Raw genomic sequence first — 57,671 nt, 5'->3', positions numbered from 1 at the left:
TGGAGTCGCGATCTCCGACGGCGACGATGGTGTCACCCTCGATCGCCAGCGACGTCGCCGGTGCCTCCTCGGCGAGCATCGTGTGGATCGCGCCGGCGTGCAGGATCAGGTCGGGGGTGCTCATACGGTTGCCTCGAGTTCGTCGGTTTCGGTGTCGGTGATCCCCGGCCGCGACCGACCGGGGAGAGGGACGTGTCGGATGTGGTGGTGGCCGCCGTCTCGGAGTCGTGATCACGGCCGATCTGCTCATAGACCCGCGGGCGGCGGACCCGGAACAGCTGTGCGGCAATGATTCCGGCGATCAGTACCGCCAGGACTGATCCCGACAGGGCGGCGTTGAGGGCCGTCGAGCCCATCGAGAACATGTCGAGGTTGGCCACCAGCACCCACAGCGACAAGATGAGCACGATCGATGCGACGACGCCGGCCACGATCCCCTTGAGGTCGAGTCCCTGATGCCGGGTGCGCACCAGGTAGCTCACCACCGCGACGGCGGTGATCGCCTGCAGCGCGATGATGCCCACGATGCCCGGGGTGTTCACGAGGATGAACAGCTTGTAGTAGGGGTCGGCGCCGGCGAGGGTGAAGGCACCCACCACGACGATGGCGAAGATCGCCTGGACATCGCCGGCGCGTGAGGGCGAGAGAAAGCGCGGGTGGGTGGTGCCCAGTGCCTTCGGCAGCACGCCGTCGTTGGCCAGCGAGTAGGTGTAGCGGGTGATCGCGTTGTAGAAGGCGATCTGCGAGGCCAGTGTCGAGGTGACGATCAGCACCGACATGAGATCTGAGGCCCACGTCCCCACATAGGTCTGCATCGCGGAGAAGAACAGGCCGGCAATGTCTTTGGAGGCGGCCTCCTGGACGTTCGCCGCACCGAAGCCCTGCACGATGGCCCACACCACGAAGCAGTAGAAGATGGCCATGAACCCCACCGCGACGTAGGTGGCGCGCGGGATGGTGCGCTCGGGGTCGCGGGCTTCGCGACGGTAGAGCGCGGTCGACTCGAAGCCCATGAACGCCGCGAACGCCGTTCCCAGCGTGGCGGCCATACCCGGGGTGGTCATCGCCGAGGGGTGGAAGGAGTCGAAGCCGATACCGGAGATGCCGACATGGAACAGAATCGACACGGCCAGCACCGCAAGGATTCCCGACTCGAGTACCAGGAGCACGCCGAGCAATTTCGCCCCCACCTCGATGCCGCGCCGCCCGATCGCCCACACCAGCACGATCGAGATCAGCGCGAGCCACGGCCAGGAGATATGAATGTGGAACAGTCGCGCGAGCGCGTCCTGCTCCTGCACCGCCATCAACCCGAACACGCCGATCTGCAGCGCGTTGTAGGACAGCAGCGCCACGAAGCCGGCGCCCAGGCCGAGATGTTTGCCGAGTCCGAGGGTCACGTAGGAGTAGAACGCCCCGCTGCCGCCGGTGCGGCGGGTCATCGCCATGAATGCCACGGCGAAGATCGCGAAGGCGATACCGGCGCCGAGGTAAGCAGCCGGTGCGCCGGCGCCGGCGATGGACAGGGCCAGCGGGGCGACGCCGGCCATCACCATCAGAGGCGCAGCGGCGGCGATGACCATGAAGGCGATACCGGGGGCGCCGAGCACGCCTTCTTTCAGTGCGGTCGACGTGCCGTTGGTGGCCGGTGAAGTGGCCGCGGCGTCGGATGTCGTCATGGGAGCGTTCCTCGGGGTGAAGTAAACCGAATGGGATTCGATTAAGAGAGTGCTGCCTGACCTGCGGCAACGTCAACCGAAATCGGTTACGAATCAGTAAGGAAGTATGACGGTGACGTTAACTAGCCGGACAGCGGCGTGTGGGAGCGCTGTGATACCCCGCGCGGAGCCGCGACGTGCGCGATCTCAAATCGCCCATCTCGGGCGTGAGCTACGGATCTTTGCCGAGCCGTCCGCCCCGACCTAGCGTCGAAGGTGGCACCACACCTTGCACCGACGGTGCGATGCCGGACGCGACAACCGAATCCGAGGAGATGACCGATGGCACGCACCGTGGCCGATGATCTGTGGAACATGTTGATAGACGCGGGAGTTCGACGGTGCTACGGCATCGTCGGCGATGCACTGAATCCCACCATCGCAGCGTTGTCCAAACGCGACGAGATCGAGTTCGTCCACGTCCGTCACGAGGAGTGGGGTGCGTTCGCCGCCTCGGCCGACGCACGACTGTCGGGTGGTCCGGTCGCCGTCTGCGGCACCGCCGGCCCCGGCGTGACCCATCTGCTCAACGGTCTGCTGGACGCCAAACACGAGCGCAGTAGCGTCATCGCGATCGCCGGCGACGTGGAGACCAGCATCATCGACACTGCGGCAGTCGAGGAGATCAGTCCGTACGACCTGTTCCGGCCCGCCTCGCTCTACACCGGGCGCGCGGTGAATCCCACGCAGGCCCGCGCGGTGTTCGAGCAGGCCGTCACCATCTCGCTGCAACAACACGGGCCCACGGTCATCGCACTACCGGGAGACGTGGCGAGCGCCGACTCGCCGCTGGACGAGCCGCTGTCCTACACCCGGCCCGCCGAATCGACCGTGGTACCCGCCGACTCCGATGTCGATGCGGTCGCGCAGCTGATCAACGGCGCACGCAAGGTGCTGATCTTCGGCGGCGAGGGCTGTCGTGACGCCGCCGACGCGGTTGCGGCCCTGTCGGACCGGATCAAAGCGCCGGTCGGCTACTCGCTCAAGGGCAAGAACTGGCTGGAGACCATCACACCGAACGCCGTGGGCATGACCGGACTCCTGGGCTACGGCGCCTGTCACCACTGCATCACCGAGGCCGAGGTGATCCTCATGCTCGGCACCGACTTCCCGTTCCCCGGATTCCTCGACCGCGGCAACGCCACGATCGTGCAGGTGGACGTCGACCCATCGCATCTTGGCCGCCGCGTCGCGGTGGCCCAGGCCGTGCACGCCGACGTCGGAGCCTTCGTGGACAAACTCACCCCGCGGGTCACCCAGAAGTCCGACGATGACTTCCTCGCCAAGGCAACCAAGATCACTGCGCGGTGGCGTAAACGCCTGCGCCACTACGTCGATGACGGCGAGACCCGTTCACCGATCCGGCCCGAGTACCTCGCCGCGCTGCTCGATGAGCAACTCGACGACGATGCGATCGTCACCGTCGACACCGGCACCGCGGTGATCTGGGTGGCCCATCAGATGACGTTCGGCGGGCAGCGACAGCAGATTGGGTCGTATTCGTGGGCATCGATGGCCGACGCCTCGCCCTACGCCTTCGGTGCCACCAAGGCGTTGCCGGGCCGACAGGTGGTGGCGATGTGCGGCGACGGCGGATTCTCCATGCTGGGCATCAGCGATCTGCTCACCGAGGTCGCACATCGTTCGCCGGTGGTGCATGTGGTGCTCAACAACTCGCAGCTCGACTTCGTCAACATCGAACAGCAGGAAGCCGGGCTGGCGCCGTGGGGTACCGACATCCCGAGTACTGATTATGCGGCGATCGCAACGGCCATGGGCGCCAAGGGGATTCGCGCCGAGGATCCCGCTCGGCTGCGCGACCAGGTGGCCGAAGCCCTCGCACACCGCGGTGGGCCGGTGGTGCTCGACGTGCTGGTGGACAAGTACGCGCTGGCGATTCCGTCGTCACTGTCACCGGAGATGGCCAAGGACTTCACCTTGAGTGTCTTCACACGCATCACTCACGGTGAACTCGGCGAGGTCGTGCATGAGGGTCTCGACAACGTCAAATTGCTCTGAGAGCCACAGCGCGCCGGGGGTGTGTCAGTTCGAACCCAGTCCCGGCGGCGCCGACCGGTAGGTGGCCGGCGTGCGCGAGAGTGTGATCGGGTTGCGCACTTGCGGGGTCGCCGATCCTGGCACGTCGACGAGTGGTTCGAGCCCGAACTTCTCAGCGAAGGCCAGCGCCTCGGAGACGTCGTTGATCGGCCCGGCCGGGACGCCGCGTGCGCTCAACCGCTCGAACCACGAGTCGGCGGTGTCGGTGCGCAGTCGCCCCGACACGATCTCCCACAGCTCCTCGCGGTGAGCCACTCGCGCCGGGTTGGTCGCGAACCGCGGGTCGGTGGTCAACTCCGGCGCGCTGATCTCCTCGGCCAGCAAGCCGAACTGCCTGTCGTTGCCGACCGCCAGCGCGATCGGGCGGTCGGCGGTGTCGAACACCTCGTAGGGCGCGATACTCGGATGACGGTTGCCCATCGCGTGCGGGATCACACCCGCGCCGAGGTGGGCCGAGGCCTGGTTCACCAGCGAGGACAGCATCACCGACATCAGGTCGAGGTCCACCCGCTGGCCCTCGCCGGTGCGATCGCGGTGGTGCAGCGCGGCGGGGATCCCAGTGAGGGCATGGGTTCCGGTGAGCACGTCGACCAATGCGACACCGGCCTTGGTGGGGGTGTCGGCGTCAGGACCGGTGACGCTCATCAGCCCGCCCACCGCCTGTACCAGCAGGTCGTAGCCGGGGAGCACCGCACCCTCGGCGCGCCCGAACCCGGTGATCGAGCAGTAGATCACACCGGGATTGACCACCCGGATCGCGTCGTAGCCCAGGCCGAGACGTTCCATCGTGCCGGCGCGGAAGTTCTCGATCACCACGTCGGCGCGGGTGGCGATCTCGAAGGCCTCGCCGCGGCCGTCCTCGGTCGCCAGGTCGATGGCCACCGAACGCTTGTTGCGGTTCACCGAGTTGAAGTAGGTGGCCACGCCGTCGGAGTCGTGCGGCGGACCCCACTGGCGGGTGTCGTCACCGGAACCGGGTCGCTCGATCTTGATCACCTCGGCCCCCAGGTCGCCGAGCAGCATCGTGGCATACGGGCCGGCCAGTACCCGGCTGAAATCGGCGACGACGATGTCGTCGAGTGCTCCTGTGCTGCGCGGCTCGGACATGAGCTGATCCTAGGGAAGCGGCTGGTCGGATCGGGGAACTCGGGCGGTGACATCCACCCGGAATAACTCCTGCGGACGTGTGGTTGAGAATCGCGACGGTGCTCGATCCATGCCCCGGGCCTCACCCTTCGCCGCTGCGAGCGGCCTTTTGCCGAGAGGCGCACTGGCGGGCATCGTCCACCTACGATTCAGGCCGCGAACCCGATACCGGGTTCGCGGCCTGATCTGTCGACACGTGATCTGTGGAAGACCGGACCGGCCGGGTCGCGGCACACCCCTCGCTGTCGCGGCCCGGCCGGTCGTCGTGCAGACAGTCGATGACTGCGCATAAGGATCATAATCGGCATATTTGCTATATGCGACCAGATAGATGCGCGACGCCGCTATATTACCTTCACTTAGGCAAACCTAGTCGAACGACTAGTCGCGAGTCGGGTGTGGCTCCGGCGACGTCAGCTCAGCCGGTCAGGCGGGCACACCCTCCCCATCAGCGCGCTGTTGCTCGCCGCCCAGGAAGTCGAATGTCACCGCCCGCTCACGCCGGCGCCGTGGGCGGCCGGCGTCTGTGAGCGTCGGTACTGCATCGTCCCGTCGACCCAGGTCTCGAGCACCGGGATGTCGGCGATGCGGTCGGGAGCCACGCGGAGCGGATCCTCGGCGAGCAGGGCGAAGTCGGCGCGCTTGCCGGCGGTGATCGATCCGAGGTCGTCTTCTCGGCCCAGCACATGCGCGCCGGCCAGGGTGTGCGCATGCAGTGCAGTCGCGGGGTCGATACGCAGATCGTCGCCGCCGAGCTTGTGACCGAGGTGGGTCACCCGCAGCACGGCGGTCTGGATCGCTCGGAGCGGAAGTGGTTCTGCCACTGGGGCATCCGAGCTGAGCGTGACCGGGACACCGGCCGCGACGAATTCTCCCAGCGGGTTGAAGCGTTCTCCTGGGGTCCCGATCGCGTCGGTCACACCCTCGCCCCAGTTGTAGTAGTGCTGCGGTTGATTGACCGGGTGGATACCCAGCCGCGCCATCTCGGTGATCTGCGCGGGTGTGGGCAACCCGCAGTGCTCGATGCGGTGGCGCGCATCCTCGCGGGGGACGGTGCGCTGCGCCGCGGCGATCGCATCCACCACCACTCCGATCGCGGTGGGTGACTGTGCATGTGTGGCAGTCTGCAAGCCCGCCGCATGTGCGCGAGCGATGAGATCTCGGTACTCGTCGGGCTCGTGGTAGAGCTGCCCGGTGCGACACGGATCGCCCACGTAGCCGTCGGGGAAGTAGGCGGTCCACCCGCCCAGGGTGCCGTCGACGTACAGCTTGATGCCCGAGAACCACAGGCGCGCATTGCCGAACGCCGCGTGCATACCCATGTCCAGTGCATCGTCGAGCAGATGCGACAGCAGATACATCCCCACCCGGGTCTGCAGTCGCCCGCGTTCGGCCAGACGCAGATACATGTCGAATTCGCGGCGGCTCACCTGAGCGTCGCCGATGGTGGTCACACCTCCGGCCAGGAAGCGCTCCTGGGCGGCGAGGAGTTGGCGTTCATGTTCAGCCGGCTCGTCCTGGAGGTGGAAGTTCGGACCGTGATGGCCCAGCTTCACCCCGTGCACGCCGGTGAGGATGTCGCAGGCCGCATCCGACAGCTCACCGGTGAGATCGCCGTCGGCGTCCCGGAAGAACTCGCCGCCCTCGGGATTCGGTGTCTCGCGGGTGATGCCGTTGATGTCGAGCGTGTAGCTGTTGACCACACCGCCGTGTCCGCTGGCGTTCATCAGGTAGACCTCGCGGTCGGTGGCGACGGCGTCGAGCTCATCCCGACGAGGGTGACGACCCTCGGCGAGATTGCGGTGTTCGTAGCCGTACCCGCGAATCGGCCGTCCCGCGGGCGTAACGTCGGCAGCCCGCGCGAGGCGTTCGACGATCTCGGGGATCGTCGATGCCTTGTCGGGTCCGCAGTCCACCCAGCTCATCATCTGGCCGAACATGAGCGGATGCGCGTGCGGATCGATGAAGCCCGGCACCAGCACGCCGTCCAGATCGTGCACCGGCGCATCCGCGCGTCCGAGTGCCGCAGCAGCTGATCGGCACTGTGCGAGCGATCCCACTGCGGCGATCTGCGACCCGAACACCAGCACTGCCTCAGCCCGGGGGCGGTTGGCGTCCACGGTGATCACATCCGTGGGGCGCAGGATCGTGGCGTCCAGGTCAAGGGATGAACGCTCGAAGTGGTGCAGAGATCGCATCGCGGGGGACTCCATCGGCCGACAACAGTTCGGCACACGGTAGCGCCGCGATCCGCCGTTGAACAGCCGTTATTGCTGTTCAGAACCCCCATCTACCGCTGAGATGTACGACTGGACGCGCAGATCAGCAGAAATGACTCGTGTCGGGCGATACTGTGCGAACGATATGTCCGGGGGATGTGCTCGGAAAATTTTTGAGCGGGCATCGTCGACGTGGGTTGCCCGATGCCGATCTCGGTGTGGTCCGATCTCGGGGTGGTCGGTCACAGCAGCACGGGGGGTAGGGATGGATCTCGACGCACGACTGCTCGATGCACTGCGCCGGGACGGACGACTCTCGGTCACCGACCTCGCCCGCGAGGTGGGAAGTGTCCGCGGCGTGGTCTCCGCACGCCTGAACGCACTGCGCGCCGACGGCTCGGTCGTCGTGGTCGCCGCGGTACACCCGGATCTGCTGGGCCTGTCCAGCTTCGCGCACGTCTCTGTGCGCACGACCGGTCGCACCACCGAGATCGGCGAGCAGATCGCGGGGATGGCAGGCGCGGTGTTCGTCTCCGCGATCGGTGGCGACTTCCAGCTCGTTGTCGAACTGCAGCTCACCGGTCCCGGGGAGCTCTATGACGCGATCGCGAGCATCCGTGCGATGTCGGATGTCGCCACGGTGGACACCCTGATCTACCTCGAGGTCCTCAAAGGCGTCTTCCTGCCGCGGGGGTCGCTGCCGCGGGATCTGTCACTGGACTCGCGCGACATCACCCTGATCGGACTGCTGCAGCGTGACGGCCGGGCGAGCTATGCGGCCCTGGCAGCGCAAGTCGGTCTGTCGGCGTCGGCGACCCGCGCACGGGTCACCGCACTCATCGACGCCGGTGCGGTGCGGATCGCGCCGGTCTTCCGGAGGACGCATCCGGGCGACGGTGTGATCGCGGGGATAGGGCTCAACCTGCGCGGCACCGGTGAGAACGTGCTCTCGGCACTGGTGGCCGAACCCAGCGTCGAGTACGTGGCACGTACCTTCGGGCGCTTCGACGCCGTCGCGACGGTCGCCGCACGGTCGCCGGGTGACCTCCACCGACGTCTCGACCGGCTCAGCGGTGCACCCGAGGTGGCGGCGGTGCACACCTGGGTGCATCTGCATGTCCACAAGGAGCGATACGAATGGCCGCTCGTGGTGGCTGCAGACCGCTGAGGAGCCCATCCCCGACGGTTCAGGCGGCGTAGATCTCCAGTCGGCGGGGTTCGTCGATCACCGAGTAGTGCGACGCATCGCCGGTGATGATCTGGCTGCGCTGGCCGTTGACGTCGACGGGGACGTCGCCCGCGAGAGTGATGCGGTGCAGTTCGCGCTTCTGGTTGCCGAAGTCGGCGATCCCGTAGTGCTGGGTGGCGCGATTGTCCCAGATGGCCACGTCACCGACACTCCAGTTCCATCGGAAGGTGTTCTCCAGCCGGGTGATCCGGGTCTGCAGCAGCTGGTACAGGGAGGCGAATTCCGGGCTCTTGAGCCCCCGGAAGTCCTTGGCGAAGTGACCGAGCAGCAGACTGCGCTCGCCGGTCTCCGGATGCACTCGGACCACCGGATGCAGCGTCTCGTAGCGGGCGCTGGTGAATTCGCGGTAGTGCTCGGTACGGCGATCCGGGCTCACCCCGCCCTGCGGTTCGGTCTGCGCCGCATAGTCGTAGAGATTGGTGTGGGTGGCCCACAGGTTCTCGGCGAGGGCACGCACCGGTGCCGGCAGCTGCTCATAGGCGGCGACCGTCGACGCCCACGTGGTGGCACCACCGTAGGCAGGCAGTGTCACCGCGCGCAGGATCGAGGCCTTGGGGATCCGGTCGACGAAGGTGACATCGGTGTGCCAGCTGTTGGCGGCGCCTTCGATGTTGAGCAGTTGTTCGCCCCGCGAGGTCACCGTCGGGTGCGGTGCCGTGGGGTCACCGAGCAGTTCGGCGAATGCGTACTGCGAGCGGTCGTCGAGATGCTCCTGATCGGTGAAGACGATGGCCTTGTGTGCGGCCAGCGCCAGGCGGATCGCCTCCACCTGATCGGCGGGCACGTCGCCGCCGAGGCGGACTCCGCCGATACGTGCGCCGATGTTCTCACCGAGTCTGGTGACCGTGATGCCGGCCGCGCGGTAGACATCGCGCGCCGCGGCCTCCCTGTCGGTGTGGTTGTCGATCTGTGCCAGCGTCATGTGGTTCTCCTCTGTTGGTGTGCGGATCTACTCTGTGTGGATGTGCTCTGTGCGGTGGATCAGCTTGGTCGCGATGGTCCCGACGGCACGTGTCTGTCGCCGATCATGCTGCGGCCGAGCATATTCGAGTGTCTCGGCGACTCGAATACCCCGACATCACCAGGACAGCACCGGGGCAGCGGCGACACCAGGGAAAGAACCAGTCTGATCACAGCCGGTGCGATCGAGCCCGGTCAGATCCACGTCGGTCCCCGACTCAGTCGGCATCGAGTTCGGCCGCCTCGTCGATACGGGCGCGAACACCGGCGGGTACGCGAACCGGTCCCGGTCGGTAGGTCACCGCGCGCAAGCCGCCGGTGTACGCGAAGATCCCGCGCCGCTCCCGCAGCTCGCGGTCCACCGGGCCGCGGGCATCCCTGCCGACCGAGATCCCCGTCCACGGGGCCATCCCCACCAGCTGGAAACGGTCGGGCAGCTTGGTCACCACCGACACCTGGCCGCCGGCGGTGGCCTGCTCGGTGAAATCCCAGCGCACCGCTTCGGTCGCGGCGGCGTGCACCGTGATCAGCGTGGTACCCGACGCCAGCTCGCCCGAGGCCCGTGAGATCCGTCCGTAGCTGTTGAACACCAGGTGCAGTGCGCCGTTCTCGATGTACACCAGGTATCCACCCTGCGGATCGCCGTGCGCCACCAGCACTCCCTCGTCGGTGGGCTTGCACCCGTCGAGTTCGATGTCGATGTCGAAGTCGCGGTAGGCGATCAGGCGACTCGACCGGTATCGCTCCAGTGTCGGTGTGCCCGCCAGGATCCGCACCGGATCGGCGTAGCGATCCTCGTCGGGCCGGCGGCGGATGACGTCGGCGGGGCGATCGAGGAGCGGGTACACCGTGTTGTGCCAGGCGGCGGCATCCCAGGCAGCAGCCAGCTCGGCGACCTTCTCCGGGAATTGTGCTGCCAGATCGCGCGTTTCGGCGGGATCGGTGCGGACGTCATAGAGCTCCCACGCCGGATCGTCGATACGGGCAGGATCAGTGTGCAGCGACAACAACTTCCAGCCGTCGCGGTAGAACCCGCGATGCCCGCCGAACTCGGCGTACTGCTCACGATGCGGGGAGTCGACGCTCCCGTCGCGCAGGAATCCCGCGATGCTCACGCCGTCGCGGTCCTGGGCTGGGCGCCCGTGACGATGGCTGGGCGCATCGAGTCCGGCGAGGTCGAGCAACGTGGGTGTCAGGTCGGTGACGTAGGAGAACTGCCTGCGCACACCGTTGTCGCCGGAGTCATCGGAATCGTCACCGGCACTGGGGAGTCCGGCCGGCCATGAGATCACGAACGGCACCCGCACCCCGCCGGCGAAGGTCTGGCCCTTGTAGAAGCGGAACGGTGTGTTGGACGCCTGACCCCATCCGCGCGGGTAATGCACACCCAGCGCAGCTGAGCCGATCAGATCCTCGTCGTGCGGCACATCGCGCTCCCAGTCCTGCGGCACCGGGCCGTGCACGAACTGACTGAAGTACGAACGGGTCCCCACCGGGCCACCCTCGGCCGTACCCCCGTTGTCGGAGGTGAACACGATGATCGTGTTGTCGAGTTCACCGAGCTCGGTGAGGGTGTCGACGATACGGCCCACGCTCTGGTCGACGCTGTCGACCATCGCGGCGTAGACCTCCTGATAGCGCTGGTAGCGACGGCGCTCGTCATCGGTGAGCTCCTCCCACGGCGGCGCGTCATAACCGGGTTCGGTGTTGCGCTCGGCGATCGGGGTGTCCTCGTCGAACAGGCCGGCCGCGATCTGCCGCTCGAAGCGGTTGCGGCGGATCACATCCCAGCCCTGCTCGTAGCGGCCACGATACTTGGCGAGGTCGGACTCCTTCGCCTGATGCGGGCCGTGCATCGCGATGTGCGCGAAGTAGAGGAAGAACGGCTTGGTCGCGTCCTGGGCACGTAACGCCTTGATCGAGGAGATCGCCCGATCGGTGAGATCGTCGGTCACATAATAGTTCTCAGGGTATTCATCACCATCGACCATCGAATTGTCGCTGATCAGCTGATTGGGATGGAAGAAGGAGTTCAGGCCCTCGAGGGAGCCGTAGTAGCTGTCGAAGCCGCGCTGCAGCGGCCACGAATCCCGTGGCCGCCCCGGCCCCATGTTCGCATCGCGCACCAGATGCCACTTGCCCACCGCATAGGTGGCATATCCGTTCGCCCGCAGAATCTCCGGAAGTGTCAACACGTCGTCGGCGAGTTCCAGGCGCAGTCCCGGGAAACCCGGGTCGGAATTGGCCACGCTCCCATATCCGGCGCGGTGCGGGTTGAGTCCGGTGAGCAGCGCGGCACGGGCGGGCGAACAGACCGGAGTGGTGTGATAGTTGCTGAGCCGCAGACCGTTACGTGCGAGCCGTTCGATATTCGGGGTGTCGATCTCGGCGCCGAACGGGGAGATGTCGGAATATCCCATGTCGTCGATGAGGATCACCACGATGTTGGGGGCGCCCGCCGGTGCGACGGCCCCCCGCGGCCACCACGGCGTCGACTGCGAGCTGGTCCGCCCGATTCGCCCACCGAATCCGTCGTATCCACGGGCATTCGATGGCAGGTCGTCGGGGGTCTGGCTCACGGTGCGTCTCCTCTGGGCTGTACACGAACATGTGGAAACGACGCAGCACATCGCCCCCACGAGCACCGTGGACCCCGTCGGCGGGTACGGGCAATCCTTTCGCGCAGGCCAGATTTAAGGGCTTTGGCGCTTGCAGATCGAAATCGCGTGTGGGGTCCTGTCACAGGTCCGAGGCCGGGATAGTTTCACGGACACCCGCACCCGACCACATCCGATGAACGAGGAAGTAACCCGATGACCCGACGCCGCCCCGGTGGCATCCTCGCCGCACTCACCCTGGTGGTGGCGGCCGTCCTGGCAGTGGGCGGCTGCGCCTCGGCGGTGCATGCACAGCAGCGCGACAACGGTGGTGTTGCCTCGGCGGCGTCCGGACAGGCAGTGCCGCGTGGCGGCGACCTGCGGGTCGGCATCCTCGGCGATCTGTCCCCGAAGACATTCCTGCAGATCGGTACCGATTCACTCAACGGCCAGGTGATCGCCAACGTCTTCGACACCCTCATCCGGTACACGCGTGATGGCCTGACCGTCCGGCCGTCGCTGGCCACCTCGTGGACGCAGGCTCCCGACGGTCGTTCACTCACCCTGAACCTGCGCGACGACGTGCACTTCCACGACGGTCGGCCGTTCGTGTCCTCGGATGTGGAGAACTCGATCAAGGCCTACCTCGGTGGGCCGTGGACTCCGCAGTTCAAACGCACCGCCGCCGCGATCACCGGCTTCGACACCACAGATCCGCACCGGGTGGTGCTGCATTTCGCGCATCCGATCAGCAACATCTTCGATCTGCTCGACTCGGCGCCGATCATCGACATCACCACGCTCGCACAGCTCAAGGCCGGCAAGGTGTTCAACGGCACCGGCCCGTTCAGATTCGCCGGGTGGCAGCCCAATTCGTCGCTGAAGCTGGTGCGCAACAACGCGTACTGGGGTGGGTCGCCGCCACTGGCCTCGGTCACCTTCGACATCGCGACCGACCAGCAGTCGCTCTACACACGCCTGCGGACCGGGCAGATCGACGTGGCCTACGGACTGAACTACCACGATCAGCAACTCGCGACCTCGCGTTACAACTTCTCCGAGGTCACCCTCACGGGCGCCGAGTCGCAGGAGTACGTCGGCATCGACGTGTCCAACCCGGCATTGGCGGATGTGCGTGTGCGCCAGGCGATCGCCTACGCGATCGACCGCCGACGCATCATCGACGACGTGTTCCGTGGCAGCGGCTACGTGGTGAACCTGCCATGGCCGAAGTGGTCACCGGCGTATTCGGCGGCTGACAACGAGGTCTACCGGCGCGATGTGGCCAAGGCGCGCGCGCTCGTCGCCGCGCACGGTCGGCTGCCGACGCTCACACTCGACTACTCCTCCCAGGGTGTCGACAGGGTGATCGCCGAGATCGTGCAATCCAATCTCGAGGATGCCGGGATACCGGTGAAACTGGTCCCCAACGACCAGACGCAGCAGGCCACGAAGCTCATCGGGGGCAAGTTCGGCGGACTGTGGCTGCTGCAACACGGTTTCGCACAGTTCACGCCGTCGACGCTGGCGGTCTCGGCCTACCCGTTCAATGCGGCGAAGAACTCCTCGAACTACCAGAACCCCGACTACACGGCTGCCGCGACCGACGCGTGGACGCAGACCTCGGGCACCTCGCCGGCCGCGCTCGCCGCCTACCGGCGACTGGGCGACGTGATGCTGCGCGATCTGTTCCTGGTCGAGATCGGGGTGGTCTTCCAGAAACTCGCGACCACCCACGCCGTGGGAAACATCGACTGGGACAAGCGCAATCAGCTCCATCTGGCCACCACCTACCTCGGACGGTCCTCATGACGGGTTATCTCCTGCGACGCGTTCCCGCAGCACTCATCGTGCTGTTCGTCGCCTCACTGCTGATCTTCGCGATGGTCCGGGTGATCCCGGGCGGACCAGAAGCGGCTCTCGCCGGCGGCGACGCCTCGCCTGCCGAGCTCGCCGCGATCCGTCACGACCTGGGTCTGGACCAGAATTTAATCGTGCAGTACGGCCACTGGATCGGCGGGGTGCTCACCGGCGACTTCGGGCAGAGCTATCGCGTCGGCGGGTCGGTCAACGACCTCGTGGGTTATGGCTTGGCCAACACAGTGGTCCTGACCCTCGCCGCGCTGGTGGTCGCGCTGCTGTTCGCCGTCGTGTTCTCGTTGGCTGCCACCATCGTCGACAACCGCTATCTCACCGCGGTACTCACGGTGGTGAATGCGGTCGCGATCGCCGTGCCGCCCTTCGTGGTCGGCACCGTGGTGATCCTGGTGTTCGCGATCCATGCGCGGGTGTTGCCGGCCGGCGGCACCCCGCCGGGCGGCCTCACCGAGAACGTGTCGTTCACCCTGCAGTACCTGATGCTGCCGGCCATCACTCTCGGCCTGCCCGCCGGTGCGATGCTCGCGCGCTTTCTCACCGAAGCGTTACGCACCGAACTGCGCTCGCCGTATGTGATGACCGCGCGGTCGTTGGGAATCTCCCACCGCTCGATCGTGCTCAGACATGCGCTGCGCAATGCGCTGCCGTCGACGCTCACCGCACTGGGCATCACCGTCGGGTCGCTACTGGGTGGGGCGATCCTGGTGGAGTCGATCTTCGGCTGGCCGGGTCTGGGTCTGCTCACCGAGGAAGGCATCGCCAGCCGCGACTACCCCCTCGTGCAGGTGCTGGTCCTCCTCTCGGTGACCGTGTTCGTGACGCTGCAACTACTCGCCGACGTCGCCCACGCCTGGCTCGACCCGCGTATCCGACTGGGAGGACGACCATGACATCCACCTCATCCGGCGCGACCGCATCGCCGGAGTCCGTTGACGGCGTGCACACGGCGCTCGCGGGCAACGACTCACGTGACCGCTCGCAGGCGTCGTTGACCGTCGAACCCGGGCTGGTCCCCGAGAGCCCCGCCGACAAGGAACGCCCCACCCGCCGAGAGCCGCTGTGGCGCAGCCTCAGTCGCGGGACCGGACTGGTCGGCATGAGTCTGGTGGTGGTGGTGATCGCACTCGGTGTTCTCGCCCCGCTGCTCACCGGCTACGGGCCGACGCAGCAGATCGACGGCGCCTACCTGCTCCCGCCGAGTGGCGCGCACTGGCTCGGTACCGACGATGTGAACCGCGATGTGCTCACCCGAGTGTTGTTCGGCATCCGGGTGGATCTGCTGATCGTGTTCGTCGCGGTTCCGATCGGCGCGATCATCGGCACCGCACTGGGTCTGGTCAGCGTGGTCAATCCCGTCAGCGACGTGGTGACACAACGGTTCTTCGACGTGATCCTCGCCTTCCCGGCACTGGTGCTGGGGATCGCACTCACCGCGGTCCTCTCACCCGGCGCGGTGACGGTCGGGATCGTCATCGCCCTCGCGGAGATCCCGATCTTCGGTCGGCTCACGCGCACGGCGGTACTGCGGGTGCGGGAGATGCCCTATGTCGAGGCGGCCAGGGTGAGTGGCGCGAGCACCGCTCGGATACTCACCCGGCACGTGCTTCCCAACTCGGTGGAGGCACTCGGCGTGCAGATCGCGCTGTCGTTGTCGCTGGCGGTGTTCGTCGAGGGCGCGCTGAGCTTTCTGGGTATCGGCGTCACCGCACCCACCCCGTCACTCGGGTCGATCCTGTCGGCGGGCAACGATTATCTCGAGACCAATCCGTGGTTTTCCGTCGGGCCGCTGATCGTGATCTCGGCACTCGTACTCGGCTTCTATCTGATCGCCCAGTCCATCACCATCGGCCGGAGGCTCTGATGACCGATTCTTCTGCAGCCCAGCCCGATTCGACAGCCGAACCGTCCTCGACGGTGACGCCCGCCGGTGTCGATCCTGCTCGCGGCGTCCCCGCCCTCGTCGTGGAGGATCTCGTGGTCTCCTTCGACTACCCGCGTCCGGCCGTATCGGGGGTGAGTCTGAGCGTCGAGCGCGGTCAGATCGTCGCGCTGGTCGGCGAGTCCGGGTCGGGGAAGACGATGACCGCGCGTGCGGCGATCGGTCTGCTCCCCGACGGCGCATCGGCGCAGGGGTCGGTGAAGGTGGATGGCGTTGAGGTGCTCGGTGTGGCCGAGAAGGAGCTCAACGCGATCCGCGGCAGCAAGGTCGCGATGATCTTCCAGGAGCCCCAGACCGCACTGAATCCCGTGCGCACGGTGGGATGGCAACTGCAGCAGGCACTCCGGGCCCACGGCCCGGTTTCGCGCACCCGGGCGCGCGAGCGTGCCGTCGAGCTGTTGACGCTCGTGGAGATTCCCGATCCCCAGACCAGGGTCGACTATTACCCGCATCAGCTCTCCGGCGGACAGCGCCAGCGCGTGGTGATCGCGTTGGCGCTTGCGGGCGAGCCGGTGCTGCTGCTGGCCGACGAGCCGACCACCGCGCTCGACGTGTCGGTGCAGGAGGAGATCCTCAGCCTCCTCGTGCGGTTGCGCGACCGGCTCGGTACCGGTGTCCTGCTGATCACGCACAATCTCGGAGTGGTCGCCGACATCGCCGATCAGGTGGTGGTCGTGCAGCTCGGCGAGGTCGTTGAACGCGGCGATGTGTTCGACATCTTCGCCGCGCCCACGCACGCCTACACCCGCCAGCTCCTCGCGGCGGTGCCCCGGCTGCCGCGAGCGGAATCGGGTGCAGCACAGTCGGAGCCGGGTTCTGCCGACGCGCTCGTGGCGGGACCTGAGGACGGTGAGCGCGATCATAGCAGCCCGGACGAAGCCGTGCGCGTGCGCAACCTCACCGTCCGCTTCGGCGGCGGGCTCCACCGGGGCGGACATATCGCGCTGGATGCGGTGTCGCTGCATGTGCGCCGCGGGGAGGTGGTCGGTCTGGTCGGCGAATCTGGTTCCGGCAAGACCACTCTGGGACGTGCCGTGGGTGGACTGGTCCCGATCGCCGGCGGCACGATCGAGCTGGCCGGTACCGACATCACCGAGCTGCGCGGCCGACGACTGCGGGCGGCACGACGCCGGGTCTCCTTCGTCCCGCAGGATCCGGCGGCATCACTCGACCCGCGGTTCACCGTCGGCGAGTCCATCCGTGAACCGCTCGACATCCAGGGGGTGGGGGGCCGCACGTCGCGACGGCGACGCGTCCTCGAACTGCTCGACGCGGTCCGGCTACCCGAGTCCTTCGCCCCGCGGCTGCCCCATGAGCTCTCCGGCGGACAACGGCAGCGTGTCGCATTGGCCCGCGCTCTGGCGGTCGATCCGGATCTGTTGATCGCCGACGAGCCGACCAGCGCACTCGACGTGTCGGTGCAGGCACGGGTTCTGGACCTCTTCGCCGCACTGCAGCACGACATCGGCTTCGCCGCGCTGTTCATCAGCCACGACCTCGCCGTGGTGGAACAGGTCTGCGACCGTGTGGTGGTGCTCCGAGCGGGTCGGGTGGTGGAGTCTGGGGATGCACGCGCGGTCCTCACCGATCCCACCGCCGACTACACGCGGGCGCTGATCGACGCGGTGCCCTACCCCGACCCGGTCCGCCAACGTGCCCGGCGTCGGGGCTCTGCACAGCCCGTGTAGGGCGGCTGCGGTTCCGGAGCAGAGCTGGTGACACCGATCGGCCATGTGACAATGTGCGTTCGTGACACCTGCTGAGCAGACTCCGGCTACGGCACCGACTCCGGCGATGTCGGCGGCCGGTCTGACAGTGGCCGTTGTGACGGCTGATCCCGGCACGCGGGCCGCCGACCCCGACCCGGATGAACCGGTCGTGCTGAGCGCCTGTGCCGCTCGTGGTCTCGACGCCGCCCTGTGCGACTGGCGCGACGCTCGCATCGAGTGGTCCGGATTCCACCGCATCCTGGTGCGCAGCCCGTGGAACTATGCGGGACATCTCGACGAGTTCGACGAGTGGATCGAGCGTGTCGGCGCCGATGGCCGGCTGGTCAACAGCGCGCGGGTGCTCGGGTGGAACGGTGACAAGCGCTACGTGACCGATCTGGTCGCGGCCGGGTGTGACGTCGTGCCCACCGCATTCGCTGCTACTCGCGAGGAGGCGAGGTGCGCGATCGCCGGGGTCCGGTCATCGCGACTGGTGGTCAAACCCACCCGCTCGGCCGGTTCGGTGGACACCGGGCTCTTCGACAGCGGCGACGACCGGGCACTCGCCTTGGCGGCGCGCATCGTCGACTCGGGGCGGCATGCGATGATCCAACCCGCCGTACCCTCGGTCGCGCAGGTGGGGGAGAAGGCGCTGGTCTACTTCGGTGGCACCGGCAGTGATCTCGGGCGGTCGACGCCGCGGTTCTCCCACGCTTTCCGCAAGGGTCCGATCCTGGCTGTCGGCGGCGGCCTCATCGGCGACACCTACACCGAGAACGTCACCGCCGAGCAGGCCACCCGCACCGAGCGTGCGGTCGCCGAGAAGGCGCTGGCGACGATCACCGCGACCGTCGGGCCGCTCGCTTACGCGCGCGTGGATCTGGTCGATCTGAATGGTCGACCAGCCATCCTCGAAGTGGAACTCGTCGAGCCCGCGATGTACTTCTCCACCGCTGCCGACGGGGCCGTCGACCGCTATCTCGACGCGGTGCTGACCTACTCCGACGGATCCCGGTGACCGGGAGGCTCTGATCTCACAGCCGCACAAGGCGGTCACACCATTGGGTGCCGTGGTGACGATGCGCGACACCGCCCCGGCGTAGACGACATCGTCGACCAATGCCGCGCGCAGTGATCGACTCGACACAATCGGCACCGCTGACTTGGCCGGTTCGAGATATATGGCAACAATGGCTGGATAGGCGCATTTGTCGTCAGTAGTCGAGTCAGACCGTGGGGGGCGTAGTGATACTGGTTGTCACCACCAGTCTCTGCGCGGCCATGTTCTTCGCGATCGCGGCATTTCTGCAGCACAGAGCGGCCGCGTCGGGTGATTCGGGCATCGGCCTGACCAACTCGCCTGCGCTGCTGTCGCGGCTGGTCCGCACCCGTAGCTGGGCGCTCGGGTGGATCACCAACATTCTCGGCTTCGTGGTCCAGGCGGTGGCCTTACACCTCGGACCGCTGGTGGTGGTGCAGCCGCTGGCGTCCACGCAACTGCTGTTCACGCTGCCGCTGTCGGCCGTCGACGGCGGCCCGGTACGTCCGCGTGCCCGCGACTGGGGGTGCGCGCTGCTGGTGTGCGTCGGTCTGGCGCTGCTGATCGTCTCGCAGGGGGATGTGCAGAGTCCCGGGGTGGCCCACCCGGCGCGACTGGCCATCACGCTGATCGTCGCCGCTTTCGCCGTCGTGGTGTGTGCGGTGGCCGCGGGCAGCGTCGCCACACGGGTCGGGGCGCTGTTCCTCGCGGTCGGTGCGGGCATCTGTTATGCGGTCACCGCGGTGGCACTCAAACTCACCATCGAGGACCTCGTGTCCGGTGGACTCGTCGGCGCACTCACCGACTGGCCGGTCTACATCCTCGGCGTCAGCACTGCCACCGGCCTCGTGATGGGCCAGAGCGCCTTCGCCGCCGGACCGCTGCCGTGGGTTCTCGCCGCGATGAGCGTCACGAACCCGTTCGTCGGGTACATCGCCGGTCTGGTCGCCTTCGACACGCCATGGCCGCGCACGACGCTGGCCTGGGTGCTCACGGTCATCGCCGCGGTCCTGGTGGTCACCGGGCTGGTCGGCATCGCCTCCTCGAAGGTCGTGCGTGCCTGGTACGGCCCGATCGGCGCCGCTGCGGGCGCGGACGCTGCCGGCACTGACGATGCCGGTGCCGACGACGAGACGGGGAGTCGGCCGAAACTCCCCGCTGCCGTCGGCGACCAGTACACCGTCGACCTCCCTACCGTGCGACGTGCCACGGCCGACCAGCGTCCTACCGACATCGCCGAACGGCGGTCTGCGGGCTGACGTGGCCCGAGCGTCCACGTGTGCCGAAGTGAGTTGTCGGGGAGTCGAGTGGGGAAGAGTGTCCGGCGCCGGGTGGCTATCGGGGACGCCGCCCGATGGCCGCCCAGATCAGCTCCCGCACGGCCAGCGCGCGTTCGCCCCGGCCGGCTCCCTGCGCCTGCACCGTGGTCAACAGCAGGGCCAGCAGGATCGATTCGAGAGCGGTGGCCATCACCTCGCGATCGATGTCGGTGCGCACCGACCCCTCTTCCTGACCCCTGCGTAGTGCCACCGCCAACGCCGATCGCAGCCGCGCGGGAATCTCGCCGGTGGCCAGTCGGGGCATGAGCGTGGGTTCGAGGCCGCGGACCACCCGGTACACCAGCGGGTAGTCGGGTAACTGGGTGGCAAGCCCCAGCATCAGCTGTTCGATGAACCCGTCGCCGGCCGCCCGCGACGGATCGAGCACCACATCGGAGAGGCGACCGGCTTCGCGGTCGTATGCGGCGACGAACAGATCCTCTTTGTTCTCGAAGTGGAAGTACACCGCCGACGGCGTGATGGAGAGTTCGCGAGCGATCGCGGCGACCGAGGTGCGCCGATACCCGAGTTCGGCGAAGTGACGGGCAGCGACGTCCAGCAGCTTCTCGCGTGTCGACGCGTGGCTAGTCGACGCGCGGGTCGTCAATGCATTCGCCGAGGTGGAGGCCGAGTCCGGCGCCGGGGTCATGTGATGAGAATAACCAGCCGACGCCGTTTGACATATCTGCCCATTGTATAAGCGTTGGCTCGGGCCAGGGTCGTTCCCCGCATAGACCTTTGACCACGGTTTACCTGAGATTTTCGCTGACATTGCGTGTGCGCCGGAGGGTTGACTCGACTGAATTATTCGTATAATCATTAAGTCGAAGTTCGGCGTCGGGGGTCGCCACATCCACACCGTGGTGTTCGGTTACCAGGGCGTCGCATCGGCGCGGACCCGGGGTGACCGCGCCACACGTTGACAGGAGCCCGCATGGGGGAGATAACTCGTCGTTCGTTCTTCGGACGGTCAGCCGCGTCGGCGGTGGCAGCGTCGGCTGCCTCGGCTGTTGTCACGTCGAGCGGCGGCGTCGGCCAGGCGCGAGCCGATACCGATCCGAGCCGTCCGAACATCCTTGTGGTCATCGTCGACGAGATGCGTACGCCGCAGTGGTTCCCGTCGGAGCAGAAACTCGCGACCCTGCTACCCAACATCGCCCGTATTCGCGCGGGCGGGGTGAGCTTCGACCGCTACTACAGCGCCGCCACGATGTGTACGCCGGCACGCGGGACGATGCTCACCGGCCTCTACGCACATCAGACCGGCTGCATGCTGGTCAACCAGAGCACCCTGGCGTCGGGTTTCCCCACCTGGGGATCACTCGTCTCCGCACGTGGCTATCAGTCCTGGTGGTATGGCAAGTGGCACCTCGGACATACGCCCGACACCACCCCGGGCGGACTCGGGGCTTACGGGTTCTCCGGCGGCACATACCCATCGCCCAACGGATCGCCGAATCAGGGCATGCACGTCGACCCGTCGATCACCGGCCAGTTCATCGACTGGTTCGGCAGTAAGGCCGGTGACGGACCCTGGTGTACGACGGTCTCATTCGTCAATCCGCACGACATCCAGTGGTGGCCGCGCTGGACACATCTCGTGCAGCAACAGAACGCGATCCCGCAGATCATCACCTCGCTGCCGCCCAACTATGAGACGCCACAACAGCTCGAGAAGAACAAGCCCCGCCTGCAGACCGCACTGCGGCAGGTTGCGAACATCGCCTTCGGAGTGCCGGAGTACTCCGGGCCGCAGGCCGAGAAACAGTGGATCGCGATGGCCAACCTCTATCTGTGGTACCAGCGTCAGGTCGATGTCCAGATAGGTCGCGTACTCGACACCCTCGCCGCCCGACCCGATGTCGCCGCCAACACGGTTGTCGTCTTCACCGCTGATCACGGCGACTACGCGGGATCCCACGGTCTGCACGGCAAAGGCGGTGCGGTGTACGAGGAATCGATCAGGGTGCCGTTGGTGGTACACGACCCGCGCGGAAAGCTCAGTCGGGGAACCGGTCCGGCGCAGTCGCGGTCGCAGCTCGTCTCGTCCGTCGATCTCACCCCATTCATCCTCACCGTGGCCACCGGCGGCAACGCGTGGCGGTCCGAGCCGAATCTGGCGCACCTCGCCGCGCGTGCCGACATCGCCGCGATCTGCTCGAATCCCGATGCGGCTGGACGTCCGTGGATCGCGCACACCACTGACGAGCACACCATCGAGGAGGGGGCACTCGCCTTCGACGCCAATGCGCCCGCCCATGTGGTGGGAGTGCGCACTCCCACTGCCAAATTCGCCGCCTACTCGCACTGGAAGCGCGGCACCATCGACATCGACCACACGCAGACCCAGGAGTTCGAGCTCTACGACTATCGCACCACACGCGGCCCGCTCGAGGTCGACAATCTCGCGGGTGGCACATCGACATTGCGATCGCAGATGCAGGAGCTGCTGGCTACGGCGAGTGCCACCGAGGTCGACCAGCCGCTGCCCGCCTATCTGGCTGCCGCAGCGCAGCAGGGATTGCACGACTACTTCACGCAGGCCGGAAGTTTCGCGAACCCGTTCGCGTGAGGACGTGTGGAATTCGAGACCGCTCGACAGTCGGCGTTCATGAGAGTCCAGACACCTCAGACGTCCGAGCCGGATCAGAAGGAGTGCGCAGATGACCGACGGCCGTGACCAGCACATCGCCAACAGGTGGGTGCGCAGTGAGACGACCCACGTCGACCACGAGGCGTGGGGATGTGGGGCGCGGGGATGTACCGCCACCCATCACCCCGACGATCGCCATGTCGTTTGGGAGGACCCCGCTTCCGGCAATGCCGTTCTCCTGCTCGATGCACCCATTGCAGACCAGCGGCGGCTGCTGTGGCGGTCGCGAACCGGCACCGTCCGGGACATGAGCTCCTATGCCTTCGGATTGCCCGACCGCACGAGCGTCATCGCTGCCGTGGATGTGGCCTTGACCGGAAACCAGGACGAGATCGGACGATTCGAATGAGCACACGCACACGACGCGAGAACGGGCGACGCAGGCACCGGCCGGCGCTCGCGCGCACACTGGGAACTGCTGCCGTGTCATTCGGCGCAGTGGCCGGCGTGGTGGTAGGGGTGGGTACCGTGTCAGCGGCGCCGACCCTGCCCACGTTCTCGCTGGCCCGGAAGTTCACCGTCAATGTCAACGCACCCGGCGACATCTTCTACACCTCCGGCGCCAATGTGGCAGTTCCGTTGCCCATTCCAGGACTCGGACAGGGATCCGATCAGGGTCTGCTCATCGTCGACAAGACCGGGAAGGTGCTGTGGCACAGGCCAGCACCCGTCGGTGCGGGCTTCGCCAACTTCCGCACTCAGATGTATCAGGGCAAGAAGGTGCTCACCTGGTGGCAGGGTAGTGGCGTCGACGGGCACGGCACCGGTGTCGATTACATCGCCGACCAGAATTACCACGTCATCACCACTCTGACCGCCGGTGACGGCCTGCAATCCGACGCTCATGAGTTCCGGCTGACGCCCGGTGGTGAGGCCCTGATCACCGCATACCGTCAGATCAACGCAGACCTGTCCTCGGTCGGCGGCCCGGTCAACGGATCGATGATGGATTCGGTCGCCAGCGTGGTCGACGTGGCCACCGGTCGGGTGCTCATGCAATGGTCGGCGAAAGCGCATGTGCCACTCACAGATTCGAGTATGAAGCCTCGTGGCGGGCTGAACTCGATCGGCGGTCAGGCGACCTACGATCCCTACCACATCAACTCGATCTCGCTGGATCCCGACGGCGACCTCCTGATCTCGATGCGCAACGTCAACGCGCTCTACGACGTGAACATCCACACCGGTGCGGTGAAATGGATTCTGGGCGGCAAGCATTCGACGTTCACGGTCGGGCCGGGAGCGTCGATACTCGGTCAACACGACGCGGAATTCGCCGATGCCACCACCGTTCGCGTGTTCGACAACAACGTCGACGGCTCCATCCCGCAGGGCACGTCGGCCATCAAATGGATTCGGCTCGATCCGGCCACCCATTCCGCGTCGCTGGTGCGTGCCCAGGAGCATCCGAATCGTCTCGTCACGTTCGCGACCGGGAATGCGCAGGCACTCTCCGATGGCTACACGTTCGGCAGCTGGGGCACCGCCGGTCACATTTCGGAGTTCTCACCCACCGGACAGCTGGTCTACGACGCGAGCATTCCGAGCGGAACCTATCGCGCATATCTGGACACGTGGCCGTGACCCGCTGGCGGTGACAGGAGCGGGCCCACCGGGTCGCGATGATGAAGTATCCGGTGCGCAGCCGGTGATCTACGCAGTCCCTCGTGGTCCCTCGCGTGGCTGGGTGTCGGGTGGTGGCGGTGGTCGAATCGTTATGGGAACCCAGGAATTCGGTCGTATTCGCCAGATTTGCGCCATGCCACGATCACAACACGGTCACGCATGCGTCGATGAACCCCGATCATGTGGAATGGTGAATAGTGGATCTAGTTGTCATCAGCACACATTGAGCGACCGCGGTGAGTTCGCGCGATGCCGGGTCGAGCGCGGGAGGAGCCACGTCCTATGGCCAGCAAGAACAAGCGCGACAGTGAGATCGACAAGCTCAGCAAGACGGTCGACAAGTTGCGCGGCAAACTCGACGAGGCGCAGCAGGCCGCTCGCGACAATGTCGCGAAGATCCAGAAGGATGCACAGAAACGGGTTGCCGAGGCCGAGGGTGCCGTGAGCGCGATGCGTAATCAGTTGCAGAGCATGATCAACTCTCGCAACGGAACGGGCCCGAGCGCGAACGGGTCTGGTGCGGGCAACGCCTCCACGGCATCGACCAATCGGTCGGGTGCACCTGCGACCGCGGCGAGGACCTCCACCGCGAGCAACGCCACGGCGAGTACCAAACCATCGGCAGGCTCGAAGACCAAGGCCTCCAAGTCCGCCAAGGCCTCAGGCGCCGCGTCGACGGGCTCGACATCGTCGGGTGCTGCATCGACAGCGAAGAAGACCACCGGCTCCGGTGCGGCGAAGGCTTCCACGAACGGCTCGGGGAAGAGCTCGTCGGGCTCGTCGGGGAAGAAGTACAACCGCGATCAGCTCGTGTCGATGACCGTCGTCGAACTCAAGGGCCTCGCCCGTGATGCCCACATCCAGGGCTACTCGTCGTTGAACAAGGAAGCGCTGGTCGAGCTGCTGTCCGCCTGACGGTTGATCGATTCGTCGATTCGTCATGCGCCGCCGGGCGCTGATGCTGCTGGTGAACTGGTTGCGTTCGTCGTGAACTGGTTGCGCGGAGCTTCGCGCATCCAGTTCTTGTCGGCGCATCCATTGCACTGGTCGCGCCGTTGGAAACTGGTTGCGTTTGTGCCCGCGCATCCAGTTCATACAGCGCTAGCCGACTCGCGCAACCAGTTCGTACAGCGGCATGGGGAGTTGGGCGTCACTGCGCCTCGCGCATCCAGTTCTTGTCCGCGCAACCATTGCATTGGGTGCGCGGTTGAAAAGTGGTTGCGTCTGTACCCGCGCATCCAGTTCGTAGTGCGTCCGCCCGCCCGCGCAACCAGTTCGTACAGCGACATGGGGAGTTGGGCGTCACTGCGCCTCGCGCATCCAGTTCTTGTCCGCGCAACCATTGCATTGGGTGCGCGGTTGAAAAGTGGTTGCGTCTGTACCCGCGCAACCAGTTCATACAGCGCCCGCCCACCCGCGCAACCAGTTCACAGCCCGGAACCCTCGCGCACCCCGCGACCGCCGACCCCTACCCCACGTACTCGTCCAGGTCCCCGAATTCGGGCTGTGTCGCCTCGTCGGCGACGGCGGCTGCACCCACGGCGCAGGCGGCCTCCAGCGCGACCCGCGGCTCGTAGCCGCGTAGCAGTCCCACCACCAGCGCAGCGCAGAACGCATCGCCGGCACCGACACTGCTCACAGCCGTGGTCGGTACGCCCGCCGCACGGGCGAGCGAAGTGCCGTCACGAAGCAACTCTGCGCCGTCGGCACCGTAGGTCACGGCGACCAGGCAACCGGGCGGGATGTGGTCGAGGGCGTCGCGTTCGTGTTCATTGACCACGAGCAGATCGGTGTTGTCGAGGAGCTCACGTGGCAGATCCCGCACCGGCGATGCGTTGAGCACCACCATCCCGGAGGCGCGCCGCGCCGCGTCGAGTACCCGGTCCATCGGGATCTCCAACTGCATGATGACCGCGTCGTCATCGAAGTCGATCGAGCTGGTGTCGATTTCGGAATTGGCGCCGGGACACACCGAGATCTGGTTCTCGCCGTGGGAATCCACGCAGATGAGGGCAATGCCGGTCGCCGAATCACGTTCGGCGAGTGCGGATGTGTTCACCCCCGCGCGGCCCAGCGCGGCGCGCATCAGCTCGGCCTCGCCGTCACGGCCCACCGCACCGATCATGCGCACGTCACCACCGAGCCGAGCCGCGGCCGACGCCTGATTGGAGCCCTTGCCGCCGGGCATCCGGGTCAACACCCCATCGGTGACGGTTTCACCGGGGCCGGGAAGTCTGCTGGTGGTGGCCGTGATGTCCACATTGATGCTGCCGACCACAGCAATTCGCGGATGACGGGTGCCGTGTGCGCTGCTCACCTCTCACACATTTACCCGGCTCACTCCTCCTGCGCCACCAACCTGATCGCTGATTCCTGCACGTCGAGCTGTCGTTGCGCATTGGACACGGCCTGGGAGCTGTAGGCACCCGAATCGCGCGCCTTGATCAGCGCGTCGCGTTCGGCGTCGATCACCTGCAGCCGCAGTTGCCGGTACTCCCGGAACTGATCGATGTCGACAGCCTGGCGCTGTGCCTCACCCTCACCCTCCGCTTCGGACTGCTCCTCGGCGATCCGGCTGTCCGAACGCACCCGGTCGATCACCGCCACGCTCACCTGACCGCGATCGGCGGCCTCGTTGATCACGTCGCGTCCGGCCGACGACACCGTGGTGATGAGCGACTCGTAATCGCTGCGCAGCTTCACCGGATCGTCCGAGGGCACCTTGATCGCCTTGATCACCAACGGCAGTGTCCCGCCCTGGACCAGAAGCGTGAATGCGGCGACCACGAATGCGACCAGCAGCAGTTGCGCCCGATACGGGGTGTCAGCGGGCAGGGTGTTCGCGGCGGCGACCGTGATCGCACCGCGCATCCCGGCCCAGCCCAACACCACTCCGCCGCGCCACCCGACCCGCTGGTTCAGCAGGTATTCGATGTCGCCGCTGGCCCGTTCGACCCGCCGTTCGATGTGCGCGATACGTCGCGGGGTGAAACGACTGACGAAGTCGTTGTCCGAGAGTCGCTTCTGCCATTCCTGAAGCCGCGGCTTGTGTTCTTCGGCCTGTTGGGCGTCGCGGTGCATCACCCCGACCAGCGGTGCCACGAACACGATGCGGATGACGATCACCGTCACCGACATGATCAGCCCGATCCCGATGGTGTTCCACAGGTCGAGAGCGCCGGGATGAACGTCGTCGATCAGATGTTTCAGCGACAGCCCCATGTACAGGAACACGAAACTCTCGAGCAGGAATGACAGCGTCCGCCAATTCAGCGTCTGCGACACCCGGGCCTGCGCGTCGAGGTATTTGACGCCCAGATGCCCGGTGACCAGCCCTGCGACCACGGTCGCGAGAATGCCCGATGCGCCGAGATCCTCGGCGGGGATGAACGCGACGAACGGCACCACGAACGACACCGCGGTGTTGAGTACCGAGTCGTGGAGCACGGCACGCACCCGCACGGTGAGATAGCCCGCCACCGCGCCGATCACGATCGCCACCACCACCGAATACACAAAGCTGCCGACCACATGCCAGAGCGACACCGATGCCGCGATCGCCGCACTCGCCGACTTCAGCAGGGTCAGCGCGGCCGCGTCATTGATCAGACCTTCACCCTCGAGCACCGACAGCAGTCGAGACGGCAATCCCAACTTGCGGCCCACCGACGTCGCGGCCACCGCGTCGGTGGGGCTGATCACCGCACCGAGTGCGAATGCGGCAGGCCAACCGATCTCGGGGACCAGCATGTGACAGACCCACCCGGCACCGACAGTGGTCGCGACCACCAGGACCACGGCGAGCCCGCCGATCGCCTTGATGTCGCGCCGAAGATCCTGGGTGGGCATGTTGATGGCCGCCGAATAGATCAACGGCGGGAGCACCACCGTCAGAATCCATTCCGGGTCGATGTCCACCCGGGGTACACCGGGAACGAAACTCAGTGCGGCGCCGAACACCACCAGCAGCAGTGGCGCGGCGATGCCCAGACGCCGGGAGAACGACGCGATCGTCACGGCGACGGCCACGCCACCCACTGCCACCAGTGTCAATTCCACCGTGTCACCACCTGCCTCGACGCCCACTGTCGGCAACGAGACTACGAGGCCGAGAGCGAACACACCGAGTGAGCCCGGGTGTGGGTTCTCTCGGCATCGGCATCTCGCGTTCACGGCATGACACGAGCGGCGGCGTAGCGTGAGGTGATGGACTCCGCTGACCTGTACCAAACGATTCCGACACGTGAGTTGTCCGACGGCACCGCACTGCCGGTCATCGGCCTCGGTACCTTCAGTCCCGACGACACCGACGTGACGGCCATGGTGGCCAGCGGCATCGACAATGGCTACCGGCTGATCGACACTGCCTTGCGCTACGAGAACGAACCCGAGGTCGGTGCCGCGATCGCCGCATCCGATGTGGATCGCAACGACATCCTTATCACCACGAAAATCCCTGGGAGACTGCAGGGTTACGATGGTGCCATCGAGTCGGCCCGCACATCGATGGCCAATCTGGGGGTCGATCACATCGATCTGCTGCTCATCCACTGGCCTCTGCCGCGCCTGGACAAATACGTCGACACCTGGCGCGCGATGATCGACATGCGCCGCGACGGCCTGGTCACCTCCATCGGTGTCTGCAATTTCGAACCCGCCCACCTCGACCGCATCTCCGGGGAGACCGGGGTGATGCCGGTGGTCAACCAGATCGAGATGCATCCCTTCTTTCCGCAGCGTAAGCTCCGAGAATTCCACGCGCGCAACGGCATAGCCACCGAGGCGTGGAGCCCGTTCGGGCGGGGCAGCGCGATCATGGAGTGTGAGCCGGTGACGTCGGCTGCCACTGCGCACAATGTGTCGCCGGGGCAGGTCATCATCCGCTGGCATCATCAGCTCGACGCGGTGCCGTTGCCGAAATCGGCACACAGCGAACGCCAACGCGAGAACCGTGACATCTTCGGATTCGCCCTCACCGATGAGGAGATGGCGGCCATCTCGGCGCTCGAACGCGGCCGCATCCAGGACCAGGACCCCAACACCTACGAAGAGTTCTGACCCACACCGGGTCTGACGCACAGAAGCCCTGATCCACGAGAGTTCTGACACGGGAGGCCACGTACATCATGGTTGACGTCGAACGCACGTTCACCGTCCAGGCCGCGATGGAGGAGGTGGTGGCATATCTGCGCGACTTCGCCCACACCGAAGCGTGGGATCCGGGCACCGTCTCGTGCTCGCAGGTCGGCGACGGTCCGATCGTCAAGGGCACCCAGTGGCACAACACCTCGAAATTCCTGGTGTTCACCACCGAGCTGACCTACACACTCACCGTCGACGAACCCGACCACCTCGTGTTCACCGGTGTGAACAAGACCGCCACCACCAGCGACGACCTGTCGTTCGCGCCCGATCCCGCCGGAGGGGGCACGCGCATCACCTATCACGCGTCCGTCGAGTTCAACGGGGCGGCGAAGCTGGGCGAGCCCATCGCGGCGCTGGCGTTCAAGAAGCTGGCCGACGAGACACAGCACCAGCTCACCGCCACCCTCGAGGACGTCGTGGGCCGGTGACCGACCTGAGCGTGGGTGTCATCGGCGGGGGAATCGCCGGTGCGGCAACAGCATTCGCACTCGCCCGACGGGGTGTGTCCGTCGAGGTCTTCGACAGTGATGCCACTGGCCGGGCCACCGCCGCTGGTGCGGGCATCATTCAGCCGTGGTCGAGTTCTCTCACCGGCCCCGCCTACGACCTGTATTCAGCAGGGGCGCAATACTATCCGACGCTGCGTGAACGACTTGCCGACGTCGGCCAGGATGAGATCGGTTACCGCATGTCCGGATCGCTGGTGGTCGACAACGATCCGGCGCGACTCGACGCCACCGAGGCCAGGATCCGTCAGCGCACTGCTGTGGTACCGATCGCGGGGCGCGCAGAGCGCATCGACGCCGCCCAGGCGGGCGCCCTGTTCGCCCCACTGGCTCCCGATCTGGAGGCCGTGTTCATCCCCGGCGGCGCACGCGTGGACGGACGCGCGCTGTGCGCGGCGCTGCTCGCCGGTGCGCGTAGCCACGGTGCCACGGTGACCGGCAGGCAGGTGATGGTCGGGGAGATCGACGGCGCAGCGGTCATCGTCGACGACTCGGGCACTCCGAGCGAATTCGATTCGGTGGTGGTCGCCGCCGGCGCCTGGTCGAATCAGGTGCTCTCGGGAATCGGGCCCGACGGCCCCGGCACCAGGCTCCCACTCGAACCGCAGCGCGGCCAGATCGCCCATCTGAACCTGACCGGCACCGCGACCGGGGACTGGCCGTCGATCATCCCGCCGGGCAGCCACTACCTCGTGGCCTTCGACGACGGGCGGGTCGTGGCCGGGGCCACCAGGGAGACCGGCAGTGGCTACGACCCGCGGGTCACCGCCGCCGGCACCGAGCAGGTACTCGCAGATGCACTCGCCATCGCGCCGGGCCTGTCCGAGGCGACCCTGGGTGAGATGCGGGTGGGGCTGCGGCCGATGACCACCGACGGGCGAGCCCTGGTCGGGGAACTCGACGTGCTCGACGGACTTTTCGTGAACGCCGGATTCGGCGCCGCCGGTCTGACGATGGCGCCGCTGGTGGGCGAGGTACTCGCCGACCAGATCCTCGGCACCGGCACCACCGCGCAGGACTTCGGGATCGACCCGGCAACGCTGGCACCGCTCGGACGTATCGAGATCGTCGACGACAGTGCTCGAGGGTCCAGATCTCGGCAACGCACCGGCATGCGCGACTAGACTTCACGACTTGTGAGCGCACTCAACGGATTCGACCGGGAGATCTCGCATCAGGGAGTGCCGATCTCCCTGGTGAACGACGAGCAGGCGGGCAGCAACGGCGCGGGGATCATCCTCGTGCAGGAGGCGTGGGGTGTGGACAGCTACCTGCGCGACGTGGGCCGGGCGCTGGCCGGGCGCGGGTATCTGGTGGTCATCCCGCATCTGTACTGGCGCGGCGGCGACCCGGTGATCCGCGACTTCGACGAAGCCCGCCCGCAGATGAAGGCGCTGACCGGGGAGACCATCTCCCACGACGTCGCCGCCGCTTGCGACCTCCTGGCCCAGGAACCGGTTTCGTCGGTCGGGATCCTCGGCTTCTGCATGGGCGGTTCGGTGTCGCTGTGGGGTAGCGCCTCGGGAGTCGCCGACGCGGGTGTCACCTTCTACGGCGGCGGACTGGGGGCCTCGCGCTGGTCGGGAATGCCCTCGGGTCTGGAATCAGCGGCCGAACTGAGCGTGCCGTGGCAGGGGCACTACGGGACGGCCGACCGTTCGATCCCCGAATCCGAACTCGATCAGCTCGATGAGGTCAAATCCGACACGGCAGTGGTGTTCCGCTATCCCGGCGCGGGACACGCATTCGCCAACCCCAACTCGCGCGCCCACGACGCGAACGCGGCGGCGCTCGCGTGGGGACGCACTGTCGAGTTCTTCGCCGACACCCTGCACGGGTGAGGCAATGGCCACGACGGGGGACGTCCTCAGGCGTGGCCTGAGATCGGCACGGCCGGCATGGATCTCCGGGTATCGACGAACCTGGATCCGCCCGGACCTGATCGCCGGCATCACGCTGGCAGCCATCACCATCCCCGAATGTATGGGCTACGCGTCCATCGCCGGGGTGCCCGTGGAAATCGGTCTCTACACGATCCTGTTGCCCACCATCGCCTTTGCGTTCATCGGGGCGTCACGGCTGCTGGTGGTGGGTGCGGACTCGGCGACTGCGGCGCTGCTCGCCTCCGGATTGGCCGGACTCGGTCTGGTGGGGTTGCGCCCGCACACGGGCGAGTGGATCTCGTTGTGCGCGATCACCGCTGCGGTCACCGGGGTATTCCTGCTGCTCGCATGGTTGTTGCGGTTGGGTTTTCTGGCCGACTTCCTCTCCGCTGCGGTCCTGATCGGATTCCTCAGCGGGGTGGGGGTGCAGGTGGCCATCGGGCAGATCCCCGACATGCTCGGGATCCCCAAACGCCACGGCGGCGACTGGCTTCTCCAGCAGTGGTATCTACTCACCAACCTGTCACATACCCGGGTGATCGACGCCTGTTTCGCGGCCGTGGCACTGCTGGTGATGCTCGCGCTGCGCAGGTGGGCGCCGAAAGTTCCTGGCGCAATTCTGGTTCTGGTGATCGGCATCGTCGTGGTTGCCGCCACCGATCTCGATGCGACCGTGGTGGGTCATCTGCGTTCGGGCCTGCCGCCGCTGGGAATACCTCGCCAGCTGGACTGGACACATCTGGTGCAGGTGGGCGGGATCGCTTTCGGCTGCTTCGTGGTGATCATCGCCCAGAGCGCGGCGACCGCACGCAGTTTCGCCACCGCACACGGCGAGCGTGTGGATATCAACCGGGATATGGCCGGACTCGGTGCCGCCAACGTGTTCGCCTCTCTCAGTTCGGCATTCGTGGTCAACGGCAGTCCAACCAAGACCAAGATCGCCGATTCCGCGGGTGCCCGGACTCAAATGTCGAGTCTGGTGATGAGTGCCTGCGTGGTGGTCACCCTGCTGTTCCTCACCGGGATCCTGGCGAACATGCCCACTGCGGTCCTGGCGGCGGTGGTGTTCCTGATCGGCATCGACCTGGTGGACATCAGCGGACTGCAGCGGCTGTGGCGCGAACGTCGCATGGAATTCGTGGTCGCGCTCCTCACCGCGGTCACCGTGTGCGTCATCGGGGTGGAGCAGGGCATCTTCCTGGCGGTGATCGCCTCGATTGTGGCGATGTTGCGCCGGCAGTACCATCCCGACCAGTTTGTGGTTGGTGTCGGCAGACCCGATCACGACGGCAACCCGGTGCGCACCTACACCCCCGCCCAGCCGGGACTGGAGTCCGCGCCTGGACTGCTGGTGTTCCGCTACGACGCCGATCTCTTCTTCGCCAACGCCAACCGCTTCTCCGATGATGTTCAGCAACTCGTCACCGCTGCGCCGCACCGGGTGATCTGGCTGGTGCTCGACTGCTCGGCGATCGGTGACGTCGACTACTCGGCGACCATAGTCCTCAACCAGTTGATCGACTTCGTGCATTCGCGCGGCGCGGCATTCGTGTTGGCAGGTCTCGATCCTGAACTCCAGAAGGATCTGCGCATACTCGGTGTGCTGTCGAGGCTGCGGTCGGATCATGTGTTCACCACCGTCGACGGTGCGATCGATGAGTTCCATCGACGCCACCCCCAGGTAGCCGGTGACTCCTGAGATGTCGAGGCGTCCGCGTCGGCCGGTGACCGGTGATGTCGGGGGATCGTGAGAGGCTCGGCCCCGATGGCATCTGCAGACCCGATGACGCTGGCGGCGGTGGTCGACACCTCGGCCGCGGTCGCCGCCACGCGATCGCGGACCGCGAAGAAGGCTGCCCTGTCGCAGCTGCTGCGCGGGGCCCGCGCCGACGAGCTGCCGGTGGTCGTGTCGTGGCTGACCGGTGAGCTCACGCAAGGACGCATCGGCGTGGGGTGGCGGAGCCTCGCGGCCATCGACGCCGCACCCACCGACGGTGAGCAGGTGGACGCCGGTGCGACGACGGTCAAATGGGTCAACGCGCAGCTGAGTGAACTCGCCGCAAAGTCCGGCGCGGGGTCGACGAGGCGTCGTCGCGAGATCCTCACCGCGCTGATGGGTGCACTCACCGACCGCGAACGGCAGTTCGTCTCACGGCTGCTGGTCGGCGAGCTGCGGCAGGGGGCGTTGGAAGGGCTCATGGTCGATGCGATCGCCGAGGCCACCGACGCACCGCCGGCCGCGGTGCGCCGGGCATTCATGCTCTCTGGCAGCCTGGCCGGGACCGCCGCAGCGGCGATGGACGGTGCCGAGGCGCTCGGCGGGATCGGTCTGGTCGTCGGCCGGCCGGTGCGCCCGATGCTCGCCTCACCGGCCGACTCGCTCGCTGCCGCAGCCGACGATCTCGGCGCCGAGATCGTGGCCGAGTACAAACTCGACGGCGCGCGCATCCAGGTCCACCGCGCCGGCGACGAGGTGCATGTGTTCACCCGCACGCTGCGTGAGATCACCGACAGCGTTCCCGAACTCGTCGATGTGGTGCGCGGGCTGCCGTGTCGGTCGGTCATCCTCGACGGCGAGACCCTGGCACTCACCGACGCCGGTCGACCGCGACCGTTCGCCGAGACCATGAGCCGGTTCGGGTCGGCGGAGGGTGACTTGTTGCTGCACCCGTTCTTCTTCGACTGCTTACACCTCGACGGCGTCGACCTCATCGACGAACCTCTCGCGCGTCGGCTCGACGTTCTCGAGCATCTCGCCCCCGCCCACCGCATGCCGGCCATCCGGCGCCCCGATGCCGCACAGCTCCAGGCGCATTTCGACGCCGCGATCGACGCCGGCCATGAAGGTGTGATGGTCAAGGATCTGGCGTCGCCGTACATGGCAGGCAGGCGCGGACGTGCCTGGCAGAAGGTCAAACCTGTCCACACTCTCGACCTGGTGGTGCTCGGCGCGGAGTGGGGATACGGCCGCCGTACCGGTTATCTGTCGAATCTGCATCTGGGTGCGCGCGATCCGCACGGCGGTGCCCCGGTGATGGTGGGCAAGACGTTCAAGGGACTGGCCGACGCGTTACTGGCTTGGCAGACAGAGGAATTCCCGCGTCACGAATCGCATCGGGATTCCCATACCGTCTATCTGCGACCCGAACTCGTCGTGGAGATCGAACTCGACGGGGTGCAACGCAGCCCGCGGTATCCCGGCGGTGTCGCGCTGCGGTTCGCGCGGGTGCTGCGGTATCGACCCGACAAGACCGCCCTCGACGCCGACACCATCGACACCGTCCGCGCGATGCTCGTCGGCCAGACGTGAGAGGTGGCGCGCGAGATGGGTGTGCTCAGTACTCCGGTGAGGCGAGGAAGTCGTCGCTGGAGACGATGCGCGCGCCCAGCGGCATCAGCGACACCGGGATCAGTTTGAAGCTCGCGATGCCCAGCGGGATGCCGATGATCGTGATGCACATGGCGATGCCGGTCACCAGATGCCCCAGGGCCAGCCACCATCCGGCGATGATCAGCCAGATGATGTTGGTGATCAGCGAGGGTGCGCCCGCGTCGGGGTCGCGGACCACCCGGCGGCCGAACGGCCACAGCGCGTAGTTGCCGATGCGGAAACAGGCGACGCCGAACGGGATCGTGATGATGAGGATGAAGCAGAGGATGCCGGCCACGGCGTATCCGATGGCCATCCAGAACCCGCACAGCACGAGCCAGATGATGTTGAGGATCAGATTCACGAGCTTCACCACTCCAGTCAAGCATCACGCGTGTCGCGCAGCGACGTGTTTGTGCGGTCCGCCCGCATAATGAGTAGCTGTGAGCCGTCGTGAGCAGGTCAGCGAGATCCTGTGGGGTGTCGCGACCTTCTTCATCCTCGTGATCAGGGTGGTCTCCACGCTGGTCGTGGCCGTCTGTGTGATTGCCTGGGTGGTTGTCGCGGTCACCTCGTCGCTCAACAACGACTGGTTGTGGCCGGCCATCATCTCCGCGATCGCGGTGCTGGTCAGCACCTACCTCTACTCCTTCGTCAAGGGGCGGCATTAGCCCGGTCGACGAAAGGGGTGACCCCCTGGCGCCGGTGTCGGCGGACTGCGGGACATGTGTCGTCGAACTGGCCCGAGTCGGCTGAACCGGACAACGGACCAGAATTGGGCATAGTTGGCAATCGATGTGATGCAGTGCACAATGGGGACACTCGCCGGGAGGCTGGTCCGGTGAGCGTCCAGTGGAGGGTGCATGGCCGACACGACTGCGCTCGGGCACGACGAGGTGTCCGGTGACGATCGGGTGCGTGCCGCATACGAGCGCGTACGCGCCGATGGCGATGCCCCCGGTGCCGACGGATCGGCTGTCCGCTCGCTGGTGTGGGATTCCTGGCGACGGTCGTTGCGATCCGGGGCCGACCCGCATGCGTCGAAGGCGCTCGGCGGGCAGTCTCTCACCGACACCGAGTTCGCCCAGTACCGCGCCCATCACCCGATGACCTCGGTGCGCCCCGTCGTCCAGTCGCTGCTGCTCGACGACATCGCCGACTCCGGGGTGGTGCTCGCCCTCACCGACGAAGTCGGCAGACTGCTGTGGATCGAAGGCGACTCCGGTGCGCGCCGTCGTGCCGAGCGGATCAACTTCGTGGAGGGTTCGCTGTGGAGCGAGGAGATCGTGGGCACCAACGCCCCCGGTGTCGCGCTGGCTCTCGATCAGTCCGTGCAGATCCGTGGTCCCGAGCACTTCGCCGAACCGGTGCAGAAATGGAGTTGTGCGGCCGCTCCCGTCCACGATCCGGCCACCGGCCACGTGATCGGCGTGGTCGACGTGACCGGCGGGCGTGAGGTGTCGGCACCGTTCGCCTTGTCGGCGGTACGTTTGGCTGTAACCGCGGTGGAGAACGAATTGCGTTCGCATGCCATCGATCTGGCCCGGCTGGACAGTCGTCGACCACATCTGTCGGTGCTCGGCGGCGGATTGCGCTGGACCTCGCGCGCCGGGTCGACCGCACTGTCGCGACGGCATGCTGAGATCCTGTTGCTGCTCAGCCATTTTCGTGAGGGGCTGAGCACCGAGGCATTGGCGTTGGCGCTGGCCGAGGATGGTGTCGACCCGGTGACCGTGCGCGCTGAGATCTCGAGACTGCGCCGGGATCTGGGTACCGAGCTGATCGGCTCACGCCCCTACCGGCTGGCCACCGCCATCGACTCCGACGTCGACGAGCTCACCGAGTCCATCCGGCGTCGTGAACTCGTCGACGCGATCGGTCGCTTCGGCAACGGCGGTCTGCTGGCCACCTCGACCGCACCGGGAGTGGTGGAGATGTTCGAGGAGATCCGCGAAGACCTCCGCTCGGCTGTCATCGCCTCCGCCGATGCTAATGCGCTGCGCCTGTGGACGGAGTCGCCGCATGGCCGCGACGACGTGACCGCCTGGCACCGACTCGGATCCGTTCTCCCCCAGGGGCATCCCGAGCGTGCGCTGGTCGGCGGGCGGATCCGAGTGCTCGACCGGCGTTTCGGCGTATGAGCTCCTCCGGGGAGAGCCTCCGGAGGAGTCGTCCATCACGTCACGGTCTCTCGGCGCGACCCGCGCCGAATCGGCCATTACTGTCCTCGGAATGCGTGAGAACCTGCACCTGCGGTTGCTGACCCGACCGCTGGCCGCTCTCTTCCTCGTCGTGGGTCTGATGATGTTCACGGGGGTCGCTGCCGGCATCGGCACGGCCACCGCACATGCCGATTCGCTGCGCACCGGGCGATGCGCGTCGGTGTCGGTCATCTTCTCGGCCTACCCGGGAGAGTTGTCCACGGTGCTCGCACAGGCCGCACCGGTGCACCAGACGTGGAGCGAGGACGGCGTGTCGATGTATCGCACCGCCGTCGGAAGCCACGAGGTGATCGCCGTGATGACCGGTGTGGGTGGCGCGAATGCCACTCGCACCGCGCGCACCGTGTTGGGTTCACTCACCTGCGCCCGCCACGGCGTGACCGTCTCACGAGTGCTCTTCTCGGGCACCGCCGGCGGCGCTGCCCCGGCGAGAATCGGCGACGTGGCCGTTCCTCAGACGTGGTCGCTCGGACGCGCCGCGACTCCGATACCCGCCGATCCGCATCTGCTGAGCCTCGCGCGCCGCGCCGCCGGTGTGCGGTTGGCGCACGCGACGTCGCAGATCAATCCGCTCTCACCATGTGGGTGTGAGCTGCCCTGGCTTCCCGAGGTTGACCTGCACCGCACGCCGACTGTGATCGTGAATGGTCGTGGTCTCACGTCGGATCCCTATCAGGGCAACGCTGTTCCGTGCCTGCCCGACGGCGGACAGATTCTGGGCTGCCGCCCATGTGTCTTCGCCTCTTCAGACACCGACGATGCCGACGCCAAGCGTTTGCGCGATCTCGACCCACGGGTGCTGGCCACGCTGCTCGCGCCAGTCGACTCCGGGAAGGGATATCTGGTCTCCGATCAGGAGACGGCCGCAGTGGCCACCGCCGCGCATGCCTATGGCCTGCCGTTCCTCGGTATTCGCGGGATCTCCGACGGTTCCGGCGATCCGTTGCACCTGCCGGGGTTCCCGTTCAGCTACCTCGCCTATCAACAGCTCGCAGCTGCCAACGCCGGAACCGTTGCGGCTGCGGTGATCTCAGCGACGTGAGGTCATGTCTGACCACAGCGCGCTCGTCCGTCGCCTGTGCGGCGATTCAGAAGCGAACCTGCGGGGGTTGCTGCTGTCCCTCCTGCGCGCGGTAGAACTCGCGGGTCCGCACACCCGCCATGCCCGCGAAGAACATCCACGGGATGGTCTGCACCAGCTGGTTGAGACGCGCGACGGTGTCGTTGTAGTACTGCCGGGCGAATGAGAGCTTGTTCTCGGTGTCGCTCAGCTCATTCTGCAGCGCAGCGAAATTCGCCGACGCCTTGAGGTCGGGGTAGTTCTCGGCGACGGCCAGGACATTGGCCACCGCGCGGTTGAGCCGCTGGTCTGCCTGCGCCTTCTGATCGATGGTGCCCGACTGTGCGGCGTGTGCGGCGTTGGCGCGCGCGGCGGTCACCTCGTCGAAGACGGCGCGCTCGTGGGTCGCGTATCCGCTCACGGTGTTCACCAGGTTCGGGATGAGGTCGGCACGGCGGGTGAGCTGAACGTCGATGCCGCCGAGCCCCTCCTGGGCGCGGATGTCGGCGCGTTTGAGCTTGTTGTAGCCGGCGATCACGAAGGCGATCAATGCGATGACCACCACCACGACGATCACTGTGATGACTATGCCCATGGGGCTCTTCCTTTCTCAGGTCCGCGGTGCGGATACGTGTGACTGTGCGTTCGACGTCGGTGGGGTGCGTTTCGACGTCTGAGGGTCGGTGTGCTCACCAGGTGCCGCCACCGCCACCGCCGCCACCGCCACCGCCGAATCCGCCTGATGACGATCTCGATCGCGATGTCGAGTACGCCGACAGCGAGGCCGAGATGCTCGTCGACATGGCATTCATCGCGCCCACGCCCTGCACGCCCCAGAGGCCGCCGGTGCCCAGCCACAGCGGTGTGACAGCGTCACGGCCGGTGGCGTTACGGAACTTCCGGGCCCACTTGTCGGCACAGTCGAAGGCGATCGCATACGGGATGTACTCGGTGAACAGTTCTGCCCGGGAGGAGAAGTCGAAGCGGTCCTTGGCCGAGTCGGTGGACAGCATGCGCTCGAATCCGGCGGCGCGGGCCCACGCTTCACGGCCCACCCCCACTCGCCGGGTCTGGGCATTCGATCCGATCAGTGGCAGACCGGCGACGGCATATCCATAGAAGGGCAGTAGCGCAAAGGTGTAGGGCACGAAGGAGTTGAGGTTGCCGGTCGCGGTGAACAAGCCTACGAAGATCACGAACGGCCAGCACAGGATCGCCGCCAGACGTGCGGTGGCCTCACCGGGGGATCGGACCACGGTGTGGCTGGTGGCACCCCACTCGCCGGCGGCCTTGCGCATCTCGGACTGCGCATTCTTGAACGTCTTGCCCGCGCGCTCAGACCGGTCGGCGTCGAAGCGTCCGCCGCCGTAGACGCCGATCGCACGCGCGAGTGCCGCCGAGATCGGGTCGAGCGCATTCCACGCATTCATGTCGTTGCCGCCGAGCACGGTGAAGGCGGAGTTGTCATGCCACTGGATCAGCACGAGTTTGCGTTCGGCGAGGTAGAACAGCGTGGACTGCAGGGCGTGGTCGCTGATCTCCTCGTATTCGATGAAGTAGGTCTGCTCGGGGCTCATCAGCCGGCCGGGCGTCGACGGATCCAGTGGCGGTTCGTACATGACCGGTGCGCCGGGATCCTCCTCGCGGCTCTTGCGGAAGAAGATCAGCGCTGCCGCGGCCGCGGCAACGGTCACGATCGCGACTGCCACCAGCTGCCAGACCGAACGCCCGAGGACCTGATCCCACTTCGCCGACCACGGCAGAGTGTCGCGGTCGGGTGGACGGATGGCGGTGTCGGCGCGCAGGCTCACCCCGGTCCAGGCCGGCAGCGAGCCGGTGCTGACGGTCACGCGGTTCTGCCCGGTGACACTGGCCGAGCATGTGAGGCCGCTGTCGGACTCGCAAGCCGCATTCGACACAGCGGCGGGGAAGGTCACGGTGGACTCGGTCTGACCGATCGGGAGTTGCCAGCCGTTGGCGACCACGCGCCACAGGAATCGCGAACTGCCCGGATCTCCCGAGGATCCCAGCACGCCGGGGACCTCGTAGGTGAGTACATAGGTGTAGCGACCCGGCGGGATGGTCTTGTCCGGGTCGCCGGCCTTGGCGAGCCGAAGGCTCCGCCCCTGCTCCCAGCTCATCTTCACCGGGATGGACTGGCCGTCGCGAGTGATCGTGACATCGCGAGGGATGTAGCGCACGTGGGGATTCGCCGCGTCGCTGACATCCCAGTACCGGAAGATGCCGTGACGTTCCACCCGCGACTCGACCACCGCTGTCTCGGTGGCGTGCAGGGTTCCGTGGTCGTCGATCGTCATCGACGTGCGTAGATCGTCGATGCGCGAATCAGCCTCGACCGTCCGATCTCCCGAGCCGGTGAAGAAGACCGGGGAGATGAGGATGAGCCCGGCGACGATCACGGCCACCACTGCGACCACAATGCGCAAACCGGATTTCATCACGGGGTACGAGACTAAGCGAGCGGCTGACGGTGGGGAAGTCGAGTCATCTGGCTGATGGACATGCGCGGACGTCGTCGCGAAGCCCGTTGCTCGGCATCTGTGGAGGTCGGTCGGATTGTCCGTTGCAACGTTGTTGCAACCAGGACGCTCCTAACGTGTGCAGCAGATCACAGAAGCATGTCTGAGTGGCATGCGATACAAGTTGCAACGAGGAGACACCGCTATGACTGTCTACGCGAATCCCGGTACCGACGGCGCCGTGATGAACTACGACACCCGGTACGAGAACTGGATCGGCGGAGCCTGGACGCCGCCGGTCAAGGGGCAGTACTTCGAGAACCCGTCGCCGATCAACGGCAAGGTGTTCTGTGAGGTCGCCAGGTCGACGTCGGAAGACATCGATCTGGCACTCGACGCCGCACACAAGGCCGCGCCGATGTGGGGTAAGACCCCGGCCGCCGAGCGTTCGCTGACCCTGCTGCGTATCGCCGATCGCATGGAGGCCAACCTCGAGAAGCTGGCCGTCGCCGAGAGTTGGGACAACGGCAAGGCCGTCCGTGAGACCCTGGCCGCCGACATCCCGCTGGCGATCGACCACTTCCGCTACTTCGCCGGCGCGCTGCGCGCCCAGGAGGGGTCGATCTCCGAGATCGACGAGGACACCGTGGCCTACCACTTCCATGAGCCCCTCGGTGTGGTCGGCCAGATCATCCCCTGGAACTTCCCGATCCTGATGGCCGTGTGGAAGCTGGCTCCGGCGCTTGCCGCCGGAAACGCCGTGGTACTCAAGCCCGCCGAGCAGACGCCGGCCTCGATCATGTACCTGATCAGTCTGATCAGCGACCTGCTGCCTGCCGGTGTTCTGAACGTGGTCAACGGTTTCGGCGTCGAGGCGGGCAAGCCGCTCGCCTCGTCCAACCGCATCCGCAAGATCGCCTTCACCGGTGAGACCACCACCGGCCGACTGATCATGCAGTACGCCTCGGAGAACCTGATCCCGGTCACCCTCGAGCTCGGCGGCAAGAGCCCCAACATCTTCTTCAACGATGTGATGGCCTCCGACGACGGCTTCCTCGACCGTGCGCTCGAAGGTTTCACGATGTTCGCGCTGAATCAGGGTGAGGTGTGCACCTGCCCGAGCCGCGCGCTCATCCAGGGCGACATGTACGACAAGTTCATCGACCGCGCGGTCGACCGTGTCGAGAAGATCAAGCAGGGCAACCCGCTCGACACCGAGACGATGATGGGTGCGCAGGCCTCCAACGACCAGTTCGAGAAGATCCGGTCGTACCTGTCGATCGGCAAGGACGAGGGTGCCACGGTGCTCACCGGCGGCGAGGCAGCCGATCTGGGTGGCGACTTGTCCGGCGGCTACTACATCAAGCCGACCGTGTTCGCCGGACGCAACGACATGCGCATCTTCCAGGAGGAGATCTTCGGACCGGTGCTGTCGGTGGCGACGTTCACCGACTACGCCGACGCGATCCACATCGCCAACGACACCCTCTACGGTCTCGGCGCCGGCGTGTGGACCCGCGACGCGGCCACTGCCTACCGAGCTGGTCGGGAGATCCAGGCCGGACGTGTGTGGACGAACACCTACCACGACTACCCGGCCCACGCCGCCTTCGGCGGCTACAAGCAGTCGGGTATCGGTCGCGAGACCCACCTGATGATGCTCGAGCACTACCAGCAGACGAAGAACCTGCTCGTGGGCTACGCGCAGAACGCCAAGGGCTTCTTCTGATCTCGAGTCCCTGCCCTGGGTAGCACGATTGCGGTGACACCCGGACTCGACAACACCGCCGCGCGGCCGAGCTGGTCGCGCGGCGGATGTTGTCGGCGCGGTGAGGCGCGGTGCGGGTTGGTTGGCGCGGTGCGGCTTGTCGGAACTGGTTGCGTTTGTGGCGCGTCCCGCGGAACTGGTTGCGTTTGTGTCCGCGCAACCAGTTTTCGCCTACGCAACCTTTGCAATGGGTGCGTCCGCGAGAACTGGTTGCATCTGGCCCCGCCCCCCACACGCCCACACCGCGAGCAAACGCGACCGCGCGCGACTAGTCTGTGGTTCAGATCACATCATGGAGGCGAATGTCATGACCGGCGAAGAACGCAGCACCCCACAGGCTTCGACCGAGCCGCCGCGCGTGGTCGCCACCGACTCCGCGGTGGAGCTTCTGACCAAGCTGTCGGAGCTCCACGGCGGCCTCATGATCCACCAGTCCGGCGGATGCTGCGATGGGTCGGCGCCGATGTGCTACCCGGTCGACGAATACCGCGTCGGTCAGCGCGACGTGCTGGTCGGCGAGATTTCACTTGCGGATCCACTGCCCACGGTCCGGGTGTGGATCAACGGCGACCAGTTCGAGCTCTGGAAGCACACGCAGCTGATCCTCGACGTCGTGCCCGGTCGCGGCGCCGGATTCAGTCTCGAGGCACCCGAAGGCGTCCGGTTCCTGTCGCGCTCACGCGCGTTCACCGCCGCCGAGAACGAGGCGCTCGCCGCGCATCCGCCGCTGACCGGCGCAACGATCGGCGTCTGAGCGTGTTGTAATCCGATCGGTTTAACTTTTGGAAAGATTTACCTATGGATTGTTCGGACTGCTAGCTTTCGGGCGTTGTCATCGACGACGTCGGGGGATGAAGCGCTAGACAGAGGGACGAACAAAATATGAAACGCACGATCAGTTGCGTAGTGGCTCTCGGAGCCATGGTGGGAGCCGCAACCCTGGCGATGCCGGCCACGGCGTCGGCCGCGCCCGTTTCGGAAACGAACTGCGCGAAGATCGCCACGCCGACCAACCCGAACGGGTGGGGCAACAGCGTGAGTGACGAGCAGGGTCAGGCGGGCAAGATCACCGCCACCAACGTCAAGGACGCCGACGGTTCGCTGGAGTTCGCCACCTCGGCATCCATGCCGCGTCAGGCGTCTTATCATTCGGCGGGCAGTTTGCCGCTCTCGGCTCTCAAGGACGCGAGCCTCACTTTCGAGAAGTCGGCCGGTGCGGCAGCCTGGCAGATCCGCGTCACCGGTGCGGACACCGGCACGGCGAGCGGTTTCGCCACTCTGGTGTGGGATGCCCCCGTCGGCGCGACCCTTGCCGATGCGAGCACGTCGAGCCAGTGGTGGGCGACCCGCGATCTGGGAGCCATCAAGAAGTATCAGAACGGCACCCTCGACCAGCTCATCGACGCCGCCAACTCCGACGGTAAGACGGCAACGGTCGATCTCTACGGGATCTCCAGCCAGCCCGGTGGGACCGCTGACGCGAAGGTGAACGTCGACAACGTGACGTTCCACGGTTGCACGACCAACTTCGCCGTCAAGGGTGGCGACAGCGGCCTGGGCAGCGTCGAGTTCCCGACCTTCGGATCGTCCTAGTCGGCGCACGGCACAACAGGAATGCGGGCTCCTCATTTGAGGGGTCCGCATTCTCGCTTGGGACCGGTACGGGAGCCCAAGGTGGCAGAGTTGCCCGTGGGGTCCACCGATCGGTGGAGTCAGACGTCATCCGTCCAATCCGCCGGGTGGCGTATGGGGAAAGACGCTCGAAGCGACGAAAGTCGGTGTTGTTCAAGGAAACAACACTTCCGGGAGACCGGGGAATCGAGAACCGCCGCCATGACCGCCAACACGCCCCTCCGCAACTCTTCCGACCAGACTGCCGGTGTCTCCGGCGCGGCCGCTCACATCCAGGACGTCAGCAAGCCCAGGCGTAACCGTGACTTGGTCATCGGCGTGATCGCGGGCATGGTGTTGGTCGTCGCAGCGGGCGTCGCCATGATGCTCCTCGGTAACAGCGGGACGAGCCATGCGGCCACCACCCCCTCCACCAGCACATCGTCGTCGACGAGTGGCGGCGGATCGTCACAGCCGTCGTCGGCAGGCGATGTGTCCCCCGCGAATCCCTCGACACCCGGTGGATCGGTGTCTCCGGCGCATCCTTCCACGCCGACCGCTGGGAACATCTCGCCCGCACAACCGTCCACACCTGCGGGAACGGTCTCCCCGGCCAACCCGGCCATCCCGACCGGCGGCACGGTTTCCCCGGCGACGCCGTCGACACCCTCGGGCGAGAACATCTCGCCGGCTCAGCCCTCCACGCCGAGCGGAACAGTGTCACCTGCCGGCTCGTCGACCTCCACGGGCACTGCTTCGTCGTCCACAAGCTCAGCGACGCCGTCCACAAGCGCAGCCGCCTGATCCGTCCTGCGCCAACCGGTGCGATGAGTGGCATGACCGACCGAGGTCATGCCACTCATCGCTGTGGTGCTGTGCGAGCGCACTTGCGGCGATTGACCCGACTCTGAGAAATACCGGGTAAGTCTTTACTTCTGTTCGATCGGCAATTTAATGGGCATCCACCGCAATTGGGGCGAGCAATCGCAGTTGCGGTCAGATTTCAGGTCGAATTGGCCTAGTCCAGATTCAACGGCCCAGGATCAGTAAAGGATTTGCCGGAATTTGTTATGGAGTTCGCCGCCGCCTGATCATGTTGCTGGTAGGCAGTCGCCGATTCGATGAACTTGCGTGAGTGATCGTCGAGACGCTCGATGATCTCCGCGCCAGATGCCCGCATGACCTCGAGCGCCGCCTGCATTGCCTGCGCAGATGATCCGATCCACCCCGATGCCACGGCGTCGTCGATTCGCGCGTGCCCCTGCGTGAACACCTCGTGGCTCTCAGTGCGCAGCGTTGCGCACTGGTGACCGGAGATGTGCAGATCCTGTGGATCTACGGTGAAATCCGACATCACTGTCTCCCGATCGCAATTCTGTCCTCTGTGGTCTCTGTCCATAATGTGGCATAAAGTCTCGATTGCGCGCGGTGATGTCGTCTGCGCGAATGTGGTCGTGAGGAGTGGGTCTGCGGTGGGAATCTCGATGGCTGAGGTCCAGAAATGGAATCCCGACGATATCGCCGCAGTGTTCGGGATCTCGTCGAACATCGCCGACCATGCGTCTGTGACCGCGCTGAGGGTGTCGAACTTGCCGGCCTTCGAGTCCTGGACCGGCGACGCCGCCAAGGATGCGACAGAAGCCACCGAGAAGACCAAGAAAGCCCTCGAACTGCACGGAAAGAAGGCTCAGGACGTCGCTGATGCGGCGCGGGCGGCCGAGATCGAAGTGGTGCGGGTCAAGGCCAGCCTCAAGAACTTCATCGAATCGTGCGATTCCCAGGGATTCACCTTCGACCCGGTCACCGACACGATCACGCCCATCAGGACCTACGTCGGCCCGCTGACGCCTGACGAGGCAGTGGCCGCGCAACGCCAGGCGCAGGCACTCACGACGTTGGAGAAGAGCCTGCTGGCCTTGGAAGATCAAGCCGACTGCGCAGACAAGGCGCTGGCCGAAGCGATAGCCAAGGCGGCCGGACTCGACGACGTGAAGTTGATGCCGTCGGAGACCGACGTCGTCCTCGGGTCGGCGGCAGCCCTGACCGCCGCCAAAACCGACATCATCGCCGACATCTGGCGCGCCGAGATGGGGGAGGCCCCGACCGGTCTGGAGGCCAAGGTATTGCCGTGGCTCGAGGAGATCTCTGATCTCGGGACGAGCAAGATCGGTGTCGGGATGGGTGCGGTGATGGCCGTGCCCATGGTGTTCGCCGACATGCACGAACACGAGTCGTTCGCTGAAGCCGCGACGAGGGAGGCGACCGGAGTTCGGGCGGGATTCGCTGCGTCGAAGCCTGCAGCAGCCGAAGTGGAGAAGCTCTGGCCGAAGGCCGTCCAGGTGTTCAAAGCGGGGACTGGCGTCGAAGACGCCGCAGAAGCCGGCGAGAGTGCAGCATCTGCTGCAAGCGACGCCGCACTTGGGGAAGCGGCGACGGATGTCGGGACCGGTGCCGCGGCACTGGCTGAGGCCGGTGAAGGTGCGGCTGATGGGGCCGCCTTAGGATCCGTCATCCCAGGAGCGGGTACTGCTCTGGGCGCAGTCGTCGGCGCGGCCGTCGGTGGCATTGCCGCGTACGCAGGCTCGAAATTGATCCAGGAGCTGTGGTGATGGGCAGCGAAGTGCGTGTGACCACGTTCGCTTGGCAACGCTACGCAGCGGATCCGCCGGTCGATACTGGGCCGCGCATTTCCTGGAGTGTGGTTGGTGTGGGCCTGCTTCTCATCGCGGTGTTCGTCTATTTGAAGTTGTACTGGTTGAGCGTTGTTGGCGTTGTACTGCCGTTGCTCGGTGTGCCGCTCGTTGCGCGCAATCGGACGAAGGTGACGGTGGTCGGTGACGAGGTGGTCCTTCACCCGCAGCACATCTACGCGAACGTTTACCCCTGGCTCACTTGTTGTTTCGGATTGTTCTTCATGGGAACCGCTGTCCAGATGTCGATCAGCGGGGTGCTCGATATTCGAATTCTGTTCGCCTCGGTCTTATCCGGTGGGCTGGCCGTGTTCTTCGGACTGTGCAGCTTCATGACGCGTGGTCCGGTCCGCATCTCGGCGTCGCAGGTTCGTCTGCCTGGGCGTAAACCCATGAAATGGGAAGACAGTTTCATCGGCTACGATCCGCCCGGTAGGTCTGCCGGAGCGATAGCCGTTCACCTCAAAAACAATCCGAAACCGCACCGTCTCAGGATGTTCGACTATCTGCGATTCGGAACGAGTGCCTACAACCTGGACTTCAACACCGTCGTCTCGACCTTGGCTCAATTGCGGACGTGGCAGCGCGAGGGCATCACGCCGTCTCCCGACCAGATTCGCGCGATGCTCTTGACCCCTGCACCCGATCCACTGCCGGCGGTCGGCAAGAGCGTCGAGGTCCCGATCGACGTCCGTCGATGACGGCGTTCAACGACGCGACCCTAGCGGTACTGCGGAGTCCGATTGGCACACACCGCATCTCCATCGAATCATGAGTTTCCCACAGAAAGTAGATCGATGACATTCGTCTGGACACGCTTCGCCGGAGACAATCCGAACGAGAAGAACCTCGCCGGCAAGGGTGTCTTCCTTGTGGTCGCTGGACTGATCGCGTCGGTGCTTTTCGCTGCCTTCGGGCTGTATTTGCTGATTCCTGCAGGCATCGCACTGATCTTCGTGGGCGGGGCAGTCCTTGTGCCCAGCCGCGCGCGGATCTGGTGCGACGGTGACTGGGTCAAGATGCGTCCACAACCCCTGTACGCGTGATCCGCATTCATGCCAGTCAGGGAGTTACCCGATGAATCTGATCGACCATCTCGCCGGTACACCCACCGCCAGCTGGAGAGTGCTCGACAATCCACTCGCGTATGGCTTCACAGTCACTGGTATCCCCCGCGAGTGGCGGCAGACCGTGATGGCCTCGGTGACGGGAAATCCCGGCCCGGCGTGGGTGGATGTCGACACCGTGAGAACCTCTGAGGCACGCGGTGACGCCACGTCCGAGGTTCCTCCGTTCGCCTCCCACGCGACGCTGATCGGCTGGGAACTCGCCGACGCAAGGCTGATTTCCGTCGAGTTGGTGGGGATGGCCGCCGAGATGACCGAGGCGACGCCAGGCTGGAGCCGGCGCGCGAGTGAGCTGAAACATTATGATCACCAAGCTGTTTCGCTCCCACTCGGTGGTGAACTGGCGTCGCCGTACGGCACACTCACGTCCAACGTCGACAGCGTCGTGATCCCGCAGACCGGTGACACACTGCTACTGCTCCAGTTGGCCGTCACCACCACGGACCGGTAGGCATTCGAGGCAGCCCGGATCCGGTTGGTCCCGCTGCGCTGAGTGACAGCCGAGGCTGGGGTGCATGGCAAAAATCATCCCCGACAGCGGCGCAGAGGGAACATTGCCCTCGGCGCGGCTCAGGGGGACGATTTTTGCCACGCACCTGACTTGCCACCACCTGACCCGCCGGAAGTCACTTCTGAACGGCTGCGCCCCGCGACCGGAACGACAGTCCCAGCCCGATCAGCACCAACACCCCGACATACACCGCCACGCCCGACCAGCCGAAGGCGGTGAAGGGCAGACCACCTAGTGCGCCGACCACCGAGCTGCCCAGGTAGTAGTTGAACAGGTAGAGCGACGACGCCTCGGCGCGATGATCGCTGGCGCGCGCCGAGACCCAGCCGCTGGCAACCGAATGCGCGGCGAAGAAGCCCGCGGTGAACAGCAGCATCCCGACCAGCAGCGTGGGCAGGTAGTCCGGCACGGTCAACGCGAGGCCGCCCAGCATGAGCACCACTGCGACGGTGAGCACCTGCTGCCGGCCGATCCGGTCGGCGAGCCGACCAGCGTAGGTGGAGGAGAACGTGCCGGCGAGGTACATGAAGAACACTGTCGCGACCGCGGCCTCGCTGAGATTGAACGGGCTGCGCAGCAAGCGATATCCGAGGTAGTTGTACACGGTCACGAACCCGCCCATGAGCACGAATGCCAGCACGAACAGTGGTCGCAGCCCAGGGTTACGCAGGTGAGTCAGCAGGTTGTGCAGCGTGATGCGCGGCGAAACCTGTTGCGGGAAGAAGAATCGCGACGCGGGAACGAACTTCCAGAACAGCAGCGCGAAGCCGAGCGACACCAGGCACGCGATCTCCAGCGCCCACTGCCACGACACCGCGTCTGCGGCGAAGCCGGGCACCAGACGTCCGGTGAGACCGCCGATCGTGGTGCCGGCCACGTACCGGCCCATCGCCGTTCCCAGCGACGCACCGTCGATCTCCTCGGCGAGGTAGGCCATCGCCACCGCCGGGACGCCGGCGCAGAGCACACCCTGCAGCGCGCGGCCGGCGAGCAACACCTCGAAAGACGGCGACCACGGAAGGAAGACGCCGATCCGCGACGCCGCGAGCGCGGAGATGACCATCACCCGCACACGGCCGTAACGTTCGGACAGCACACTCGCGGGGATGATCGCCACCGCGAGGAAACCGGTGGTCAGCGACACCGCCAAGGCCGAGTTCGCCGGCGACACCCCGAAGTGGTCGGACAGCTGCGGCAGCAGCGCCTGCACGTAGTACAGCGCCATGAACGTCGTCATGCCGGCCGCGAACAGCGCCACCGTCGCCCGCCGGTACCCGGGTGAGCCGAGAGGGTGGCGTTCGTAGGCGGCCAACTGGCCCTGAGCTGAGGTGTCTTGAGTCGCTGTCACTCCATCTACGTTCCCACCAGATACTTCGCATGTGAAATGAAGTATCTTGGGTTGAGCGATTCATATATGAATAACAGCAGGTAGTGTGGTCTGCATGCTCGACGAACTCCGCTGGTTCATCGCCGTCGCCGACCAGGGAAACCTCACCGCGGCGGCCGACGAGGTCCACGTCTCGCAGCCGACGCTGTCCCGGATGGTTGCGCGACTCGAACGTGAACTGGGCGTCGCGCTGTTCGAGCGCACCGGCCGCGGGCTCGAACTCACCCGCTACGGTCAGGTCTATCTCGACCGTGCGCGGCGTGCGAATGCCGAACTCGACGCGGCCAAACGCGAGATCGACGAGTTGCGCGAACCGGCGCGCGGCGGTCTGCGCCTGGCCTTCCTGCATTCCTTCGGCGTCGAACTCGTCCCCGAACTCATCCGCCGGTTCCGCGCGGAGAACCCCGGCGTGCGCTTCACGCTCTTTCAGGACGCGGCCGAGACCGTGGTCGATCACGTCGACGCCGGCGATGCCGACCTCGCCATCGTCGCGCCCCGACCGATGCGCACGGACATGGCGTGGCGACCGATCATCGACCAGCGTCTGGCGCTGGCAGTTCCAGCCGATCACCGCTTCGCCGAACGTCCCCAGATCGGTATCGCCGAGGCAGCCGACGAGCCGTTCGTGGTGATGCGCAAGGGTTTCGGTATGCGCAGGATCCTCGACGAGCTGTGCGCGCAGGCCGGCTTCGAACCCAACATCACCTTCGAGTCGACCGAATTGGCAACGGTTGCAGGGCTGATCGGTGCCGGACTCGGCGTCGGGATCCTTCCCATCGAGGACTCTCCGCGCCAACCGAACCTCGTGATGGTCCCTCTCGTCGGCCCCACCCGTGAGGTCGGGTTGGTGTGGCAGACCACACGCCCGCTGCCCAGTGTCGCCAAGCAGTTCGTCGACTTCGTGCTCAACCGCCACACCGCAGACGCCGCCACCCCATTCACAGATGCCCCGGCCGACTGAGCGACCACCGCGATCCATGACATCTGTCATGGGCGATACATGACATTTCCCCTCAGCAGACGCCCATACCAGGCGTGAGAGTTGTTGTCATGAACACCACCGCGATCAGGGCAACGGGGTTGTCCAAAGAGTTCAAGGGGCAGCACGGCAGCACCGTCCGCGCCGTCGACGGGATCGACCTGTCCATCGATGCCGGCGAAGTGGTTGCGTTCCTCGGACCCAACGGCGCTGGCAAGACCACCACCATCGACATGATCCTGGGGCTGAGCGAGCCGACCAGCGGATCCGTCGAGGTCTTCGGCCGACCAGCGACCGAAACGGCATCGACCGGGCGGGTTGCCGCGGTCACCCAGACCGGCGGACTCCTCGCCGACTACACCGTGGAGGAGATGGTCCGCGTGGTCGCCTCGATCTTCGCTTCCGGCGCACCCGATCGCGAGATACCCGACGTCGCCGACGCGATGGCGCGGGCCAACATCACCGGGATCGCCGACCGCAAGGTCTCCAAATGCTCCGGCGGCGAACAGCAACGGCTCAAGTTCGCCCTCGCGCTGCTGCCCGACCCGGATCTGATCGTCCTCGACGAGCCGACCGCCGGGATGGACGTCGAATCGCGTCGCGCGTTTTGGGCTGCGATGCGCGCCGACGCCGGACAGGGCCGCACGGTCCTCTTCGCGACGCACTACCTCGAGGAAGCCGACGACTTCGCCGACCGCATCGTCATGATCGCTCACGGCAAGGTCGTCGCCGACGGTTCAGCGGATTCCATCCGGGCCCAGGCGTCGGGTCGCACCGTCTCGGCGATCATCGACGACGCCGACCTCGACACCGTGCGTGTCGCGGTGCCCACGCTCACCGACATCACCCGCCGGGGTGGGCGCGCGTATCTGACCTGCGCAGATTCGGATGCGCTGGCTCGCTATCTGCTGGCCAACACCGGTGCCCGGGATCTCGAGATCACCGCGCACAACCTCGAGGACGCCTTCGTCGCCCTCACCTCCGACGCGTCGGACCCCTCCGACTCGGCCGAGCCCTTCGAAGCTTTCGAGAGGAACTGAGACCATGGTCGCCATCCCCACCACCACACAATCGCGTCGCGGCCTGTTCGCCAGGGGCCCGTTGCGCGGATTCTCGCCCACCTATGTGGCCACCGACATCCGCCGGGTGACCCGCAATCGACGCGCGATGATCTTCAGCGTCGCGCTGCCGACCCTGATGTACATCATTTTCGGGTCCACACAGGGTTATTCGAAGGACATGATCGGGCACGCGAACGTGGCCGCTTACGTGATGGTCCACATGGCTGTCTACGGCGCGATCATCGTCACCACCACCAATGCCGCTGCGGTCGCTTTGGAACAACAGGCCGGGTGGACCCGGACCCTGCGGCTCACACCGCTCTCCCCGCTGGGTTACATCACTACCAAAGCCGCTGTGGCACTGGCGGTTGCAGTGCTGCCGCTGCTCCTGCTGTCCGTGGTGGGGGTGGCCACCGGCGCCAAGGCCCCGGTGGGGATCTGGATCGGTTCGGTGGTGCTCGGTTGGCTGGGATCGGCGGTCTTCGCCGCATTCGGGTTGGCGCTCGGGTCGGCGTTTCGGTCGGAGGCGGCGATGCAGGCCGCCGGCGGCATCCTGACGCTGTTGGCGTTCGCGGGCAACGTGTTCGTGCCGCTGACCGGGGCGATGTTCACCTTCTCCCAGTTCACCCCGATGTACGGCGTGAACGCAGTGGCCACCTATCCGCTCACCAACGGCTGGTCGTCGCAGCATGAATACGCACCGCTGTGGGTCGGGCTGCTCAACATGGTGGTGTGGGCGATCATCTTCAGCGTCGCGGCCGCGTATTTCTACCGTCGAAGCACCGACCGGCAGTGAGAGAATCACAAGCGTGAGCGAGGACGTCCACACCCGACCGCACGGCTGGAAGGCCTGGCGCGACACACGCTGGGCCTTCGCGGCCGTGTGGTTGTTCTTTCTGGCTTATCCGCTCGTCGCCATCCCCCAGTCGCACCATTCGCTCGGCACCAAGATCTACGGCATCGCGCTGGTGGTGCTGTTCGCGGCCGCCTACGTGGTGTCGTCGGTGTATGTGCTGACGCCGATCATGGGGGGCCGGATCGCGTGCGGCCCGGTGTGGCTGACCCTGACGGTGTTCGCGATCATCGCGCTGGCATCGATACCGGTACTGGGGTCGGAGTTCTTCGTCTTCGCGCCCTATGTTTGCGCGATCGCGGTATTCACCCTGCCGCTGGCCGCCGGTGTGGCGATCGTCTTCCTCCTGCTCCTGGGCATGGTGGTGATTCCCGAATGGGTTCCAGGCTGGTCGGTGGACACCGGTTTGCTCATCGCGGTCGCCATCACGGGGTTGACGCTGCTCATGGTGAAGGTCACACAGGTTCGCGAGATCGCCAGGGAGAAGGCGCAAGTACAACAGCGGGAACTGAAGTCGCAGCTGGCCGTCGCGGCCGAGCGAGAGCGGGTGGCCCGCGACGTCCACGACATCCTGGGTCATTCGCTCACGGTGCTGACCCTGAAATCCGAACTCGCCGCGCGGCTGGTCGATCGGGACCCCGAGCGGGCCAAAGCCGAGATGACCGAGATCAACGACATCTCCCGGCGTGCCCTGGCCGAAGTGCGCGCCACCGTGGGCAATCTGCGCTCACCCGATCTGCGCACCGAGCTAGCCTCGGCGCGAACCGCGTTGCGCGCGGCCGATATCGACGCAGAGTTGCCCGATCCCGACAGTGCTCGCGACAGTGATCCGACGTTGGCGTGGGTGCTGCGTGAAGCCGTGACCAACGTGGTGCGCCACAGCGACGCCACACGGTGTCGAGTCGAGATCGAGGAGGGTTCGTTGTCGGTGAGCGACAACGGGAAAGGGATCAACGGATCGGTGTTCGGCAACGGTCTCAGCGGGCTGGCCGCGCGGGTCGCCGATGCCGGTGGTGTGCTCGACGTGGCTGAACCAGAAGACGGCGGAACGCGGGTCACAGTCCGGATGAGCGATGCGAAGGGTGTTGCGGGTGAGTGAGATCCGATTGCTGCTCGCCGACGATCAGGCTCTGGTGCGCGGTGCGCTGGCCGCGCTGCTCGAGCTCGAACCCGACATCGTCGTGGTGAGTCAGGTGGGCCGTGGCGACGAGGTGGTCGACGCGGCGCGGGAGAGTCGCGCCGACGTATGTCTGCTCGACATCGAGATGCCCGGCATGACCGGGATCGAGGCGGCCGCCGAGCTGCGCCGCGACGTACCCGGCGCACGATCACTGATCGTCACCACATTCGGTCGGCCTGGCTATCTGCGTCGGGCGGTCGACGCCGGCGCGTCGGGATTCGTGGTGAAGGACACCCCGGCTTCCCAGCTCGCCGACGCCGTCCGGCGGGTGCATGCCGGTCTGCGCGTGATCGATCCGACGTTGGCGACCGAAAGCCTCACCGCCGGTGACAGTCCGCTCACCGAGCGGGAGACCGATGTGCTTCGCGCGGCGCTCGACGGTGCGACGGTCGCCGCGATTGCCCGTGAGGTACACCTATCGCCGGGGACCGTGCGCAATTACCTGTCGTCGGCGATGGGGAAGACCGGTACCGACACGCGGGCGCAGGCTGCACAGGTCGCACGCGAGCGTGGGTGGTTGTGAGGGGGCTGTGTGCGCGTGATACCCGGTGATGGAAAGCTGGTCCGGTGAGCGCGCCGGGATGGTATCCAGATCCGTATTCGTCGAGTGGTGGTCAGCGCTGGTGGGACGGCCGGCAGTGGACCCAAGCTGTCAACGTGCCGGGCGGTGCCGGAGGTCCGCAGCAGCCGCGCCGAGGACGGCTGACGCGTGCACAGAAAATCCTGCTGGCGGTCTTCGTTGTCATCGCGGTGGCAGTCGTGGCGTGGATCGTCTGGTGGAACGTCACCGATCACGACGACGGGTACACCGGTAGCAGCTACCACCACACTCATATTCGTCACCACCATCACTGGTAGCCGACTGGGCATCCACAACTGGCGCGGGCGGTTGTTCGATCACTTCACCTGCGTGCCCGGTGCCGTGTGGCGCAGTGCGGGATCGATGAGTTTGACGATGTAGGGGATGGACAGGGGCGTGGGAAGGTTGATCCCGGTGATGTCGGCAACGGTGAGCCGCGCGACCGCGTGGTGGCGGACGGACGGAAGAGTTGAGTATCCCGGTAGCCGTTCGAACTGTGTTGCCAGATCAGGTGTTTCGAATGCGATCACCAGCAGGTCGGAGTCGAGGTAGGGCACGTTCTCGGTGCTGATCGGGAAACGCGGCTGCCCTTGGCTTTTGGCCACGTTGAGCAGTGTCGGTGAGAGTGCGGGCCCGAAGGAACTCATCAACTGTGCGGCGCCGTCGGCGGGATCGGCCATCACCTGGATCTGGTCGGCGGAGTACATGTAGGCCAGTGCGTATGTGGAGTGACGCAGCGCTGGATTCTGTGATGCTTCCTCTGCCACAGTGGCGTTGACGTCGCGGATCACCTCGGATGCCTTGTGCTGTCTGTTGAGTACGGTGCCCAGTGCTGCGACCATCTTGTCCCACGGATCCACCTGCGCGCCCGTGACGGTGGTGACTGTCGGAGCGAGCGCGTTGAGCTTGTCGAGGATGTCGGGTCGGGCACCGAATCCGGTGGCGAGAATGAGATCTGGTCGCGCGGCCGCCACTTGGGAGACGATGTCACCGGCCGGATCAATGCGGGTGACACCCGCCAATCGCTGCCCTGACCAGGGCGATTCGCGCCCGGAGGCCATTCTGACGTTGTCGATGTAGGCAACCGGGGTGACGCCCAGCGACAGCGACACGTCTGCCCACTGGCTACCCAGCGCGACAATGCGTTTGGGTGTGTCGGAGATGTGGATTGTCTTGCCACCAAGGGAAATTGCGCGTGTTGCGGCGGCGGTGTGGCCGTCGGGACTGGAGCATCCGACGACCACACCGAGTATCGCGACAAGCAGAATGGTGAATGCCGACCGCTTGTGCGAGATGCGCAGCATCAGGCCGGGCACTTCTGTCCGAGGTAGTAGGCACCGACATTGCAGACGGTGGAGTTGGAGATCCGCCACTTGCCGTTGACGTAGATCCAGCTCGCAGCGTGTACCTGATCTGGGTAGCCGGGCAGCGACGTGACGAGGTTAGCGGTTGCCGTGTTGCCGGACACCCGCACGGGGCCTGTCACGCGGAACGACCAGCCCGCCTTGGCGTGCCAGTAGCTGTAAGTGCCTGCCGCGGTCTTCGCCAGTGGCGCAAGGGAATACCCGCCCTGAAGCTCAGCAGCCCGCTGGGCGTCGCTGCTGCGTGGGTTGAGCACGGTTCCCAGACTGTTGTTGAGTTGGGTCGCCGTTGGAGCGGGTGCCGCGGCGGCAATAGCGTCGTCGGCGATAGCTCCGGCAGTGAGGGTCACGACTAGCCCGACCAGTCCGGCGGCGAGTGCGAGAATGAACTTCTGGGCGGATCGAAGTGTCCGCCCCGATGCGAATGTTGTCACGCGACAACATCAGCACAGGCAAGCCTTACCTATCCAGCAAAGTGGCGGGCATCTCCGGCCGAGAAGTACTGTGCCGTGGGGCACGTGTGGGGCTGATGTGTGGCGGGGTCGTGAGCTGATGTCGGCGTTCAGCGGTCATGGAGATTCGGATGGCAGTCGTCCCATTGTTCCGCCATTACTGAGAATGTTGTCATTACCTGAGCAGTTCAGGATAGTGCAGAAATCACCGAAGCTCAAATCGGGCTCGGTAGAGTATCCTTTGCGTTTGACATTGTCGAGGTTGATGGAGTTGTTGCCTTCAGCCTCCTGAGTGGCTTTTCCAGCTGCGCGCACGGCATCTCTGATCTTTGTTGCATTTCACTGATACCTCTGAAAGTGTGGTTGAATCCGACGTCATACACAAAGACCAATCACTAGTGCTGCGGTGTCGGTAAGAAAGTTACTTCATCCCCACTTTGGCTCACGAGTGTGCCATTTCCGAGGGGCGGGTTGGAATATAGGGATAAAGCGCGCGAGCGACCTTCGTTACCTCGTCGCATGGTTGCGACGTGCTCGGACGCTTCTGTGCGGCACCGAACAGGGCAGTCCCGAAAAATGTCCCGTAGGCGAGATGGCACTCAAGTTGCCCCTGCGCCGGGCTTGTGTACGTATATCCCTGGTGAGGGCCGATTGGGATGTTCTTTTGAACCACGTGGATAATCCCTTGATTCAGGAGGTCATTGATATTTGTCACCGCTATTCCAGCGCCTCCAGTCAGAATGAGGTCGCCATTGTCCGGGTCTGCGGCATTGAATGAACACGATTGCACGATGCTCGACGCCTCCTTGTACTGGAGAGGTTGCCGACCGAGATTGACATCGAAACCAGCGGCCGCTACCGCACTATCCGGGATCCGCTTGCACATATCGGGCAGCGAGTGGAAGTACGGCGACAACGCGCCGTCGACCGTCGCCGTCACTGTCGACATGTCCTTTGTCGACGTCGTGTTCAGCGGGTCGTCCTCGGACAGAGACTTCGACGCGGTGCCCGAGGTGCCGTCGGCCGACCCGGTGCCGCCAGAGCTGGAAGAACATCCTCCCACCAGCAACGCGACAGCGAGTACCACACCAGTAACTGACGTCCACGACTTTGCCCCCACCACGGTCCAACACCCTACATAGCGTCGACTGGCCAAACCTCGGTCGCTCCCAGCGGGATATGACGACGTGACATGGGTTCCCGCAGCCGTTTCGAGAAGCCGTCGGCCAATCTAGTGTCTCGTTTCGTTAATACGTTTTGGGTTGAGCTTTCTTCAGGATTTCGTCTGCGGTTTTTGTCCATACGAAGGGGTGTTTGCGGTCGTTCCAGCCGTTG

General features: G+C 65.8%; 52 protein-coding genes (1 of these 52 running past the window's edge). 34 read left to right on the top strand and 18 right to left on the bottom strand.

Annotation, left to right across the window (positions count from 1 at the left end):
- Positions 1-124: the beginning of an amidohydrolase gene (locus IEW22_RS13090; protein ID WP_188587055.1), read on the bottom strand. It extends 1,487 nt beyond the left edge of the window; only the first 124 of its 1,611 coding nucleotides appear in the window; its start codon is at positions 122-124; the stop codon falls past the left edge of the window.
- On the bottom strand, positions 33-1,679 hold the full coding sequence (locus IEW22_RS13085) for an APC family permease (protein WP_188587054.1): 1,647 nt from the start codon (positions 1,677-1,679) through the stop codon (positions 33-35). Before IEW22_RS13085 ends, IEW22_RS13090 begins: the two co-directional genes overlap by 92 nt.
- Before the next feature lie 321 nt (positions 1,680-2,000).
- Here IEW22_RS13085 and IEW22_RS13080 point away from each other — a divergent pair, with 321 nt between their 5' ends.
- Entirely contained in the window at positions 2,001-3,737 is a 1,737-nt protein-coding gene (locus IEW22_RS13080; protein ID WP_229742610.1) for a thiamine pyrophosphate-dependent enzyme, read from the top strand.
- 24 nt (positions 3,738-3,761) lie between these two features.
- Here IEW22_RS13080 and IEW22_RS13075 read toward each other — a convergent pair whose 3' ends face one another.
- Positions 3,762-4,883, bottom strand: coding sequence for a CaiB/BaiF CoA transferase family protein (locus tag IEW22_RS13075; RefSeq protein WP_188587053.1), 1,122 nt, complete (start codon positions 4,881-4,883; stop codon positions 3,762-3,764).
- Positions 4,884-5,407: 524 nt separating this feature from the next.
- Positions 5,408-7,120, bottom strand: a complete 1,713-nt coding sequence (locus tag IEW22_RS13070; RefSeq protein ID WP_188587052.1) for an amidohydrolase — start codon at positions 7,118-7,120, stop codon at positions 5,408-5,410.
- A 286-nt stretch (positions 7,121-7,406) separates the two neighbouring features.
- Between IEW22_RS13070 and IEW22_RS13065 the strand changes: the two genes are divergently transcribed.
- The gene (locus IEW22_RS13065; RefSeq protein WP_188587051.1) at positions 7,407-8,309 is read left to right on the top strand and encodes an Lrp/AsnC family transcriptional regulator; all 903 of its coding nucleotides are present in this window, start codon (positions 7,407-7,409) and stop codon (positions 8,307-8,309) included.
- Positions 8,310-8,328: 19 nt separating this feature from the next.
- Here the strand turns inward: IEW22_RS13065 and IEW22_RS13060 are convergent, their stop codons facing one another.
- Positions 8,329-9,312, bottom strand: coding sequence for a TauD/TfdA dioxygenase family protein (locus tag IEW22_RS13060; protein WP_188587050.1), 984 nt, complete (start codon positions 9,310-9,312; stop codon positions 8,329-8,331).
- Between the two features lie 256 nt (positions 9,313-9,568).
- A complete protein-coding gene (locus IEW22_RS13055; protein ID WP_229742608.1) occupies positions 9,569-11,929 on the bottom strand; it encodes an arylsulfatase in 2,361 nt (786 codons plus the stop codon).
- 234 nt (positions 11,930-12,163) lie between these two features.
- Between IEW22_RS13055 and IEW22_RS13050 the strand changes: the two genes are divergently transcribed.
- The 6 genes from IEW22_RS13050 to IEW22_RS13025 all read left to right on the top strand — a co-directional run bounded on the left by IEW22_RS13050 (position 12,164) and on the right by IEW22_RS13025 (position 19,771).
- Entirely contained in the window at positions 12,164-13,759 is a 1,596-nt protein-coding gene (locus tag IEW22_RS13050) for an ABC transporter substrate-binding protein (protein ID WP_188587048.1), read from the top strand.
- On the top strand, positions 13,756-14,715 hold the full coding sequence (locus IEW22_RS13045; protein ID WP_188587047.1) for an ABC transporter permease: 960 nt from the start codon (positions 13,756-13,758) through the stop codon (positions 14,713-14,715). The genes IEW22_RS13050 and IEW22_RS13045 overlap by 4 nt, the downstream gene beginning before the upstream one ends.
- Positions 14,712-15,686, top strand: a complete 975-nt coding sequence (locus IEW22_RS13040; protein WP_188587046.1) for an ABC transporter permease — start codon at positions 14,712-14,714, stop codon at positions 15,684-15,686. The genes IEW22_RS13045 and IEW22_RS13040 overlap by 4 nt, the downstream gene beginning before the upstream one ends.
- Positions 15,686-17,452, top strand: coding sequence for a dipeptide ABC transporter ATP-binding protein (locus IEW22_RS13035; protein WP_188587045.1), 1,767 nt, complete (start codon positions 15,686-15,688; stop codon positions 17,450-17,452). Before IEW22_RS13040 ends, IEW22_RS13035 begins: the two co-directional genes overlap by 1 nt.
- 136 nt (positions 17,453-17,588) lie before the next feature.
- Positions 17,589-18,491, top strand: a complete 903-nt coding sequence (locus IEW22_RS13030) for an ATP-grasp domain-containing protein (protein ID WP_188587044.1) — start codon at positions 17,589-17,591, stop codon at positions 18,489-18,491.
- 215 nt (positions 18,492-18,706) lie between these two features.
- On the top strand, positions 18,707-19,771 hold the full coding sequence (locus IEW22_RS13025) for a DMT family transporter (protein WP_188587043.1): 1,065 nt from the start codon (positions 18,707-18,709) through the stop codon (positions 19,769-19,771).
- A gap of 76 nt (positions 19,772-19,847) precedes the next feature.
- On the opposite strand, the gene IEW22_RS13020 is transcribed toward IEW22_RS13025, so the two are convergent.
- The gene (locus IEW22_RS13020; protein ID WP_188587042.1) at positions 19,848-20,480 is read right to left on the bottom strand and encodes a TetR/AcrR family transcriptional regulator; all 633 of its coding nucleotides are present in this window, start codon (positions 20,478-20,480) and stop codon (positions 19,848-19,850) included.
- A gap of 285 nt (positions 20,481-20,765) precedes the next feature.
- Here IEW22_RS13020 and IEW22_RS13015 point away from each other — a divergent pair, with 285 nt between their 5' ends.
- The 4 genes from IEW22_RS13015 to IEW22_RS13000 all read left to right on the top strand — a co-directional run bounded on the left by IEW22_RS13015 (position 20,766) and on the right by IEW22_RS13000 (position 25,025).
- The gene (locus IEW22_RS13015; protein ID WP_188587041.1) at positions 20,766-22,403 is read left to right on the top strand and encodes a sulfatase-like hydrolase/transferase; all 1,638 of its coding nucleotides are present in this window, start codon (positions 20,766-20,768) and stop codon (positions 22,401-22,403) included.
- Positions 22,404-22,494: 91 nt separating this feature from the next.
- Positions 22,495-22,833, top strand: coding sequence for a hypothetical protein (locus IEW22_RS13010; protein WP_188587040.1), 339 nt, complete (start codon positions 22,495-22,497; stop codon positions 22,831-22,833).
- Positions 22,830-24,068 (top strand): arylsulfotransferase family protein, encoded by a 1,239-nt coding sequence (locus IEW22_RS13005; protein WP_188587039.1) that lies wholly within the window; start codon positions 22,830-22,832, stop codon positions 24,066-24,068. The genes IEW22_RS13010 and IEW22_RS13005 overlap by 4 nt, the downstream gene beginning before the upstream one ends.
- Before the next feature lie 324 nt (positions 24,069-24,392).
- A complete protein-coding gene (locus IEW22_RS13000) occupies positions 24,393-25,025 on the top strand; it encodes a hypothetical protein (protein WP_188587038.1) in 633 nt (210 codons plus the stop codon).
- Positions 25,026-25,578: 553 nt separating this feature from the next.
- Here the strand turns inward: IEW22_RS13000 and IEW22_RS12995 are convergent.
- Positions 25,579-26,427 (bottom strand): ribokinase, encoded by an 849-nt coding sequence (locus IEW22_RS12995; protein WP_188587037.1) that lies wholly within the window; start codon positions 26,425-26,427, stop codon positions 25,579-25,581.
- 20 nt (positions 26,428-26,447) lie between these two features.
- On the bottom strand, positions 26,448-28,169 hold the full coding sequence (locus tag IEW22_RS12990; RefSeq protein WP_188587036.1) for a cation:proton antiporter: 1,722 nt from the start codon (positions 28,167-28,169) through the stop codon (positions 26,448-26,450).
- A gap of 147 nt (positions 28,170-28,316) precedes the next feature.
- On the opposite strand from IEW22_RS12990, the gene IEW22_RS12985 reads away from it, so the two are divergent.
- From IEW22_RS12985 to IEW22_RS12960, 6 genes are all read left to right on the top strand, one after another.
- Positions 28,317-29,168, top strand: coding sequence for an aldo/keto reductase (locus IEW22_RS12985; RefSeq protein WP_188587035.1), 852 nt, complete (start codon positions 28,317-28,319; stop codon positions 29,166-29,168).
- Positions 29,169-29,236: 68 nt separating this feature from the next.
- Entirely contained in the window at positions 29,237-29,683 is a 447-nt protein-coding gene (locus IEW22_RS12980; protein WP_188587034.1) for an SRPBCC family protein, read from the top strand.
- Positions 29,680-30,885: an NAD(P)/FAD-dependent oxidoreductase gene (locus IEW22_RS12975; protein ID WP_229742606.1), complete on the top strand. Its 1,206-nt coding sequence runs from the start codon at positions 29,680-29,682 to the stop codon at positions 30,883-30,885. The genes IEW22_RS12980 and IEW22_RS12975 overlap by 4 nt, the downstream gene beginning before the upstream one ends.
- Before the next feature lie 12 nt (positions 30,886-30,897).
- Complete coding sequence (locus tag IEW22_RS12970) at positions 30,898-31,602, top strand: dienelactone hydrolase family protein (protein WP_188587033.1); 705 nt, start codon at positions 30,898-30,900, stop codon at positions 31,600-31,602.
- A gap of 4 nt (positions 31,603-31,606) precedes the next feature.
- Positions 31,607-33,343, top strand: a complete 1,737-nt coding sequence (locus IEW22_RS12965) for a SulP family inorganic anion transporter (RefSeq protein WP_188587032.1) — start codon at positions 31,607-31,609, stop codon at positions 33,341-33,343.
- 84 nt (positions 33,344-33,427) lie between these two features.
- Complete coding sequence (locus IEW22_RS12960) at positions 33,428-34,954, top strand: ATP-dependent DNA ligase (RefSeq protein WP_188587075.1); 1,527 nt, start codon at positions 33,428-33,430, stop codon at positions 34,952-34,954.
- A gap of 25 nt (positions 34,955-34,979) precedes the next feature.
- Here IEW22_RS12960 and IEW22_RS12955 read toward each other — a convergent pair whose 3' ends face one another.
- Entirely contained in the window at positions 34,980-35,378 is a 399-nt protein-coding gene (locus IEW22_RS12955; RefSeq protein ID WP_188587074.1) for a YccF domain-containing protein, read from the bottom strand.
- A gap of 79 nt (positions 35,379-35,457) precedes the next feature.
- Between IEW22_RS12955 and IEW22_RS12950 the strand changes: the two genes are divergently transcribed.
- From IEW22_RS12950 to IEW22_RS12940, 3 genes are all read left to right on the top strand, one after another.
- The gene (locus tag IEW22_RS12950) at positions 35,458-35,685 is read left to right on the top strand and encodes a hypothetical protein (protein ID WP_229742604.1); all 228 of its coding nucleotides are present in this window, start codon (positions 35,458-35,460) and stop codon (positions 35,683-35,685) included.
- A gap of 192 nt (positions 35,686-35,877) precedes the next feature.
- A complete protein-coding gene (locus IEW22_RS12945) occupies positions 35,878-37,155 on the top strand; it encodes a sigma-54-dependent transcriptional regulator family protein (protein WP_188587031.1) in 1,278 nt (425 codons plus the stop codon).
- 91 nt (positions 37,156-37,246) lie between these two features.
- Positions 37,247-38,278, top strand: a complete 1,032-nt coding sequence (locus tag IEW22_RS12940) for a phosphorylase family protein (protein ID WP_188587030.1) — start codon at positions 37,247-37,249, stop codon at positions 38,276-38,278.
- Positions 38,279-38,324: 46 nt separating this feature from the next.
- On the opposite strand, the gene IEW22_RS12935 is transcribed toward IEW22_RS12940, so the two are convergent.
- Together IEW22_RS12935 and IEW22_RS12930 are read right to left on the bottom strand one after the other, a co-directional pair.
- Positions 38,325-38,891: a LemA family protein gene (locus tag IEW22_RS12935; protein ID WP_188587029.1), complete on the bottom strand. Its 567-nt coding sequence runs from the start codon at positions 38,889-38,891 to the stop codon at positions 38,325-38,327.
- Between the two features lie 94 nt (positions 38,892-38,985).
- A complete protein-coding gene (locus IEW22_RS12930) occupies positions 38,986-40,755 on the bottom strand; it encodes a DUF2207 domain-containing protein (RefSeq protein ID WP_229742616.1) in 1,770 nt (589 codons plus the stop codon).
- A 226-nt stretch (positions 40,756-40,981) separates the two neighbouring features.
- Here IEW22_RS12930 and adh point away from each other — a divergent pair, with 226 nt between their 5' ends.
- From adh to IEW22_RS12915, 3 genes are all read left to right on the top strand, one after another.
- A complete protein-coding gene (gene adh, locus IEW22_RS12925) occupies positions 40,982-42,505 on the top strand; it encodes an aldehyde dehydrogenase (protein WP_188587027.1) in 1,524 nt (507 codons plus the stop codon).
- Positions 42,506-42,851: 346 nt separating this feature from the next.
- Positions 42,852-43,298, top strand: coding sequence for a DUF779 domain-containing protein (locus IEW22_RS12920; RefSeq protein WP_188587026.1), 447 nt, complete (start codon positions 42,852-42,854; stop codon positions 43,296-43,298).
- A 167-nt stretch (positions 43,299-43,465) separates the two neighbouring features.
- On the top strand, positions 43,466-44,137 hold the full coding sequence (locus IEW22_RS12915; protein ID WP_308421395.1) for a hypothetical protein: 672 nt from the start codon (positions 43,466-43,468) through the stop codon (positions 44,135-44,137).
- A 305-nt stretch (positions 44,138-44,442) separates the two neighbouring features.
- Here IEW22_RS12915 and IEW22_RS12910 read toward each other — a convergent pair whose 3' ends face one another.
- Positions 44,443-44,838 carry a hypothetical protein gene (locus IEW22_RS12910; protein WP_188587024.1) on the bottom strand — a complete coding sequence of 132 codons (396 nt, stop codon included), beginning with the start codon at positions 44,836-44,838 and terminating at the stop codon, positions 44,443-44,445.
- Between the two features lie 335 nt (positions 44,839-45,173).
- Positions 45,174-45,509 carry a WXG100 family type VII secretion target gene (locus tag IEW22_RS12905; RefSeq protein WP_188587023.1) on the bottom strand — a complete coding sequence of 112 codons (336 nt, stop codon included), beginning with the start codon at positions 45,507-45,509 and terminating at the stop codon, positions 45,174-45,176.
- Between IEW22_RS12905 and IEW22_RS12900 the strand changes: the two genes are divergently transcribed.
- The 4 genes from IEW22_RS12900 to IEW22_RS12885 all read left to right on the top strand — a co-directional run bounded on the left by IEW22_RS12900 (position 45,496) and on the right by IEW22_RS12885 (position 48,423).
- Positions 45,496-46,764 carry a hypothetical protein gene (locus IEW22_RS12900; protein WP_229742603.1) on the top strand — a complete coding sequence of 423 codons (1,269 nt, stop codon included), beginning with the start codon at positions 45,496-45,498 and terminating at the stop codon, positions 46,762-46,764. The two genes, IEW22_RS12905 and IEW22_RS12900, sit on opposite strands and share 14 nt — an antisense overlap.
- Complete coding sequence (locus tag IEW22_RS12895; RefSeq protein WP_188587022.1) at positions 46,764-47,546, top strand: hypothetical protein; 783 nt, start codon at positions 46,764-46,766, stop codon at positions 47,544-47,546. The genes IEW22_RS12900 and IEW22_RS12895 overlap by 1 nt, the downstream gene beginning before the upstream one ends.
- A gap of 96 nt (positions 47,547-47,642) precedes the next feature.
- Positions 47,643-47,891 (top strand): hypothetical protein, encoded by a 249-nt coding sequence (locus IEW22_RS12890; RefSeq protein ID WP_188587021.1) that lies wholly within the window; start codon positions 47,643-47,645, stop codon positions 47,889-47,891.
- Positions 47,892-47,922: 31 nt separating this feature from the next.
- Positions 47,923-48,423, top strand: coding sequence for a hypothetical protein (locus IEW22_RS12885; protein WP_188587020.1), 501 nt, complete (start codon positions 47,923-47,925; stop codon positions 48,421-48,423).
- Positions 48,424-48,598: 175 nt separating this feature from the next.
- Here IEW22_RS12885 and IEW22_RS12880 read toward each other — a convergent pair whose 3' ends face one another.
- The gene (locus IEW22_RS12880) at positions 48,599-49,831 is read right to left on the bottom strand and encodes an MFS transporter (RefSeq protein ID WP_373284184.1); all 1,233 of its coding nucleotides are present in this window, start codon (positions 49,829-49,831) and stop codon (positions 48,599-48,601) included.
- 94 nt (positions 49,832-49,925) lie between these two features.
- Here IEW22_RS12880 and IEW22_RS12875 point away from each other — a divergent pair, with 94 nt between their 5' ends.
- From IEW22_RS12875 to IEW22_RS12850, 6 genes are all read left to right on the top strand, one after another.
- Positions 49,926-50,831 carry a LysR family transcriptional regulator gene (locus IEW22_RS12875; protein WP_188587019.1) on the top strand — a complete coding sequence of 302 codons (906 nt, stop codon included), beginning with the start codon at positions 49,926-49,928 and terminating at the stop codon, positions 50,829-50,831.
- A gap of 89 nt (positions 50,832-50,920) precedes the next feature.
- Positions 50,921-51,889, top strand: coding sequence for an ABC transporter ATP-binding protein (locus IEW22_RS12870; protein WP_188587018.1), 969 nt, complete (start codon positions 50,921-50,923; stop codon positions 51,887-51,889).
- Positions 51,890-51,893: 4 nt separating this feature from the next.
- Positions 51,894-52,706: an ABC transporter permease gene (locus tag IEW22_RS12865; RefSeq protein WP_188587017.1), complete on the top strand. Its 813-nt coding sequence runs from the start codon at positions 51,894-51,896 to the stop codon at positions 52,704-52,706.
- A gap of 13 nt (positions 52,707-52,719) precedes the next feature.
- Complete coding sequence (locus IEW22_RS12860; RefSeq protein WP_229742602.1) at positions 52,720-53,862, top strand: sensor histidine kinase; 1,143 nt, start codon at positions 52,720-52,722, stop codon at positions 53,860-53,862.
- Complete coding sequence (locus tag IEW22_RS12855) at positions 53,855-54,466, top strand: response regulator transcription factor (protein ID WP_229742601.1); 612 nt, start codon at positions 53,855-53,857, stop codon at positions 54,464-54,466. The genes IEW22_RS12860 and IEW22_RS12855 overlap by 8 nt, the downstream gene beginning before the upstream one ends.
- A gap of 44 nt (positions 54,467-54,510) precedes the next feature.
- Complete coding sequence (locus IEW22_RS12850; RefSeq protein WP_188587014.1) at positions 54,511-54,801, top strand: DUF2510 domain-containing protein; 291 nt, start codon at positions 54,511-54,513, stop codon at positions 54,799-54,801.
- A 39-nt stretch (positions 54,802-54,840) separates the two neighbouring features.
- Here the strand turns inward: IEW22_RS12850 and IEW22_RS12845 are convergent, their stop codons facing one another.
- The 3 genes from IEW22_RS12845 to IEW22_RS12835 all read right to left on the bottom strand — a co-directional run bounded on the left by IEW22_RS12845 (position 54,841) and on the right by IEW22_RS12835 (position 57,459).
- Positions 54,841-55,827, bottom strand: a complete 987-nt coding sequence (locus IEW22_RS12845; protein ID WP_188587013.1) for an ABC transporter substrate-binding protein — start codon at positions 55,825-55,827, stop codon at positions 54,841-54,843.
- Complete coding sequence (locus tag IEW22_RS12840) at positions 55,827-56,318, bottom strand: hypothetical protein (protein ID WP_188587012.1); 492 nt, start codon at positions 56,316-56,318, stop codon at positions 55,827-55,829. Before IEW22_RS12840 ends, IEW22_RS12845 begins: the two co-directional genes overlap by 1 nt.
- Positions 56,319-56,778: 460 nt before the next feature.
- On the bottom strand, positions 56,779-57,459 hold the full coding sequence (locus IEW22_RS12835; protein WP_188587011.1) for a DUF3558 family protein: 681 nt from the start codon (positions 57,457-57,459) through the stop codon (positions 56,779-56,781).
- Positions 57,460-57,671 lie beyond the last annotated feature (212 nt).

It is taken from the genome of Gordonia jinhuaensis, from assembly GCF_014639795.1.
GTDB lineage: Bacteria > Actinomycetota > Actinomycetes > Mycobacteriales > Mycobacteriaceae > Gordonia_B > Gordonia_B jinhuaensis.
The sequence above is the reverse complement of the archived record's forward strand: the minus strand, read 5'-3'. Positions and strand labels throughout refer to the sequence as shown.

What these genes read in the sequence shown, in the direction of transcription:
- IEW22_RS13085 (WP_188587054.1), bottom strand. Translation starts at nt 1,679, where the DNA reads ATGACGACATCCGACGCCGCGGCCACTTCACCGGCCACCAACGGCACG.
- IEW22_RS13080 (WP_229742610.1), top strand. Translation starts at nt 2,001, where the DNA reads ATGGCACGCACCGTGGCCGATGATCTGTGGAACATGTTGATAGACGCG.
- IEW22_RS13075 (WP_188587053.1), bottom strand. Translation starts at nt 4,883, where the DNA reads ATGTCCGAGCCGCGCAGCACAGGAGCACTCGACGACATCGTCGTCGCC.
- IEW22_RS13070 (WP_188587052.1), bottom strand. Translation starts at nt 7,120, where the DNA reads ATGCGATCTCTGCACCACTTCGAGCGTTCATCCCTTGACCTGGACGCC.
- IEW22_RS13065 (WP_188587051.1), top strand. Translation starts at nt 7,407, where the DNA reads ATGGATCTCGACGCACGACTGCTCGATGCACTGCGCCGGGACGGACGA.
- IEW22_RS13060 (WP_188587050.1), bottom strand. Translation starts at nt 9,312, where the DNA reads ATGACGCTGGCACAGATCGACAACCACACCGACAGGGAGGCCGCGGCG.
- IEW22_RS13050 (WP_188587048.1), top strand. Translation starts at nt 12,164, where the DNA reads ATGACCCGACGCCGCCCCGGTGGCATCCTCGCCGCACTCACCCTGGTG.
- IEW22_RS13045 (WP_188587047.1), top strand. Translation starts at nt 13,756, where the DNA reads ATGACGGGTTATCTCCTGCGACGCGTTCCCGCAGCACTCATCGTGCTG.
- IEW22_RS13040 (WP_188587046.1), top strand. Translation starts at nt 14,712, where the DNA reads ATGACATCCACCTCATCCGGCGCGACCGCATCGCCGGAGTCCGTTGAC.
- IEW22_RS13035 (WP_188587045.1), top strand. Translation starts at nt 15,686, where the DNA reads ATGACCGATTCTTCTGCAGCCCAGCCCGATTCGACAGCCGAACCGTCC.
- IEW22_RS13020 (WP_188587042.1), bottom strand. Translation starts at nt 20,480, where the DNA reads ATGACCCCGGCGCCGGACTCGGCCTCCACCTCGGCGAATGCATTGACG.
- IEW22_RS13015 (WP_188587041.1), top strand. Translation starts at nt 20,766, where the DNA reads ATGGGGGAGATAACTCGTCGTTCGTTCTTCGGACGGTCAGCCGCGTCG.
- IEW22_RS13010 (WP_188587040.1), top strand. Translation starts at nt 22,495, where the DNA reads ATGACCGACGGCCGTGACCAGCACATCGCCAACAGGTGGGTGCGCAGT.
- IEW22_RS13005 (WP_188587039.1), top strand. Translation starts at nt 22,830, where the DNA reads ATGAGCACACGCACACGACGCGAGAACGGGCGACGCAGGCACCGGCCG.
- IEW22_RS13000 (WP_188587038.1), top strand. Translation starts at nt 24,393, where the DNA reads ATGGCCAGCAAGAACAAGCGCGACAGTGAGATCGACAAGCTCAGCAAG.
- IEW22_RS12985 (WP_188587035.1), top strand. Translation starts at nt 28,317, where the DNA reads ATGGACTCCGCTGACCTGTACCAAACGATTCCGACACGTGAGTTGTCC.
- IEW22_RS12980 (WP_188587034.1), top strand. Translation starts at nt 29,237, where the DNA reads ATGGTTGACGTCGAACGCACGTTCACCGTCCAGGCCGCGATGGAGGAG.
- IEW22_RS12965 (WP_188587032.1), top strand. Translation starts at nt 31,607, where the DNA reads ATGGCCACGACGGGGGACGTCCTCAGGCGTGGCCTGAGATCGGCACGG.
- IEW22_RS12960 (WP_188587075.1), top strand. Translation starts at nt 33,428, where the DNA reads ATGACGCTGGCGGCGGTGGTCGACACCTCGGCCGCGGTCGCCGCCACG.
- IEW22_RS12945 (WP_188587031.1), top strand. Translation starts at nt 35,878, where the DNA reads ATGGCCGACACGACTGCGCTCGGGCACGACGAGGTGTCCGGTGACGAT.
- IEW22_RS12940 (WP_188587030.1), top strand. Translation starts at nt 37,247, where the DNA reads ATGCGTGAGAACCTGCACCTGCGGTTGCTGACCCGACCGCTGGCCGCT.
- IEW22_RS12935 (WP_188587029.1), bottom strand. Translation starts at nt 38,891, where the DNA reads ATGGGCATAGTCATCACAGTGATCGTCGTGGTGGTGGTCATCGCATTG.
- IEW22_RS12930 (WP_229742616.1), bottom strand. Translation starts at nt 40,755, where the DNA reads ATGAAATCCGGTTTGCGCATTGTGGTCGCAGTGGTGGCCGTGATCGTC.
- adh (WP_188587027.1), top strand. Translation starts at nt 40,982, where the DNA reads ATGACTGTCTACGCGAATCCCGGTACCGACGGCGCCGTGATGAACTAC.
- IEW22_RS12920 (WP_188587026.1), top strand. Translation starts at nt 42,852, where the DNA reads ATGACCGGCGAAGAACGCAGCACCCCACAGGCTTCGACCGAGCCGCCG.
- IEW22_RS12915 (WP_308421395.1), top strand. Translation starts at nt 43,466, where the DNA reads ATGGTGGGAGCCGCAACCCTGGCGATGCCGGCCACGGCGTCGGCCGCG.
- IEW22_RS12910 (WP_188587024.1), bottom strand. Translation starts at nt 44,838, where the DNA reads ATGTTCTCGCCCGAGGGTGTCGACGGCGTCGCCGGGGAAACCGTGCCG.
- IEW22_RS12905 (WP_188587023.1), bottom strand. Translation starts at nt 45,509, where the DNA reads ATGTCGGATTTCACCGTAGATCCACAGGATCTGCACATCTCCGGTCAC.
- IEW22_RS12895 (WP_188587022.1), top strand. Translation starts at nt 46,764, where the DNA reads ATGGGCAGCGAAGTGCGTGTGACCACGTTCGCTTGGCAACGCTACGCA.
- IEW22_RS12890 (WP_188587021.1), top strand. Translation starts at nt 47,643, where the DNA reads ATGACATTCGTCTGGACACGCTTCGCCGGAGACAATCCGAACGAGAAG.
- IEW22_RS12885 (WP_188587020.1), top strand. Translation starts at nt 47,923, where the DNA reads ATGAATCTGATCGACCATCTCGCCGGTACACCCACCGCCAGCTGGAGA.
- IEW22_RS12875 (WP_188587019.1), top strand. Translation starts at nt 49,926, where the DNA reads ATGCTCGACGAACTCCGCTGGTTCATCGCCGTCGCCGACCAGGGAAAC.
- IEW22_RS12870 (WP_188587018.1), top strand. Translation starts at nt 50,921, where the DNA reads ATGAACACCACCGCGATCAGGGCAACGGGGTTGTCCAAAGAGTTCAAG.
- IEW22_RS12865 (WP_188587017.1), top strand. Translation starts at nt 51,894, where the DNA reads ATGGTCGCCATCCCCACCACCACACAATCGCGTCGCGGCCTGTTCGCC.
- IEW22_RS12845 (WP_188587013.1), bottom strand. Translation starts at nt 55,827, where the DNA reads ATGCTGCGCATCTCGCACAAGCGGTCGGCATTCACCATTCTGCTTGTC.